This window comes from Streptomyces cadmiisoli, from assembly GCF_003261055.1.
GTDB classification, from domain to species: domain Bacteria; phylum Actinomycetota; class Actinomycetes; order Streptomycetales; family Streptomycetaceae; genus Streptomyces; species Streptomyces cadmiisoli.
Map to the genome: position 1 here is coordinate 6,531,928 of NZ_CP030073.1, position 57,671 is coordinate 6,589,598.

Here is a 57,671-nt window from a genome sequence, read left to right on the forward strand (position 1 = left end):
TCCATCGCCTGATGAATTCCCGCCAGCTCCCGGCCGGTCACCGGCAGTTCACGCCACGCGGTCGCCCCGGTCGCGATCACCACGGCGTCGTAGCGCGACCGCAGCTCCAGGGCGCCGATGTCCCTGCCCACCACGGTCGACGTCCGGAACTTGGTCCCCTCCGCCTCCATCTGCTCCAGCCGCCGCTCGAGATGATGCTTCTCCATCTTGAACTCCGGGATGCCGTACCGCATCAGCCCGCCCAGCCGGTCGTCCCGCTCGTACACCGCCACGGTGTGACCCGCCCGCGTCAGCTGCTGGGCCGCCGCCAGCCCCGTGGGACCCGAACCGATCACCGCGACCGTGCTCCCGCTCAGCCGCTCCGGCGGCCGCGGCGGAGCGAAGCCCTCCGCCCAGGCCCGATCGGCTATCGCGCACTCGACGTTCTTGATCGTGACCGCCGGCTGGTTGATGGCGAGCACACACCCCGCCTCGCACGGGGCGGGACACAGCCGTCCGGTGAACTCCGGGAAGTTGTTGGTGGCGTGCAGCCGGTCGCTCGCCGCCCGCCAGTCGTCGCGGGAGACCAGGTCGTTCCACTCCGGGATCAGGTTGCCCAGCGGGCAGGCCTCGTGGCAGAACGGCACGCCGCAGTCCATGCAGCGGTCGGCCTGCTTGTTGATGATGGGCAGCAGCGCGCCCGGCACGTAGACCTCGTTCCAGTCCCGCACCCGTTCCTCGACGGGCCGGCGGGGCCAGTCCTGGCGAGGGGTGGTCATGAAACCCTTGGGATCGGCCATGGCCGTCTCCCTTGCGTACGCGTACGACAGCCCGTGAGACCCCGGGCGGCACCCTTCCAGCCACGATACGTCCCGTCCGCCACAGGCGCAGAGCGCGCGACAGCGCTTTCGGCGGCGGCTGCTCAGGACCGCCCCGGCAGGCCCGTCTCCTCGGCATCTCGTGGTGGCGGCGCTGTCATGCGACGGCCAGCACGTACGCCACGGCCGCCGCGGCCGAGGCCACCATGCGGACGTGGTTCCACGCCGTCCACTCCCTGACGTACCGACGCCAGTACGCGGCCGCCTCCGACGTCCCCGCGTCCAGTTCGACCAGCGCGTTGTTGCGCGGCACGTTCGCCCCCATGGTCACTGCGAACGAGCCGAACAGATACAACGCGCTGCCCACCAGCAACTCCACCGCCCCCTCGTCCGGCCACACCACCAGCGTCACGACGGCGATCGCCGCGCACAGCAGCGCCGAACCGAGGAAGACGACCATGAAGGCCGGCCGCACCGCGGTCACATTGATCGCCTTCATGGCGGCCACGCCCTGCGCGGGCGTCAGCGCCGCCAGACCTCGCATCACGAACGTCGAGAAGGCGCAGAACACCCCGGCCACCAGGCCGGTCCCGAGCACTCCCAGCACCGTCAGCACGAAGTACGGCCCATCGATCATGTCGCCCCTCATCCCTCGTCTCCCGCATCGGTCCGGGCCGGGGTCCGGAACCGGCGCCTCGGCCCGCCCGCACCGCCCACCCACAGTGAATCCCCCCGCGCGAACGCGGACCATGCGCCGTCGCCGCACGCCCATGAGCGAGCGTCCACCCGCCCGCGGCGGGGTGGCTTGGAGTGGGCAGTGCCGTTACGGGCCCGGGGCCCGCGGTGCCCCGGCGTCACCTGCCCGGGGCGGCGGGTTCTGGCACCCTCGGGCGGCTCGCCCACTCACCCGACGGAGTCGACCCCTGCCTCCCGCCACCCCCGCAGCACCGTCTCCACGGCCGGGGCGATACGCCGCCGGGCCTCGTATCTCGACACCCCGCCCATCAGCAACCGGTCGTACGGCGTGTCCAGATGCCGTACGGCCGCCACGACCGCCGACGTGACCGCACCCTCGGTGAGTGCCCGCCCTGCCGCACTCCGGCCCACACGCCCACTGCCCCGCACGGAGGCATGCGCCGCGATGGCCCTCGCCCGCTCGCCCGGGCAGCCGGGAAACAGCCGCAGGATCTCCGCCGTGAACACCTCGGTGAACCGCGTGTCCTCGGCCGCCCTGCGCCGGGCGTCCCGCGCCCGTCGCCGTCGCCGTGCCTCCGCGTCCGCCAGACACCGCTCCTCGGCCCTGGCCAGTCCCGCCTCCTCGACGAGGACCCCCTGATGCTCGTACCGACCCCCGCGTCGGTTGAACCGCACCACGACCACCGACAGCGTGCTCTCCTCCCGCGCCCGTAGCGTCAGCGCTGTGTCCCCGCGCGACAGGAACACCAGATGCCCGAGGTCGGCACAGTCGAGACAGCGCGGCGCACCCCCTTCGAGGACGAGCAGCGACAGCGGCCCGCGGCGGCAGGCCGAGCAGCGCGTCTTCTTCAGCGGCTGAACGGCGACAAATCCGGTACGGGGTGGGGGAGCCACGGGCGTTGCGGAGGGAGCCATGGGCACTGCCATGTTCGCTTCATGCCCGCGGGGCCCCAGGGTCTACTCCGGGCCGCCACCGAGGCTCTGGGCCCGGGGCCCCCACCTGGGGGGCATCATGGCTCTGTGCGACTTGAAGCGATCACCTGGGACCTGCTCGGCGAACGCCTTGCCGAGCGCCTGCTCCACCTGGAGCCGGCCGACGGCAGTCCCTGGCCGCGCATCGCCTTCGACGGCGCCCCGGCGGCCCGGCCCGGAGAACTCGCCCAGCGCGTCCACGAAGCGCTGCGCCTTCACGGGCGTCCGTCGCTGGTCGTCGGCACCGAGGGGTTTTTGCGCCCCGCATCTCTGCGTCTGGAGCACGGCCATCAGGACGTGGACTCCTACTACGACGACTGGTTCGACACCGGCGCGCTGTGGCGCGAGGTCTTCGGTCCCCTCGAACCTGGTGGGAACGGCCGGGTCCTGCCCGATCTGCGCGACCCGGCCACCGACCGCGCCACCCGCAGTCCGTACGCCCAACTCGCACCCGGTGGCTATTTGTTGCTGCACGGCCCCCTCCTGCTGCGTCACTGGTTCCCCTTCGACCTGACCATCCACCTTCTCCTCTCGCCCGGCGCGCTGCGCCGCCGCACCCCGGAGTCCGACCACTGGACCCTGCCCGCGTTCGAGCGCTACGAGCACGAGACCGACCCCGCGGGCACGGCCGACGTCCTGGTGCGCGCCGACGATCCACGCCGACCGGCATGGAACGGCTGAGCGGCTGCCCGAGCCTGGCCGGACTCCGGTGTCCGAATCACCTGACATCACCTGCACATCACCTGACAGTTGAATGCGCGTGCATGTAATCTCCGGCGTATGACGACTTCGGCATCCGCTGCTCCGGCATCCCCCGTCCCCTTCGACGACTCGGTGCGTGCCCTTCTCGACGGCAAGAACTTCGTCAGCGTCGCCACCATCGGCCCCGACGGCGCCCCGCAGAACTCGGTGGTCTGGGTGAAGCGCGAGGGTGACACCGTGCTCTTCTCCTCCACGGACGGTCGTCAGAAGGTGCGCAACCTCCGGCGCGACCCCCGCATCAGCCTGTCGGTCTTCGATCTCACCGACCCCTACACCTCCGTCGAGATCCGCGGCACCGCCGAGATCCTCCCGGACGACGACAAGAGGCTCCCTCGAGAGCTCTCCCACAAGTACCTCGGCATCGACCCTCCCGCCGAGAAGGACGACGAGGTCCGCGTGATCATCCGGATCGTGCCGCGGAAGGTCATCGGCTTCTCCGTCTGAGTGCCTTCCGGGGGCGGCCGACCGGCGGGGAGCTCCGGGTGCGGGCGCCCGGCGCCCCGGCGAGAATGTAGGGCGCCGGGACTAGCGGTGTGTCCTGCGCCGCGCCGGCCGTCCGGCATCGGGAGGTACTCCATGACCACTGCCGGAGACATCATGCACCGTGGTGCCCAGTGGATCCCCGTCCACGAGACCCTGGACCGCGCCGCCCAGCTGATGCGTGAGCTCAACGTCGGAGCCCTGCCCATCAGTGACGAGAACGAACGGCTCTGCGGCATCCTCACCGACCGGGACATCGTGGTCGGCTGCGTGGCCATGGGTCACGACCCGTCCAAGATCACGGCGGGTGAGATGGCCCAGGGCACGCCGCGCTGGATCGACGCGGGCGCCGATGTCAGCGAGGTGCTCCAGGAGATGGAGGACCACCAGATCCGCCGGCTTCCCGTCATCGAGAACAAGCGTCTGGTAGGCATGATCAGCGAGGCCGATCTCGCCCAGCACCTGACGGAGGACCAGATCGCCTCCTGGGTCGAGCGGGTCTACTCCGTGAGCACGGCGCGCTGACCTCGGGCCCTGTCTCGCCGGTGCCGCGGCCGTCCTGCCCGCGGCACCTCACCGTCTGTGCTCAGAGCCAGCCGTTGCGGCGGAACCCGCGGTACAGCACCAGGCAGGCGAGGGATATGACACCGATGACCATGCCGTAGCCGTACCGCCATTGGAGCTCCGGCATGTGCTCGAAGTTCATCCCGTACACCCCGCAGACCATCGTCGGCACCGCGATGATCGCCGCCCACGCGGTGATCTTCCGCATGTCCTCGTTCTGCGCGACCGTGACCTGGGCGAGGTGGGCCTGGAGGATCGAGTTGAGCAGCTCGTCGAAGGCCGCTATCTGTTCCGTGGCGCGCAGCAGGTGGTCGGACACGTCCCGGAAGTACGCCTGTATCTCCGGTTCGACCACTCGGATCGGCCTGGTGGCGAGGTCCTGCAGCGGACGCCCGAGCGGAACCACGGCACGCTTCAGCTCCAGCAGTTCACGCTTGAGCTGGTAGATGCGACCGGGGTCCGCCCGGGCCCCGTTCTCCGCGAACACGTCCGTCTCGACCTGCTCGATATCGGTCTGCACCGCGTCGATGACGTTGAGGTAGTCGTCGACCACGTGGTCCGCGACGGCGTGCAGCACCGCGGCCGGGCCCTTGGCCAGCTGGTGCGGATCGGCCTCCAGCTCCTCGCGCAGCGGACCCAGTGAGCCATGCCGTCCGTGCCGCACGGTGATCGCGAAGTCCTGGCCGACGAACACCATGATCTCGCCGGTGTTCACCACCTCGCTCGTGGCCGTCAGTTCCTCGTGGTCGACGTAGCAGACCGTCTTGAACACGGCGAACAGCGTCTCCCCGTACCGCTCCAGCTTCGGGCGCTGATGGGCCTCGATCGCGTCCTCGACGGCCAGCGGGTGCAGGTCGAACAGGTCGGCGATGCCGGCGAACTCCCGGACCGTCGGCTCGTGGAGGCCGAGCCAGACGAAGCCGCCGCCGCTCTTGCGTACTTGCTCCACCGTGGCGACCAGGTCGCCCAGGTCGCCTCCGACGGGAACTCGGGCGCCGTTCTCGTACGCCACACAGTTGACCACCGAGGAGCCCAGCGGGGATCGCGCGGGGTGGCTCAGGTCGACCCGCTTGCCCCGCCGGGCCAGCCGCGCCATCTTGCGCAGGCCGTTGACCGAGCCGAGGCTCGTGACCTTCCGCAGATTCCCTGCCATGGACATCCGGATCTCCTTGCTCGATCCCCTCGCGCCGCATTTCTGCGCCTGTCGCGCCAGTGTGCCAGGACCGAGGGAGCGACGGGTAACCCTGTGGGAACAGCTGGTTCCGCTTGGTTCCGGCCTGTGGACAAGGGGAGTTGTCCGGGTGGACCACGGAAGCTGTCCGGGTGGACGAGGGGAGCTGTCCGTAGGGGCAAGGGGAGCTGTCCGGAGGGACGCCGCCGGTCTTCGGTCGCCCTGTTCGTTTCTTGTTCGTTCCCTGTCGGGACTTCCCGGTGACGCCGTTTCGATGCATACGGCGTACGGGATCCCGTGGGACCACGCCCATCGAGCGTCGGCTACCACCGGCAAGTCGGATAAATGGGATGATCTGCCCATGACGCTGACTGAAGGGCATCTCCTGGAAATTGGACAGTCCAGTGCGAGCGCGCGCTTCGACGCCCTCGCCACCCTCTTCGACCCCATGACACTCCGGCACATCGAAGACTTCGGCATCGGACTCGGCTGGCGATGCTGGGAGGTCGGCGCGGGCGGCCGTTCCCTGGTGCCCTGGCTGGCCAAGAAGGTCGGGCCGACCGGCAAGGTGGTCGCGACGGACGTCGACACCTCGTGGGTCACCACACTCGCCCGCCCGCCCATCGAGGTGCGGGTGCACGACGTGGCGGCGCAGGAGCCGCCGGGGGAGCGGTTCGACCTGGTGCACGCCCGGCTCGTCCTCAGCCATGTGCCGGACCCCGAGCGGGCGTTGCGATCCATGATCAAGGCGCTGCGCCCGGGCGGACGGCTCTTGGTCGAGGAGACCGACCTCGGCCTCCAGCCCCTGGTCTGCCCCGACGAGTGCGGCCCCGAGGAACAACTGGCCAACCGGCTGAGGAAGGGCATGGGCCGGCTCCTCGCCGGCCGCGGTATCGACGTCGCCCACGGCCGCAGGCTCCCACGGCTCCTGCGCGAGTTCGGCCTGCGCCGGGTCGAGGCCGGTACGCACTTTCCGATGGCGACGCCGGCCTGCGCCGCGCTGGAGTCCGTCACGATCGAGCGGCTCCGCGATCAGCTCATCGCGGCCGGCTATGCCTCGGAGCGGGCCATCGACCGCCATCTGGCCAACATCGCGGTCGGCACCATGGACCTGGCCGCCGTGCCGATGGTCTCGGCGTGGGGGCGTAAGCCATAAACGAACGCAGCCGCCGAGCGTCCCACAGTGCCGTAGCCCGTAGCCCGTAGCCCGTAGCCCCGCCGATACTTTGTGCGGGTCGGCCGCCATTTACCGTCGGCGCCCCGGTAGCTGACGGTTGAACAGCTGACGGATGCGCAGCTGACAGGTGAACACGCAGAGCGCCAGTCGACAGGGAGACGGCCGTCAGCCGTCCGAGGCCGGTCGTCGGTCGTCCGAGGCCGGTCCTCGGTCGTCCCAGATCGGTCGTCGGTCGTCAGAGTCCGGCGGCCGGCCGAGGTCTGCCGCCTACCTGCTCGACCGCTCGCGCACCCGCCAGGCACCCCTGGGCCGCCGCGTCCTCGGGCTCGGCGCCGGCGAGCAGGGCGGTGAGGAACGCGCCGGTGAACGCGTCGCCCGCCCCGGTGGTGTCCCGAGGCGTCGCCGGTGCGGCGGGCAGCCGGGCATGCACGGCCCCGGACCGGGCGACCAGCGCCCCGTCCGCTCCCAGCTTGGCGACGACCAGCGGGACGTGGCGGCTCAGCTTCGCCGCCGCGTCCCCCGCGTCGGGCAGCCCGGTGAGCAGGCACGCCTCGTCCCTGCTCGGCAGCAGCACCTCCACCCCGTCGAGGGAGGCCAGAAAACGGTCGACGCCCAGGCCCACCAGGAAACCGGTCGACGCCGGATCCAGACTCACCGGCACTCCACGCGCGCGTGCCGACGCCAGGGCCGTCGTCACCAGTGCCCGGCCCGACTCGGAGAACAGCAGGTAGCCGGACAGGTGCAGCCACGCGACCCCGTCGAGCAAGGCGTCCGACCAGTCGCCGGGCTCCAGACGCAGCGAGGCGCCGCTGTCGGTGAGGAACGTGCGCTCGGCCGAAGCGCCCGTGTCGACGAGGGAGATCACCGTGCCCGTCGGCGCGTCAGGATCGACGACCAGACGCCCGTGCACCCCTGCCGCGGCCAGCTCCCGCTCGTGCCACGCCGCCGAGTCCGCGCCCACCCGCCCGAGCAGGCGTACCTCCGCACACCCCCAATGGGCCGCCCAGCACGCCACGTTCGCGCCCGCGCCGCCCGGCAGCGTACGGATCGCCGCCTTCGTGTCGGTACCCGCGGCCAACGGCCCCGAATGCAGGGCGACCACGTCCGTCACCACGTCCCCGACCACCAGCAGGGCCCCGTCCCGGGAGCCGCCGCGGGTCGTGCCGGCTGCCGCCCGCGCGGACGACCCCGGCCCGATCACGCCCCGGCCCAGGCCGCCGCGATCCGTCCCGCCAGCCGTACGTTGCCGCGTACCGCGGCGAGATTGGCGCTCAGCGAGGCACCGTCGGTGTGCCGTACCAGGTGGTCCAGAAGGAAGGGGGTGACGGCCTGACCCCTGACTCCCTCCTCCTCGCAGGCGCGCAGCGCGTCGGCGAGTACACGTGCGTGGAGCTCGGGATCCAGTTGCTCCGACTCGGGGACCGGGTTGGCCACGATCAGCGCCGAGTCCGGGACGCCGAGCGTGTCCTGAGCCCGCATCACCTCCGCCACCTGCTGCGGGGTGTCCAAGGTCCAGTCCACCGGGTGTCCCGAGTCGGAGAGGTAGAAGCCGGGGAAGCGCTCCGTGCCGTACCCGGCCACCGCGATGCCCAGCGTCTCCAGACGCTGCAAGGTCGCCGGTACGTCCAGGATCGACTTCACGCCCGCGCACACCACCGTGATCCTCGTGCGGGCCAGCAGGCCCAGGTCGGCCGACTCGTCCTGTGTCTCCGTCCAGTTCCGGTGCACCCCTCCGAGCCCTCCGGTGGCGAACACCCGTACGCCGGCCAGCGCGGCCAGCAGCGCCGTGGCGGACACCGTGGTCGCGCCGCTCGCGCCGCGGGCCGCGGCGAGGGCGAGGTCGCGATGGCCCAGCTTGCGGATGCCCTCCTCGTTGGCGACGCGTTCCAGCTGCTCCTTGTCCAGTCCCACGCGGGGCCGCCCGTCCAGCACGGCGATCGTCGCGGGGACGGCCCCCTCCTGCCGTACGGCCTCCTCCAGCTCCAGCGCCACCTGCAGGTTGCGCGGGCGCGGCAGTCCGTGGGCGATGATCGTGGACTCCAGCGCCACCACGGGCCGACGCTCGCGGACCGCCTCCCGTACCTCTTCCGACACCACCAGCGTCACGCGCCTGCCTCCTGTCCCTCGGTCTTCCCTCATCCCTGGCGGGCGGCAGGGTCCGTCAAACCCTTGCGGCCGACCAGGGCCGACATCAGCCTGGTGACATAACCGACAACACGACACGACTCGATCACGTCGTCCTCTGGGTGCGCGACCCGGTCGCGGCCGCCGACTTCTACGAGAAGGCGGTCGGCCTCGAGCCCCTGAGGGTCGCCGAGTTCACCGCGGGTGAGGTGTCCTTCCCCTCCGTACGTCTCAACGAGGAGTCCATCTTCGACCTGGCACCCTTCGCCCTCGCCGAGGGCATGGACGTGCTCCCTGGCGCCGCCGCGAGCGCCGGCCACCCCGTGAACCACGTCTGCCTGGCGCTGTCGGAGCACGACTTCGACGCACTGCGGGCACGCCTGGAGGAAGGCGGCGTCCCTGTCTCCGGCATCTCCCGCGACGCCTTCGGCGCGCGTGGCGCGGCCCGGCGCAGCTTCTACTTCCGCGACCCGGACGGCAACATCCTGGAGGCACGGCACTACGCCTGACACGGCGCGCGCCAGGCGCTCAGAACAGCGGCTCGGGGAGCACGCCCTCCAGCGCCAGCAGCTGCCGCTTGGTCTCCAGTCCGCCGCCGAACCCGCCGATGCCGCCGTCGCTCTCCACGACCCGGTGGCAGGGCACGACCACCGGCAGCGGATTGGACCCCATGGCCGCACCCACGGCCTGGGCCGCGCCCGGCTGACCGACCCGGTCGGCGAGGTCGCCGTAGCCCACCACAGTGCCGAACGGCACGCCGGAGGCCAGCTCACGCAGCACCTGCCGGTTGAAGCCCGAGATCAACGACCAGTCCAGCGGCAGCCGGAAGTCGCGCCGGTCACCCGCGAAGTAGGACCTCAGCTGACGTATCGCCTCGGTCAGCAGAGGGGAGTCGGGTGCCTCGGCCGGCTGCGCGCCCAGCCGCGACGCCAGCCGGTCGAGCGCCTTGTCGCGCACCGCGTCCGTGGCGTGGAACACGACGTTGACCAGGCCCGCGGACGTCGCGGCCAGCAGCAGCGGACCGATGTCGCTGTCGACGACGGTCCACACGACCTGCTGCTCGTACTGCCCATGGCTGTCCATGCGCCCACCGTACGACCAGCCACTGACAACGAGATCGTGATCGCGCTCGGCCCGAGTCGGAGCGACGACCTGCCGCGGCTCAGGACCCGAACCCGGCCCGCACCCCCGCACCCCCGCACCCCCGCACCCCGCGGTCCCCTTACCCCCGCCCCCCGCGCTCCCATCGCGCGTGCGCCGCCCGCCCACCGGAAGATCACGTACCGCTCCTCCGTGGCGGCGGAGAGTCAACACAAGACGAGCGCAGGACGGGCACACACCGAACGGAGTGGTCCGGGGCTGCTCACCAGTGCGACACAACTGGGGCAAGGACGTGTTTCTTTGCCGGAAAGTCGTTCGACCGTTCCTGCGGGAGTCATACTCTCTGCCTCGACCCTGACCGCTTCGAGCGGTCCTGGGAGGGCGCATTTCAGCAAATTCCGGGACGGAAGTGGGCGGAGGGCAGCCGCGCATGCAAGGCACGGTCGACGGATTCAGCTACGGCCTCGTCACACCCGTGGTGGGCTACCTCATGGCCTGCCTCGGCGGTGCCCTGGGCCTGCGCTGCACCACGAGATCCATGCTCGTGGGCGGCTCCTGGCGCCCCGGATGGCTCGCTCTCGGGTCCGCGGCGATCGGCTCCGGTATCTGGACCATGCACTTCATCGCGATGATGGGCTTCCAGGTCGACCAGGCCCCGATCCACTACGACAAGCCGTTGACGTACGCCAGCCTGGCCATCGCGATCGTGATGGTCGGCGTCGGGATATTCATCGTCGGCTACCGGGGCGCGAGGGGCACCGCCCTGTTCACCGGCGGCACCGTCACCGGCCTCGGCATAGCGTCGATGCACTACCTGGGCATGGCCGGGATCCAGCTGGACGGAAAGCTGGAGTACAACACGCTCACCGTCGCCGCCTCGGTCCTCATAGCCATGGCCGCCGCCACCGCCGCCCTGTGGGCGGCCGGGCAGGTCAGGGGATTCTGGTGGAGCGTGGGCGCCAGCCTCGTGATGGGTCTCGCGGTCAGTGGCATGCACTACACGGGCATGGCGGCCCTAAGCGTCCACCTGCACGGCACCGCCGTCCCCGCCTCGGGCGACGCGCCCGCCGCCCTGCTCGCCCCGATGCTGATCGGCCCCCTGGCCTTCCTCTGCCTCGCGGCCGTTGTCGTGATCTTCGATCCGCTGATGGTGATGGGCAAGCCCGACTGGCCCCGGCCCGAGAACAAGCCCGGCGTCCCGGCCCACGCCCCCGCACCGCACCACCAGCCCCGCCGCGTCACCCTCCGCTCCCGCCGGAGCCCGGTCCGCCCCCGCTCCCGGACCCCGCAGAACCGCTGATCCGGACCGGTTGTCAGTGCGGGGTCGTACCTTTGATTCCATGCGGCCCGTTTCCAAGATCGAACGCACGGTGGCGCCTTTCGAGGTCGTCAGCCCCTACCAGCCGAGCGGCGACCAGCCCGCGGCCATCGCCGAGCTGGCCCGGCGCATCGAAGGCGGCGAGAAGGACGTCGTCCTGCTCGGCGCGACCGGCACCGGCAAGTCCGCCACCACCGCGTGGATGATCGAGAAGCTCCAGCGCCCCACCCTCGTGATGGCGCCGAACAAGACCCTGGCCGCCCAGCTGGCGAACGAGTTCCGAGAGCTCCTGCCGAACAACGCCGTCGAGTACTTCGTCTCGTACTACGACTACTACCAGCCCGAGGCCTACGTCCCGCAGTCGGACACCTACATCGAGAAGGACTCCTCGATCAACGAGGAGGTCGAGCGCCTGCGCCACTCGGCGACCAACTCGCTGCTCACCCGCCGCGATGTCGTCGTGGTCGCCTCGGTGTCCTGCATCTACGGTCTCGGCACGCCGCAGGAGTACGTCGACCGGATGGTCCCGCTCCGGGTCGGCGACGAGATCGACCGCGACCAGCTGCTGCGCCGCTTCGTGGACATCCAGTACACGCGCAACGACGTGGCCTTCAGCCGCGGCACCTTCCGCGTCCGCGGCGACACCATCGAGATCTTCCCGGTCTACGAGGAGCTGGCCGTCCGCATCGAGATGTTCGGCGACGAGATCGAGGCGCTGTCCACGCTCCACCCGCTGACGGGCGAGATCGTCAGCGACGACGAGCAGCTGTACATCTTCCCGGCCTCGCACTACATCGCCGGTCCCGAGCGCATGGAACGCGCCGTCAACGACATCGAGAAGGAACTGGGCGAGCGGCTGGCCGAGCTGGAGAAGCAGGGCAAGCTCCTGGAGGCCCAGCGCCTTCGCATGCGCACCACGTACGACATCGAGATGCTCCGCCAGATCGGCACCTGCTCCGGCGTGGAGAACTACTCGATGCACTTCGACGGCCGACTGCCCGGCTCCCCGCCCAACACCCTCATGGACTACTTCCCCGAGGACTTCCTCCTCGTCATCGACGAGTCGCACGTCACCGTGCCGCAGATCGGCGCCATGTACGAGGGCGACGCTTCCCGCAAGCGCACCCTCGTCGACCACGGTTTCCGGCTGCCCTCCGCTCTGGACAACCGGCCGCTGAAGTGGGAGGAGTTCCAGAAGCGCATCGGGCAGACCGTGTACCTGTCGGCGACCCCGGGCACCTACGAGCTGTCCCGGGGCGACGGTTTCGTCGAGCAGATCATCCGGCCCACCGGCCTGGTCGACCCGCAGGTCGTGGTCAAGCCCACCGAGGGCCAGATCGACGACCTGGTGCACGAGATCCGCACGCGCGTGGAGAAGGACGAGCGCGTCCTGGTCACCACGCTCACCAAGAAGATGGCCGAGGACCTCACGGACTACTTCCTGGAGCTCGGCATCCAGGTCCGCTATCTGCACAGCGACGTCGACACGCTGCGCCGCGTCGAGCTGCTGCGCGAGCTGCGCGCCGGCGAGTTCGACGTGCTGGTCGGCATCAACCTGCTGCGTGAGGGCCTCGACCTGCCCGAGGTGTCCCTCGTCGCGATCCTCGACGCCGACAAGGAGGGCTTCCTGCGCTCCGGGACGTCCCTGATCCAGACCATCGGCCGCGCGGCGCGCAACGTCTCCGGCCAGGTCCACATGTACGCCGACAAGATCACCCCGGCGATGGAGAAGGCCATCGACGAGACCAACCGCCGCCGGGACAAGCAGATCGCGTACAACAAGGCGAACGGGGTCGACCCCCAGCCGCTGCGCAAGAAGATCAACGACATCGTCGCGCAGATCGCGCGCGAGGAGGTCGACACGGAGCAACTGCTCGGCACGGGCTACCGCAACGCGAAGAAGGACGGCCGCGGCACCAAGGCCCCGGTTCCCTCCCTCGGTGACAAGGCGGCCAAGGGCGGCAAGGGCGCCAAGAGCAGGGCCAAGGCCAAGGAGACGGTGCCGACGGACCGCCCGGCGGCCGAACTCGCCGAGCAGATCGAGGAGCTGACCGAGCGGATGCGCGCCGCGGCCGCGGACCTCCAGTTCGAGATCGCCGCCCGCCTGCGCGACGAGGTCTCCGAGATGAAGAAGGAACTGCGCCAGATGAAGGAGGCCGGCCTGGCCTGATGGGCGGGAGGGGTCCGTGTGGTGCCCCGCGAACGCACTGTGTTGCAAGACCGACACAAAGTGCGGAGCGGGGTACGGCACTGTCAGTGCCGCTGCGTAGGGTGCTGGTCATCCGCGACTTCGCGGCAACAGGGGAATGCTCGAGAGGGGAATCAGCGCGTGACCGTCAACATGACCAAGGGTCAGGCCATCAGTCTTCAGAAGAACGACGGAGGCAGTCTGACCGCGGTGCGCATGGGTCTCGGGTGGCAGGCGGCCCCGCGGCGCGGCCTGTTCGGCTCGCGCACGCGGGAGATCGACCTCGACGCCTCGGCCGTCCTGTTCGCGGACAAGCAGCCGGTCGACGTCGTGTTCTTCCGTCACCTGGTGAGCGACGACGGCTCCGTGCGCCACACCGGCGACAACCTCGTCGGCGGTGTCGGCCAGGGCGGGGACGACGAGGCGATCCTGGTGGACCTCCAGCGTCTTCCGGTCCACATCGACCAGATCGTCTTCACCGTGAACTCCTTCACCGGTCAGACGTTCCAGGAGGTGCAGAACGCGTTCTGCCGCCTCGTCGACGAGACCAACGGCCAGGAGCTCGCCCGTTACACGCTCGCCGGCGGCGGCGCGTACACGGCGCAGATCATGGCGAAGGTGCACCGCGTCGGCTCCGGCTGGTCCATGACCGCCCTCGGCAACCCGGCCAACGGCCGCACCTTCCAGGACCTGATGCCGGCCATCCTGCCGGTCCTCTAGAACGGCCCGGCGAGCGGCACACGACACAGACACATCACCCAGGGGGGACGAAGGCGATGACGGCCGAGCTGGTGCGAGGGCAGAACCATCCGCTCTCCCAGGCCCGACTGGAGATCCGGGTCTCGGCCGGCGCGCCGATCGTGGCGGCGGCCACGCTCAGCGACGAGCTGGGCAAGGTCCACTCGGTGGAGCGGGTCGCCCACCCGGGCGCACCCAACCTGCCCGGGCTGGAGGTCCCCCGGCAGGCTGCCGCCGACCATCGCCTCGCGGTGGACCTCAGTGCCATGCCCGACACCGTGCACCGTGTCAACGTGCTGCTCGCCCTGCCCACGGGCGCGGGGGGAGGTCCCGGCCGCTTCGGCGTCGTGGCCGCCCCCTTCGTCGCCGTCACCGGACTCGACGGCAGCGAGATCGCCAGCTACACCATCACCGGTCTGGAGGCCGAGACCGCCGTCGTCGCCCTGGAGCTCTACCGCCGCCAGGGCGCGTGGAAGGTGCGCGCGGTCGGCCAGGGCTACGCGGGCGGACTCGCCGGACTCCTCGCCGACCAGGGCCTGCCCCAGGCCCACCAACTGGCCGCCGCCATCGACGAAGCCGTGGCGCAGGGGATGGCCCGCTCGGTGGCCGCGCCCCCGCCGCGCGCCGCGGACGGCGACCGCACCCGGCAGGCGGCGCCGCCCGCGCTCGGCCCCGACCAGAGCGGCTCACCCTACGGCGGACAGGGTCCGCAGACCGGCACGGGAGCCCGTGCGGGCAACCTCGGGGCGGGAGCGGCGCCCGCCGACCCGTCCGCCCTCACACAGCCGTCGGCACCCACCAGCGGTGGTCCGATCGACTACAGCCACCCGCGCCGCCAGAACACCGCCCCGCCCCCGCCCCCGCCGACCGCGCCCCCCGCGGCGCCCGGTCAGCCCGCCCGTCCCGTCGCGGGCGACGCGACCGGCTGGTCCATGGACGAGCGGCTGTACAACCAGGTGTGGGGCATGTTCGAGGACCTGGCCCGCACCACGGCGGCCTACCGCAGTGCCGTCGACTTCGCCGAATCGCGCATGGACAAGGAGCTGGAGCAGGTCCTGTCCGACCCGCGCAGCCGGATCGGGGGACAGGCCGACGCGGCACGGGAGTCCGCGCGGGCCCGGCACGCCGAGCTCGTCGACCAGGCCAAGCAGGTCCTCGACCGGGACGTCGCGCAGCTCACGACGGAGGCCGGTGTCGTCGAACCGGCGCTGCCACCCGCCTACGCCGGCTGGGACAACCCCGTCTGGCACGCCTACCGGGTGCCGATGGAGCTGCCGATGGCCGTGCGCCTGGGCGATCTGCGTCTGCCCGAGTGCGCCCAGCTGCGAATTCCGATGCTGCTCCGGATGCCGCTCGAACGCGGACTGTGGATAGACAGCGGACGGGCCGGATCGCTCGACGGCTCGTTCCACGACTCGCACGAGCTGCGCCGTCTGGCGATGGATTCGGCGGTCGCGCATGCGGCCCGGCTGCTCGCCGTCCACCCGGCCGGCGAGTTCAACGTCCACGTCATCGACCCGGCCGGTTCCGGAGCGTCCGCGCTGGCGCCGCTCGTGCAGTCCGGTGTGCTCGCCGCCCCGCCCGCGGTCGGCGCGGCGGGCGTGACGGAGGTCCTGGCCAGGCTCACCCAGCGTGTCGACCTGGTGCAGATGGCGGTGCGCGGCGGTGCGGCCGACGCCCTCCCGCCGGACCTGGACACCTCCCAGCACCTTCTGGTGGTCAACGACTTCCCGCACGGCTTCGACGACCGCGCCGTGACCCAGCTGCGCTACCTGGCGGACGAGGGCCCCGGCGTCGGCGTCCACCTGATGATGGTCGCGGACCGCGAGGACTCCGCCGGCTACGGCCCGCTGCTCGACCCGCTGTGGCGTTCGCTTCTGCGACTGACCCCGGTCGCGGACGATCACCTCGCGGACCCGTGGGTGGGGCACGCCTGGACATATGAGCCGCCCGTCGTGCCGCCCGGCAGCCAGGTGCTCCAGCAGGTGCTCGCCCAGGTGTCCTCCGCCCGCCGTGCCTGGCGCCGCTGACCCCGCACCTGACCCTCACCAAGCGTATGCAAAGGGCCCCTGAACAGGCAGTTTGGCCCTTTCTTTACCAATCCCTTTACCTTTCCTTGGTGATTTGGTAGGCTCCTTGGCACGGAGGGGAGTACTCCCTTTGCCTACTGCGGCGTACCCGTCAATACGGATCAGGCCAGATCCCGGGGCGTCGGCCCGTGGGTTCCGTGCGCGAGGAGCGCACCGGACGCCCGGGGTGGAAGAGACCTCCGGCAGCGACGACGCTGACTGACTGTTTGCCGTTTGCCGTTACGTACTGCCGGAGGCGCAGTGGATGTTTCCGTGACCCTATGGGTCCTGACCATCGTGGGACTTGCCGCGCTCATCGCGGTCGACTTTTTCATCGGTCGCAAGCCCCACGACGTATCGATCAAGGAAGCCGGGATCTGGACCGTCGTCTGGATCGCGCTGGCCGCACTCTTCGGCCTCGGGCTGCTCGTCTTCGGCGGTGGCCAGCCCGCCGGTGAGTTCTTCGCCGGCTTCATCACCGAGAAGTCGCTGAGTGTCGACAACCTCTTCGTCTTCGTCCTGATCATGGCGAAGTTCGCCGTGCCCTCGCAGTACCAGCAGCGAGTGCTCCTCGTCGGTGTGCTCATCGCGCTCGTGCTGCGTGCGATCTTCATCGCCGCCGGTGCCGCGATCCTCGCCAGCTTCTCCTGGGTGTTCTACCTGTTCGGCGCCTTCCTGATCTGGACCGCCTGGAAGCTCATCCAGGAGGCCCGCGCCGACGAGGAGGACGAGGAGTACGAGGAGAACAAGCTCCTCAAGGCCGCCGAGCGCCGCTTCGGCGTGGCCGACCGGTACCACGGCACGAAGCTGTGGATCGAGCAGAACGGCAAGCGCGTCATGACGCCGATGCTGGTCGTCATGCTCGCCATCGGCACCACGGACGTGCTGTTCGCGCTGGACTCGATCCCTGCGATCTTCGGTCTGACGCAGGACCCGTACATCGTGTTCACGGCCAACGCGTTCGCGCTGATGGGCCTCAGGCAGCTGTACTTCCTCATCGGCGGACTGCTGAGGAAGCTGGTCCACCTGTCGTACGGCCTGTCGATCATCCTGGGCTTCATCGGGGTGAAGCTGGTGCTGCACGCCCTGCACGAGTCCGGGGTCCACGTACCGGAGATCAGCATCCCGGTCTCCCTCGGCGTGATCTGCTCGGTCCTGATCGTCACCACGATCACCAGCCTCAGGGCCTCCAAGAAGCAGGCCGAGGCGGAAGCGGCGCAGGCGCGGAGCGCGGGCGACGAGAAGGACAGCGTCGACGTCTGACCGCGACGGACGTAGTACGAACCACCACCGGGAGCGGTGATCGGCCTTGGGTCGATCACCGCTCCCGGTGCTTGTGCCGGAGGAGTCCGGCGCGGGCGCCCGGGCTTGGACAGGACGACCTCGCGATGGAATCGACCGGAATGCGAGGGTTCTACCCGTCTGGCACGATCTCTGCATGATCACTCGGCTCAGGTCGCTCACCCGGTGGACGTCCCTGGTGCCGGTGCTCGCGGTGATCCTGCTCGTCCTCACCTGGGGGCGGGATCTGCCGGCCGCGGTCGTGGCGGTGGTGACCGTCGTGCTGGCGGGGGCGGTCCTAGCCGCCGTGCACCACGCCGAAGTGGTCGCCCACCGGGTCGGTGAACCCTTCGGTTCGCTCGTCCTCGCGGTCGCCGTCACGATCATCGAGGTCGCCCTGATCGTCACCCTGATGATCGACGGCGGGGACAAGAGCTCGACGCTGGCCAGGGACACCGTCTTCGCCGCGGTGATGATCACCTGCAACGGTATCGTCGGCGCCAGTCTGCTGGTGGCCTCGCTGCGCCACGGCACGGCGGTGTTCAACCCCGAGGGCACGGGCGCGGCCCTCGCGACCGTGGCGACGCTCGCCACGCTGAGCCTGGTACTGCCCACGTTCACGACGAGCAAGCCGGGCCCCGAGTTCTCCGGGGTGCAGCTCACCTTCGCGGCGCTGTCCTCACTGATCCTGTACGGCCTGTTCGTGGCGACCCAGACCGTGCGGCACCGTGACTATTTCCTGCCGATCACCCGGCAGGGCGAGGTGATCACGGCGGACGCCCACGCCGACGCGCCGTCCGCCCGCGCCGCCTGGACCAGCCTGACACTGCTGGGACTCGCACTGGTCGGCGTGGTCGGCCTGGCCAAGGGCGTGTCGCCCACCATCGAGTCCACCGTGGAGGCCGCCGGGCTGCACCACGCCGTCGTCGGTGTGATCATCGCGCTGCTGGTGCTGCTTCCCGAGACCATCGCCGCGCTGCGCTCGGCCCGCCGCGACCGGGTGCAGACAAGTCTCAACCTCGCGCTCGGCTCGGCCATGGCCAGCATCGGTCTGACGATCCCGGCCGTCGCCCTGGCGTCCATCTGGCTGTCCGGGCCACTCGTCCTCGGCCTGGGTGCCACCCACATGGTGCTGCTCGCGCTGACCGTCGTCGTCGCCTCGCTGACCGTGGTGCCCGGCCGGGCCACACCCCTGCAGGGCGGAGTCCACCTGGTGCTGTTCGCGGCCTACCTGGAACTAGCGATCAACCCGTAGGAGGTGCCCGCGCCGCAGGGGTCAGGTCAGGCGGCTGTCGCCTCCACCGCCGCCACCCGTACCGGACGGGTCTCGGGGAGCAGCGCGAAGCACGCCAGGCTCAGCAGCGCGACGGCCGTCAGATACGCCGCCACCCCCCACGGAACCCGGCCGCCCTGCTCGGCCAGCGCCGTGGCGACGATCGGAGTGAGCGCGCCGCCGAGCACGCCGCCGAGGTTGTAGCCGACGGCGGCGCCCGTACAGCGCACCCGCGGCTCGTACAGCTCCGGCAGATACGCCGCGATCACCGCGAACATCGTGACGAACGCCAGCAGCGCGACCATGAACCCCAGGAACATCAGCAACGGCTCGCCGGTCGCGAGCAACGCGACCATCGGGAACATCCACAGAGCCGACGCGGTGCAGCCGGCCAGGCACATCGGCCGTCGCCCGTACCGGTCGCCGAGCAGGGCCACCAGCGGCGTCAACGCGCCCTTGACCACGACCGCGGCCATGATGCAGGCCAGCATGACGGTGCGGTCGACCCCCAGCCGCTCCGTCGCGTAGGCCAGCGACCAGGTCGACACGGTGTAGAAGATCGCGTAACCGACGGCCAGCGCTCCCGCGGTGAGCAGGACGAGACGCCAGTGGTCCCGCACGACCTCCGCGAGCGGCACGCGCGCGGGCCGCTCGATCTCGAGGAACCGCGGGCTCTCGGTGAGGGACGAGCGCAGCCACAGTCCGATCAGGGCGAGCAGTCCAGCCGCCCAGAACGGTACCCGCCATCCCCACTGGGCGAACTGGGTGTCGGACAGCGTCGCCGTCAGGACGAGCATCGCGCCGTTGGCGAGGACGAAGCCGACCGCGGGTCCCACCTGGGGGAAGCTCGACCACAGTCCGCGCCGGTCGGCCGGCGCATGCTCGGCGGTCAGCAGGACGGCCCCGCCCCACTCACCGCCGAGCCCGAGCCCTTGCAGGAAGCGCAGCACGAGCAGGAGCACGGGGGCGGCCAGACCGATCGAGTCGTACGTGGGTACGCAGCCGACCGCGACCGTCGAGGCACCGGTCAGCAGCAGCGACAGTACGAGCACCGGCCGGCGCCCGCGCCGGTCGCCGATGTGCCCGAACAGGACCGATCCCAGGGGGCGGGCCAGGAATCCCACGGCGAACGTCCCGAAGGCCGCCAGCGTCCCCGCGAGCGGCGAGAACGTCGGGAAGAACAGCGGCCCGAGGACGAGCGCCGCGGCGGTGCCGTAGATGAAGAAGTCGTAGAACTCGATGGCCGTCCCGGCGAGAGAGGCGGCCGCGAGCCGCAGCATGGAGGGGGACCTTACGGTGCGTACATCGTGCATGCCGCGTCAACTACCCACGGTGACGGGCGGTTACGGGGGCGTACGGGGGCGTGCCGTGCGTCAGTAGGTGACGGTGATGCGCCGGGCAGTGCCGTCGACAAGGATGGTGCCGCCGTAGGGGACGACGAACTGAGGGTCGGTGTGGCCGAGGTCCACATCGAAGACGACGAGGGTGTCCGGGGCGTAGTCCCGCAGCGCGCGCAGCACGGCCTCGCGCTGCTCAGCCGCGTAGCGGGCGCCCTCCTCGGGGCTGTTGGGACGCTCGAAGCTCCAGGTCCTCGGCCGGCCCATGAGCAGCGCGGGGAAGCGCCGCAGCAGGCCGCGCTCGCCCATGTTCCGCAGCGTGCGGAAGACCTCCGTGGCGCTAGGCATGTCCTCGGACGTCTCCAGGAAGAGCACTCCGCCGTCGTACTCGCTCAGGTCGCGGGCCGTCTCGCGGTCGGCCATCAGCAGCCAGCCGACGATCTCCAGGCAGCCGCCCCAGCTGCGGCCCTCCACCACCCGGTCGGCGTTCACCCAGGTCCACCCGGTGCCGGGCCGGGTCTCGGGCTCGGCGTCGAAGGTGGCCGGGTCCGCCCAGTCGCGGCTGACGTCGCGCCATCGCTCGGCGGGGCTCAGTTCGTACGGGCCCGAGGTGAACAGCGCCGCCCTGAGCGAGTCGGCGGTCTGCGGGTGCATCGCGCCCGGCCGGCCCAGCTCGGACATCACGGTCGCGCCGTGAAAGCCGACGATTCCGGTGTTGCGCAGAAAGGCGAGCAGGTTCGTGTTGTCGCTCGTCCCGAAGAACGGTTTCGGGTTCGCCCGGATCAACTCCCGGTCCAGGAAGGGCAGCACGGTGATCTGGTCGTCACCGCCGATCGACGCGACGACCGCCTTGATGTCCGGGTCGGCGAAAGCGGCGTGGAGGTCGTCCGCCCGCTCCCGCGGGGTGGAGCCCATCCTGCGGGTCGTCGGATACTCGACCGGTTCGAGGCCGTACTCCTTCCGCAGCCGCTCCAGGCCCAGCTCGAAGGGCAGGGGGAGGATCCCCGGCAGGCCGGACGAGGGCGAGACGACGGCTATCCGGTCACCGGGCCGGGGCTTGGGCGGGTACACAGGTGTCACCATGCGCGGAGGCTACGCGGGAGCCCGGTTTCGGCGCACCGTGATAAACCGGGTCCGAGCAGCGGTCCTCCCGGGGCCGCCGTACCTCGATCCGGACCGGAGGAACCGTGCCCCGCACCCTGGCGAACGCCCCGATCATGATTCTCAACGGGCCCAACCTGAACCTCCTCGGGCAGCGCCAGCCGGAGATCTACGGCTCCGACACGCTCGCCGGCGTCGAGGCCCTGTGCGTCAAGGCGGCGGCCGCGCACGGCGGCACCGTGGACTTCCGCCAGTCCAACCACGAGGGCGAACTCGTCGACTGGATCCACGAGGCGCGGCTGAACCACTGCGGCATCGTGATCAACCCGGCCGCCTACTCGCACACTTCAGTGGCGATCCTCGACGCGCTCAACACCTGCGACGGCATGCCGGTACTGGAGGTCCACATCTCCAACGTCCACAAGCGGGAGTCGTTCCGCCACCACTCGTACGTCTCGCTGCGCGCGGACGGGGTCATCGCCGGCTGCGGAGTCCAGGGGTACGTGTTCGGGGTGGAGCGGGTCGCCGCGCTGGTGGGCGCGGCACAGGCCGAGGCGTAGTCCCGACGCGCCCTCGGAGGCCGGCGGGGCTGGTCGCCTGGGCCGCCGGCCGAGGGCGGGGATCGGTGGACCGGCGGCCCGTACCGCGCGGGTGCCGTCATCCCGCGCGGGGCTGCCTCCAGTTGACCGCGCGACCGTGCGCGTGGGGAGCGCGCACAGTACACGGGTAGGTGTACGGCATTCACACGGGGCGCGCGCCGTACGACTCGCGCCCCCGCGATGCCGGCTTCACCACCCTCGGGCGCGCCACTCCGCCAGGTGCGGCCGCTCCGCTCCGAGCGTGGTGTCGTTGCCGTGGCCGGGGTAGACCCAGGTCTCGTCCGGAAGCGTGCCGAAGATCTTCGTCTCGACGTCGTGGATCAGACTGGCGAACGCCTTCGGATCCTTGTGGGTGTTGCCCACACCGCCGGGGAAGAGGCAGTCCCCGGTGAACACGTGCGGGTGCCCGTGCGGGTCGTCGTAGACCAGGGCGATCGAGCCCGGTGTGTGCCCGACCAGATGGCGCGCGGTCAGCTCCACCTGCCCCACCCTGATGGTGTCCCCGTCGTCCACCGGGACGTCCGTCGGCACCGGAATGCCCTCGGTGTCCTCCCGGCCCGCGTGCGTGCGGGCGCCGGTGGCCGCCACCACCTCGGCCAGAGCCTGCCAGTGGTCGCCGTGCCGGTGCGTGGTGACGACGGACGCGATGCCGTCGTCACCGATCATGCCGAGCAGCGTCTCCGCCTCGTTCGCCGCGTCGATCAGCAACTGTTCGTCCGTGGCCCGGCAGCGCAGCAGATAGGCGTTGTTGTCCATCGGGCCGACCGCGATCTTGGTGATCATCAGGTCCTTCAGCTCGTGCACGTCCGCCGGGCCGCCGACCGTCACCTGTCCGCTGTACGTCATGCCGGTCAGTCTAGGGCGGCGACGGGGAGGGCAGCAGGCCGCGGACGCCGCTTCAGGGGGCACCGAGGGCGGGGCGCGGCCGCTACAGCGGGGGCAGCGAGGGCAGCGGGCCGCCCTCGCTGACCAGTCCGGAGCCGTCCCGGCGCCCGGCGAGCAGACCGAGCAGGTCGGCCGCGGAACCCGTGACGGTGATCTCCGGCTCGCCGGTGGTCCGGCCCGTGCTCCACGCGCGTGTGCCGTCGGTCAGCCGGGTCGGGGGCACGTCCGGGTGGCCGGCGAACCGGTCCGCCAGGAAGTGGATCTCCCGCTCCACGAACTCCACGGGCAGGTCCTCCAGCTCGTAGCCGATGCCGAGGTCCACGTGGTGCAGCTCGACCTCGATCCACCGGCGGAAGGGCACCCGGGACGCGGAGTCGGTCACGCCGTTGCGCAGCTCCACGGTGCGCGACCAGTCCGCCGGAGCGGCCGCCGAGCGCTGGAAGCGGGCCGCGCTCTCCCGGACGTCCGCGAGCTGGACGTCGAGGGGGCGCGGGGCGTCCCGCTCGATGTCCACGTCCCGGGCCTCGCCCGAGACGTACATGGGGCGGCCCTCCAGAACGTTCACCAGGGCGTCGGCGTTGCGGGCGAGATGGGCGAGAACATGACCGCGGTTCCAGCCCGGCAGCCGTGACGGTTCCGTCACGGCGGCGTTGTCCAGTTTGCCGACTGCGATGAGCAGCCGGTCGGTCGCTTCGTGTACAGACGCCAGGTCACGCACGTGATCAGTCATGACGCCGACCCTAGCTCCGCCACTCCTTCGGGTGAAGGTGACCGACCCCGGCCGTAAATCGAATGCGCGTGCTATAAGGTCGGGCTTGGCGTCGGGCATGCTGGATGGTCGGGGATTGTTATGCAACCTGAGAATCCGACCGGCGTTGTCAGTGGCTCCCCCTAGTCTGAGAAAGCACGGGGGCCCCGCCCCTGTCACTTCTCCCAAGAAAGGTGCGGACCGGCGTGGCCGACCGTCTCATCGTCCGTGGCGCGCGCGAGCACAACCTGAAGAACGTCTCGCTCGACCTGCCTCGTGACTCGCTCATCGTCTTCACGGGCCTGTCCGGGTCGGGCAAGTCCTCCCTGGCCTTCGACACCATCTTCGCGGAGGGCCAGCGGCGCTACGTGGAGTCGCTCTCCTCGTACGCCCGCCAGTTCCTCGGCCAGATGGACAAGCCGGACGTCGACTTCATCGAGGGCCTGTCCCCGGCGGTCTCCATCGACCAGAAGTCGACCTCGCGCAATCCGCGCTCGACGGTCGGCACGATCACCGAGGTCTACGACTACCTGCGCCTGCTGTTCGCGCGCATCGGCAAGCCGCACTGCCCCCAGTGCGGGCGGCCGATCTCGCGCCAGTCGCCGCAGGCCATCGTGGACAAGGTCCTGGAGCTGCCCGAGGGCAGCCGCTTCCAGGTGCTGTCGCCGCTGGTGCGGGAGCGCAAGGGCGAGTTCGTCGACCTGTTCGCGGATCTCCAGACCAAGGGCTACAGCCGCGCACGGGTGGACGGCGAGACGATCCAGCTCTCCACCCCGCCCACCCTGAAGAAGCAGGAGAAGCACACCATCGAGGTGGTCGTCGACCGCCTCACGGTGAAGGACTCCGCCAAGCGCCGCCTGACCGACTCCGTGGAGACCGCCCTCGGGCTCTCCGGCGGCATGGTCGTGCTCGACTTCGTCGATCTCCCCGAGGACGACCCCGAGCGCGAGCGCATGTACTCGGAGCACCTGTACTGCCCGTACGACGACCTGTCCTTCGAGGAGCTGGAGCCGCGCTCCTTCTCCTTCAACTCGCCCTTCGGCGCCTGCCCCGAGTGCACCGGCATCGGCACGCGCATGGAGGTCGACCCCGAGCTGCTCGTCCCGGACGAGGAGAAGTCCCTCGACGAGGGCGCCATCCACCCCTGGTCGCACGGGCACACCAAGGACTACTTCGGCCGACTGATCGGGGCGCTGGCCGACGCGCTGGGCTTCCGCACGGACATCCCCTTCGCGGGTCTGCCGCAGCGCGCGAAGAAGGCCCTGCTGTACGGGCACAAGACCCAGATCGAGGTCCGCTACCGCAACCGGTACGGGCGCGAGCGGGTCTACACCACGCCCTTCGAGGGCGCCGTCCCGTTCGTCAAGCGCCGGCACAGCGAGGCCGAGAGCGACGCCAGCCGCGAGCGCTTCGAGGGCTACATGCGCGAGGTGCCCTGCCCCACCTGTGAGGGCACGCGCCTGAAGCCGATCGTCCTCGCCGTCACGATCATGGAAAAGTCGATCGCCGAGGTCGCCGCGATGTCGATCAGCGACTGCGCGGACTTCCTGGGTGAGCTGAAGCTCAGCGCCCGCGACAAGAAGATCGCCGAGCGGGTGCTGAAGGAGGTCAACGAGCGGCTGCGCTTCCTGGTCGACGTCGGCCTGGACTACCTCTCGCTGAACCGCGCGGCCGGCACCCTCTCCGGCGGCGAGGCTCAGCGCATCCGGCTGGCCACCCAGATCGGCTCCGGCCTCGTCGGCGTGCTGTACGTGCTGGACGAGCCGTCCATCGGCCTGCACCAGCGCGACAACCACCGGCTGATCGAGACGCTCGTCAGACTCCGGGACATGGGCAACACGCTCATCGTCGTCGAGCACGACGAGGACACGATCAAGGTCGCCGACTGGGTCGTCGACATCGGCCCCGGCGCCGGAGAGCACGGCGGCAAGGTGGTGCACAGCGGCTCCCTGAAGGGACTGCTCGCCAACGAGGAGTCGCAGACCGGCCAGTACCTGTCCGGGAAGAAGTCCATCCCGCTGCCCGACATCCGCCGCCCCCGCGACCCGTCCCGGCACCTCACCGTGCACGGCGCCCGGGAGAACAACCTCCAGGACATCGACGTGTCCTTCCCGCTGGGTGTGTTCACCGCGGTCACGGGCGTGTCGGGCTCCGGCAAGTCGACGCTGGTCAACGACATCCTCTACACCCACCTGGCCCGCGAACTGAACGGCGCGCGGAACGTCCCCGGCCGGCACACGCGCGTGGACGGCGACGACCTCGTCGACAAGGTCGTGCACGTCGACCAGTCGCCCATCGGCCGAACCCCGCGGTCCAACCCGGCCACGTACACCGGCGTCTTCGACCACATCCGCAAGCTGTTCGCCGAGACCGCCGAGGCGAAGGTCCGCGGTTACCTGCCGGGCCGCTTCTCCTTCAACGTCAAGGGCGGCCGCTGCGAGAACTGCGCGGGCGACGGCACGATCAAGATCGAGATGAACTTCCTCCCGGACGTGTACGTCCCGTGCGAGGTCTGCCACGGCGCCAGGTACAACCGGGAGACCCTGGACGTCCACTACAAGGGCAAGTCCATCGCCGAGGTCCTGAACATGCCGATCGAGGAGGCGCTCGACTTCTTCGAGGCGGTCCCCGCGATCGCCCGTCACCTCAGGACCCTGCACGAAGTCGGCCTCGGCTACGTCCGGCTCGGGCAGTCGGCGACCACGCTCTCCGGCGGTGAGGCCCAGCGTGTGAAGCTCGCCAGCGAGCTCCAGAAGCGCTCCACCGGACGCACGGTCTACGTCCTGGACGAGCCCACCACCGGTCTGCACTTCGAGGACATCAGCAAGCTGCTGACGGTCCTGTCCGGCTTGGTCGACAAGGGCAACACCGTCATCGTCATCGAGCACAACCTCGACGTGGTCAAGACCGCCGACTGGATCGTCGACATGGGTCCCGAGGGCGGCGCCGGCGGCGGACTCGTCGTCGCCGAGGGCACGCCCGAGGAGGTCGCGGGCGTCTCGACCAGCCACACCGGCAAGTTCCTGCGGGAGATCCTGGGCGCCGACCGGATCAGCGACGCCGCGCCGGTCAAGGCACCGCGCAAGGCCGCCGCGAAGAAGACGGTGGCCGCCAAGGCACCGGCCAGACGGACGGCGACGGCCAGGACGGTCAACAACACGTCCACCGAGAAGGCGGCCGGGGCCGCGAAGAAGGCGACGCCCGCGAAGAAGACGACGCGGACCCGCAAGGCCTGAGCACCACCCAGGGCGGCATCACGAACGGCCGGCGCCCCGCGGGAACTCCCCGCGGGGCGCCGGCCGTTGCACAGTCAGCCGCCCTGTCCCTGCGGCTCGATGAACTGCATGTCCAACTGGATCTTGACAACATCACCGAGGAACCCGGCACCGAAGTCCATGCCGAAGTCGCTGCGCCGGATCTCACCCGTCGCCTCGAACCCGGCGTGCCTCCTGCCGTCCACGGGGGAGTCCACGACCCCGCCGAACTCGACGGCGAACCTCACCGGACGGGTCACGTCCCCGATCGTCAGATCGCCCTCCATCGTCCAGTCGTCGCCCGTCCCGGCCACGCGCGACGAGCGGAACGTCATCGTCGGGCGCTTCTCCACGTCGAGCAGATCGGCCGACCGGGTGTGGGCGTCACGGTCGGAGTTCCCGGTGTCCAAAGAGGCGAGCGCGACCCGTGCGGTGACCCGCACGTCGTCAAGGGTCCCGCCGACGTGCAGCCCGGCCTCCACGTCGGTGAACCGACCGCGCACCTTCGCGATCCCCAGGTGGCGGATCGTGAAGTTCACGGCGGAGTGCAGCGGGTCCAGCTCCCAGTCCCCGGAGACCAGCGGGAGGGGAGCGGCAGCCAGGGTGTTCGAGGATGTGTCCTGAGTCATGCCTCCCACCCTCGGGCCTCGCGGGGTCCGGAGGGAGACCGCCACGAGGGTGGTAGTGACAGGGCCACCCTCAGCGGTGAACCGCGTTGTACGTTCAACGGGTGAGCGACAACGAGCTGGGAGCCTTTCTGCGTACGCGACGTGAAGCCGTCACGCCGACGGACGTGGGCCTGCCCCTGGGCCCCCGCCGCCGTACGCCGGGGCTGCGCCGGGCGGAGCTGGCCACGCTGGCCGGCATCAGCATCGAGTACCTCACCCGGCTGGAACAGGGCCGGGACCGTAACCCCTCACCGCAGGTGCTCGGCGCCCTCGGTGACGCACTCCGGCTGCCCGTTCCGGACCGGATCCTGCTGCGCCGACTGGCGAAGGAGCACGGTGTCGACAAAGCCCTGTGCGCGGCGGCCGGCCCGCCCCAGCGGACGGTGCGCCCGACCATGACGGCGCTCCTGGACCGCCTCGAACCCTCACCGGCCGCACTGATCAACTGGATCGGCGACATCGTCGCCCACACCGACGGCTACGAGCGGTACGCCCGCCCCCTCGGCCTGCTCGACGACGAGTTGCCCAATGTCCTGCGGTACCTGTTCACCGACGGGCGGGCCCGGAGCGTGTACCCGGCCTGGGACCGGATCGCCGACGAGCAGATCGCCCAACTGCGCGCCGAGGGCCCGCTGCACGACACGCATCTCGTGGATCTGATCGACGAGTTGACGGTCACCGTGGGATCCGCGTTCACCGACCGGCTTTCCGCGGTTCCCTCGATGCCCGTTCGGTCGGGCGTCGACATCGTCGAACACCCCGAGGTGGGCAGGCTGCGTCTGGCGTTCGAGACCCTCGCCCTCCCCGACGAGGGGCTGCGTCTCGTCGTCCATCTCCCGGCCGACGAGGTGACGGCGGCGGCGCTGGACCGGCTGAACGGACGCCGACCGGGAGCGCTCCGCGCGGTGAGCGGCTGACGGATCGCCGACAGGCCCTTCCACCCGGCCGGGCAGGGCGGCCGGCGATTCCGTGCCACCCGCCGGGCCCGGGCCCGGCGGCCGCGCCCGGAACGTCGAGCGTGCAGCTGGCCGCCGGGTGGCCGTTCCCGAGCGAGCACCCGGCCGCCGGGGTCGCGGCCCGTGGCGCCCGCCGCCTACCACTCGCCGAGTTCGGGCGCGTACGGCGGCTCGGCGCCCGCGCGGGAACAGGTGATCGCCGCCGCCCGCGCCGCGAAGCGGAGCAGCCGCGTCCAGCGCTCCGGGCCCAGAGCCGTGAGCGCCTCGGGGGACAGGGCGTCCCAGGCGGCCAGGCCGTGCAGCAAGGCCGCGTTCACCGTGTCGCCGGCACCGATGGTGTCCACCACGTCGACCGGTTCGCCGGGCACGGAGTGCTCCGCGCCGTCCCGGGTGTGGACGGTCAGACCGTCCCCGCCCCGGGTGATCACGACGGCGGAGGGGCCCGCAGCGAGCCACTCCCGCGGGGTGCCGCCCAGCCACCGGGCGTCCTCCTCGGAGAGCTTGAGCAGGGTCACGGACGGCAGCCAGCCGGCGAACCGTGCCCGGTAGGCGTCCGCGTCGGGGATCAGACCGGTACGGATGTTGGGGTCGAGCGCGGTGAAGACACCCTGCTCGGCCGTGCGCCGCATCAGCCTCTCGTAGGCGCCGGCGCCCGGCTCCAGTACGAGGGAGCAGGTGCCGAAGGACACCGCGCGGGTCGTCGGCGGAAGCCGGTCGGGCTCGGTGAACAGCCGGTCGGCGGTGCCTTCCACGTAGAAGGAGTAGGCGGCCGAGCCGTGTCCGTCGACGGTGGCGACCGCGAGCGTGGTCGGCTCCGGGCCGCGCTGCACGTGCGAGACGTCCACCCCGGCCTTGCGCAGCCCGTCGAGCAGGGCCTCGCCGAAGGCGTCGTACGAGGTGCGGGAGCAGAAGGCGGTGGGGGAGCCGAGGCGGCCGAGCGCCAGGGCCGTGTTGTACGGGCCGCCGCCGAGGGCGGGGCGCAGCGCTGCGAGGGCGCCCGCGCCCTGCGGCACCAGATCGATCAGGGCCTCACCGGCGACGACGATCACGCGACGGTTCCTTTCCGGGCGGTTCGGTACTCGGACGGCTCGGCTCGCTCGGGCCGCTCGCCGGGGCCGGGCCGCTGCCGCGGCTCCTCCGGGCAGCCGCAGGAGCTGCGGTGGACGAAGGCGCTGGGCAGCCGCACGGTCCGGGCGGGCCGGTCGGGCTCGGCGAGGCGGTCCAGGAGGACCTGGACCGCCTCGGCGCCGAGTTCCCTGCTGGGCTGGGCGATCGCCGTGAGCCGCGGGGAGAAGAGGTCCGCCCAGGCGAAGTCGTCGAAGCAGCACAGGGCGATGTCCTCGGGTACGGACAGCCCCCGCTCGCGCAGGGCGCGCAGCGCGCCGATGGTCATCGCGTTGTTGGCGGTGACGAGGGCAGTCGGCGGCGCGGCGAGGGACAGCAGGGCGGTGGTGGCCCGCTCGCCGCCGGTCGACTCGGAGTCGCCGTGCACGACGAGTCGTTCGTCGTGGGGGAGCCCGGCGGACGCGAGGCCCTGGCGGTAGCCGGCGATCCGCTCACCGGTGGTGCTGAGCCCGCCGAGCCCGGCGACCAGGCCGATCCGGCGGTGGCCGAGACCGGCGAGATGGGTGACGAGCCGGGCCGTGGGTCCGGTGCTCTCGGCGCAGACCTGGTCCAGCGGCGGTGCCCCGGTCGCCGACTCCTCGACCAGGCGGTCGAGGAGCACCGTGGGCACCTTGTGGCGACGTACGTAGGCGAGGAGTTCGCGCGGATCCGCGGAGGGGGCCACGATCAGGCCGTCCACGCGTCGTTCGTGCAGCAGCTGGACGACCGTGCGCTCGTGGCGGGGGTCGTCGTGCGGATCGGCGAGCAGCAGGCTGTAGCCGTGCTCCAGGGCGGTCGCCTCCACGCCCTGGAGGATCTCGGTGAAGTACGGGTTGCTGATGGCGGACACGGCGAGGCCGATGGAGCGGGTGCGGGAGGTCACCAGGGAGCGGGCGAGGGTGTTCGGGGTGTAGGCCAGCTCGTCGATGGCGTCCAGGACGGCCCGGCGGGTGGCGGGGAGCACCGGGCGGGTGCCGTTCAGCACGTGGGAGACGGTCGCGACGGACACCCCGGCGCTGCGCGCCACGTCGGCCATGGTCGGCATGGATGCCCTCCTGTCCCTGACCGGGCCCGCGTCCGAGCCGGCGTTCACACCTGAGCCCGAGCCGCACCGACCGAGCAGCGCCGCACCGCCCGAGCCGCACGGCACCGCACCGGCGCGAGGCGGCGGGCGTCCTCCGGCCGGGACGGTATCCCATCCGGCGGCGGACGTAAACGATTGCGCAAGCGATTACGTCGCCGTCATGGCTGCCCCGCCCCCGGGCCGACCGGTCACAGACGGCTATCGTCAGCAGGCACACCGCGGACGCGCCCCCGGGACGCACCCCGCGTCACCGCGGGTCACCCGTGGTGCCCCGCATTCCCGCCGTACCGCCCCGACCAGTGGAGATCCGCATGTCCGCCCGCCCTTCCGTGAGCCGCCGTACCGTCCTGCGAGGGGCCGCACTCGCCCCGGTCGCCGGGATCGGACTCACGGCCTGTTCACCGGGCGACGGAAAGCCGGCCGGGGCGCCCACCGCGCCGGTCGAGCTCGGTGCGGAGAGCGAGGTCGCGCAGGGAGGCGCCAAGCTCTACCGCGATCACAACGTGGTGGTCAGCCGGGCCGCGGACGGCTCGCTGAAGGCCTACAGCACGATCTGCACGCACGCCGCGTGCCCCATCAACAAGCTGGAGGGGACGAAGCTCATCTGTCCCTGCCACGGCAGCGAGTTCGACGCCACGACCGGCGAGGTCCTGCAGGCACCGGCCACCGTCGCGCTGAGCGAGGTCGCGGTGAAGGCGGAGAACGGCAGGATCGTGGCGGGCCCGGCGGCCTGACTCGCCCCTGGTGGCCCACGGTGCGGGCGGCCCCTGACACGCCCGCCGTCTCCGGGCGCCCACCGAGAGTGCGGCCCGGCGCCCCGCGACCGGCTGCCCGGCAACTCCGTGCCCCGGGGGGGCCGACTTCCTGCTCCCAGTCCCGGCCGATCCCTACTCCCAGTCCCAGCCGATCCCCACGATCCCGGACCGCACGCGCGGCTCCACGACGTGCACCGAGTGGTGGCGGTCGGTGAGCGGCAGTTCCTGGCGGCCGCTGCGCGGCGCCGCCGCCGACTGCTGGGTGAACCGGTGGCAGCGCACCGGCAGGGCGTTCTCGTCGAACCGCACCTGAAGGGCGTACTGCCCGCCCGCGGGCCCGAAGCCGCGGACGTACTCGCGTGAGGCGCCGGCCGTGCCGTCCTCGACGCCGTAGCGGAACAGGAAGGTGTCGCCGGCCCGCAGCCGGGTGTCGAAGAGGAGTTCCGCCACGAGGACTCCGGTCTCGTGGTGCCGCCGGACGCGTCCGGCGCGGCAGTTCTCCAGGGCGTGCACCGACATGCGGTCCGGGACGCATCCCGGATCGCCGTGGTGGACGGCGACGAAGCGGTCGACGCCGTCGCGGTGGGAGCGCACGATGTGGTGCGACTCGCGCCCGAGCAGCTCGCGGCGCGCCCCGATCCGGACCCGCTCGTGGTGACCGAGCGTGTGCAGCCCGCCGTCGAGGGGGGCCTCCAGCTCGGCGAGAAGCCGCTCCAGGACACCCGAGGCCTCGACCACGGCGCGGTAGGAGCGGGCCCCGCGCCGCGGTTCGCCCACACCCTCGTCGGCGTCCGACAACAGCCGGATCAGTGACTCCTCGGGCAGTTGGAGGATCTCCTCCAGGGCCCGTACGGCGCGCAGCGACTCGGGGCGCTGGGGGCGGCGGGCGCCCTGTTGCCAGTAACTCAGGCTCGTGACGCCCACCTTCACGCCGTACCGCGACAGATGGTGCTGCACGCGTTGCAGGGGCAGTCCGCGGGCGGCGATCGCGGCGCGCAGGGCGACGTGAAAGGGGCCGACCCGCAGGGCCGCGTCCAGTTCCGCGGTGGCGGCGTCCGCGTGCTGTGTGGCGTACGGCATGCAGGGGCCTTTCTGTGCTGGATCACTACGGCTGGTCAGACCGTTCGCGCGGGCTGTCGGGCCCCCTCGTCGGAGCCGGGGGCGTCCTGACATGGGTACGCCACCGTCCACGGTCCCGAGTTCCCACGCATTGAAGCGTGTTGACCATGCCTCGACAACACCTGATGCCCAACGGCGGTGTCCTCGTGGCCGAGCTTCGACCACCGCGCCGCGGCCGGCGGGCCGGCGGACCGTTCCGGTGGGCCGGCCGACCACCCCGGTGAGCCACCCCGGTGGACCTGCCGTCGTCGTCCACAGGCCCGCCGGTCTGTCACTCCTCGCCAGTAGGGTGTGAGACATGGCCGATCCCTCCAGCTACCGCCCCAAGCCGGGACAGATCCCGGACTCCCCGGGGGTGTACAAATTCCGTGACGAGCACCGCCGGGTGATCTACGTCGGAAAGGCCAAGAGCCTGCGCCAGCGCCTGGCCAACTACTTCCAGGACCTGTCCGGCCTGCATCCGCGCACCCGGAGCATGGTCACCACGGCGGCCTCCGTGGAGTGGACGGTGGTGTCCACGGAGGTCGAGGCGCTGCAGCTGGAGTACTCCTGGATCAAGGAGTTCGACCCCCGGTTCAACGTCAAGTACCGCGACGACAAGAGCTACCCGTACCTCGCGGTGACGATGAACGAGGAGTTCCCGCGGGTGCAGGTCATGCGCGGCCACAAGAAGAAGGGCGTGCGCTACTTCGGGCCGTACGGGCACGCGTGGGCCATCCGCGACACCGTCGACCTGCTGCTGCGCGTCTTTCCCGTGCGCACCTGCTCCGCCGGCGTCTTCAAGAACGCGAGCCGCACCGGCCGCCCCTGCCTGCTCGGGTACATCGGCAAGTGCTCGGCCCCCTGTGTATCCCGGATCTCGGCGGAGGAGCACCGGGAGCTGGCGGACGAGTTCTGCGACTTCATGGCGGGCCGCACGGGCACCTATCTGCGCCGTCTCGAACAGCAGATGGCAGAGGCGGCCGAGGAGCTGGAGTACGAGCGGGCGGCCCGCCTGCGCGACGACATCGAGGCCCTGAAGAAGGCCATGGAGAAGAACGCGGTCGTGCTGGCGGACGCGACCGACGCCGACCTGATCGCGGTCGCCGAGGACGAGCTGGAAGCCGCCGTGCAGATCTTCCACGTCCGGGGCGGACGGGTCAGGGGCCAGCGCGGCTGGGTGACCGACAAGGTCGAGGACGTCACCACCGGAGCCCTGGTCGAGCACGCCCTCCAGCAGCTGTACGGGGAGGAGAGCGGCGACGCCGTCCCCAAGGAGGTCCTGGTCCCCGCGCTGCCCGACCCCGTGGAGCCCGTCCAGGAGTGGCTGACCGGGCGCCGGGGATCGTTCGTCTCGCTGCGCGTTCCGCAGCGCGGCGACAAGAAGGCGCTGATGGAGACCGTGCAGCGCAACGCCCAGCAGTCCCTCGTCCTGCACAAGACCCGGCGCGCCTCCGACCTGACCACGCGCTCCCGGGCCCTGGAGGAGATCGCCGACGCCCTCGGCCTGGACAGCGCCCCGCTCCGGATCGAGTGCTACGACATCTCCCATCTCCAGGGCGACGACGTGGTGGCGTCGATGGTCGTCTTCGAGGACGGGCTCCAGCGCAAGAGCGAATACCGCCGCTTCCAGATCAAGGGCTTCCGGGGGCAGGACGACGTCCGCTCCATGCACGAGGTGATCACCCGCCGCTTCAGGCGCTACCTCGCCGAGAAGGAGCGGACGGGCGAGTGGACCGTCGCCGGGTCCGACCTCACCGACGGCGGCACGAACGGCCACGCCGTCGACACCGGCACGCCCGGCTTCCCGGCCGACACCGGTACGCCCGGCTTCCCGGCCGACACCGGCACGCCCGGTCACACCACCGGCCTCGGTGCGCCCGGTCACTCCACCGACGGCGCACCGGCCGGACCCGGCGCCGCCCTCAGCAACGACGGCAGGGTCGGACCCGGCGCCGCCCTCACCGAGGACGACGGCCGCCCCAAGCGCTTCGCCTACCCACCGCAGCTGGTCGTGGTCGACGGAGGAAAACCGCAGGTCATGGCGGCCAAGCGAGCTCTGGAGGAGCTCGGAGTCGATGACATCGCCGTGTGCGGTCTCGCCAAGCGTCTGGAGGAGGTCTGGCTGCCGGACGACGACGACCCGATCGTCCTGCCCCGCACCAGCGAAGGCCTCTACCTGCTGCAACGCGTCCGGGACGAGGCCCACCGCTTCGCGATCACCTACCAGCGCACCAAGCGCGCCAAGCGCTTCCGGTCGAGCCCGCTGGACGATGTGCCCGGGCTCGGCGAGACCCGTAAGCAGGCACTGATCAAGCACTTCGGATCGGTGAAGAAACTGCGATCCGCGACAATCGATCAGATCTGCGAGGTTCCGGGCATAGGTCGTAAAACGGCCGAGACCATTGCCGCGGCCCTCGCCCAGGCGGCGCCGGCCGCGCCCGCCGTGAACACGGCGACTGGAGAGATCATGGATGACGTGGAGGACGGGGCGCCCGAGACGACCGCGGGCACCCCGGGGGAGCCCGTACCCACGGGCGCCCCTCACGAGCGACGGGGGCAGGAGACATGACCGAGCACGAGAAGCAGTTCACAGCGGAGCGAGATCGCAGTCCCGGGCGAACGCCCGGGGAGACCGGCGAGGACCGCACCCGGCAGGATGCGCCTCGGGAAAGCGGAGCACAGGTGAGTACGGGCATCGAAGGCAACGGGGTCCCCGAAGCCGCCATCCCCGAGTTGGTGATCATCTCGGGGATGTCCGGAGCGGGACGCTCGACGGCCGCCAAGTGTCTGGAGGACCTCGGCTGGTTCGTCGTCGACAACCTCCCGCCGGCGCTGATCCCCACCATGGTGGAGCTCGGTGCCCGCTCGCAGGGCAACGTGGCGCGCATCGCGGTCGTCGTCGACGTGCGGGGCCGACGCTTCTTCGACAATCTGCGCGAGTCCCTCGCCGACCTCGACAGCAGGGGCGTCACCCGTCGGATCGTCTTCCTGGAGTCCTCCGACGAGGCGCTGGTGCGCCGCTTCGAGTCGGTGCGCCGCCCGCACCCCCTCCAGGGCGACGGCCGCATCGTGGACGGCATCGCCGCCGAGCGCGAGCTGCTGCGCGAGCTGCGCGGCGACGCCGACCTGGTGATCGACACCTCCAGCCTGAACGTGCACGAGCTGCGCGCCAAGATGGACGCCCAGTTCGCCGGCGAGGAGGAGCCCGAGCTGCGGGCCACGGTGATGTCCTTCGGCTACAAGTACGGCCTCCCCGTGGACGCCGACCTCGTCGTCGACTGCCGCTTCCTGCCCAACCCGCACTGGGTCCCGGAGCTGCGCCCCTACACGGGCCTGAACGACGAGGTCTCCTCCTACGTCTTCAACCAGCCCGGCGCGAAGGAGTTCCTGGACCGCTACGCCGAGCTGCTCCAGCTCATCGCGACGGGCTACCGCCGCGAGGGCAAGCGGTACGTGACCATCGCGGTGGGCTGCACGGGCGGAAAGCACCGTTCGGTCGCCATGTCGGAGAAGCTCGCCGCGCGCCTCGCGGCCGAGGGCGTGGAGACGGTGGTCGTGCACCGGGACATGGGACGCGAATGACGGGACGTGCGTTGCGGCTCAGCAGGCTGCGCGGCGTCGCCTCCGAGGGGCGTGGCGGCCGGCTCGCCGAGCCCCGGGGCGGCCGCGCGCGCCGCAGGGGCACCCAGCCCAAGGTCGTCGCCCTCGGCGGCGGCATGGGCCTGTCCGCCTCACTTGCCGCGCTGCGCCGGATCACCGGCGACCTCACCGCCGTCGTGACCGTGGCCGACGACGGCGGCTCCAGCGGACGGCTCCGTCACGAGCTGGGCGTGCTGCCGCCCGGCGACCTGCGCAAGGCGCTGGCCGCCCTGTGCGGGGACGACGACTGGGGCCAGACCTGGTCCCGGGTCATCCAGCACCGCTTCCAGTCCCAGGGCGACCTCCACGACCACGCCGTGGGCAACCTGCTGATCGTCGCCCTGTGGGAGCAGCTGGGCGATCACGTCCAGGCCCTCGACCTGGTCGGCAAGCTGCTGGGCGCGCACGGGCGCGTGCTGCCCATGTCGGCCGTGCCCCTGGAGCTCCAGGCCCTGGTCAGGGGGCACGACCCGGACCGGCCGGAGGACATCGACACCGTCCGCGGACAGGCGACCGTGGCGCTCACCCCGGGTGAGGTGCAGTCCGTGCACCTCGTGCCGAACGACCCGCCCGCCGTGCCCGAGGCCGTCGAGGCGGTCCTCGACGCCGACTGGGTGGTGGTGGGCCCCGGCTCCTGGTTCTCCTCGGTCATCCCGCATCTGCTCGTGCCCGAACTGCTGGACGCCCTGCTGGAGACGAAGGCCCGCCGGGTACTCTCGCTGAACCTCGCTCCGCAGCCGGGAGAAACCGAAGGCTTCTCCCCGCAGCGTCATTTGGAGGTTTTGGGACGACACGCCCCTAAACTCGCCCTGGACGTGGTGCTGGCCGACGAGGCCGCCGTGCCCGACCGCGATTCGCTGAGCGACGCCGCCAGGCGTTTCGGCGCCGCGGTCGAGCTGGCACCGGTGGCCCGGAGGGACGGAACTCCGCGGCACGACCCCGAGCTGCTGGCCGCCGCGTACGACCGTATTTTTCGGATGCATGGAAGGATCGGCCCATGGCGATGACGGCAGCGGTGAAGGATGAGATCTCCCGGCTCCCCGTCACCCGGACCTGCTGCAGAAAGGCGGAGGTCTCCGCCATTCTGCGGTTCGCCGGCGGCCTCCACCTGGTGAGCGGGCGCATCGTGATCGAGGCGGAGCTGGACACCGCCATGGCGGCCCGCCGCCTCAAGCGGGACATCCTGGAGATCTTCGGGCACAGCTCGGAGCTGATCGTGATGGCGCCCGGCGGACTGCGCCGCGGCTCGCGGTACGTGGTGCGTGTCGTCGCGGGCGGCGACCAGCTCGCCCGGCAGACGGGCCTGGTGGACGGCCGCGGCCGCCCGATCCGCGGTCTGCCCCCGCAGGTGGTCTCGGGGGCCACCTGCGACGCCGAGGCCGCCTGGCGGGGTGCCTTCCTGGCGCACGGCTCCCTCACCGAGCCCGGTCGCTCCTCCTCCCTGGAGGTGACCTGCCCCGGTCCCGAGGCGGCGCTCGCCCTGGTCGGTGCCGCCCGCCGGCTGTCCATCGCCGCGAAGGCCCGCGAGGTGCGCGGTGTGGACCGGGTCGTCGTCCGGGACGGCGACGCCATCGGCGCCCTGCTGACCCGGCTGGGCGCCCATGAGTCCGTGCTGGCCTGGGAGGAGCGGCGGATGCGCCGCGAGGTCCGTGCCACGGCGAACCGGCTCGCCAACTTCGACGACGCCAATCTGCGCCGCTCCGCCCGTGCGGCCGTCGCCGCCGGCGCCCGGGTCCAGCGGGCCCTGGAGATCCTCGCCGACGACGTTCCCGAGCATCTCGCCGCGGCCGGCCGGCTCCGGATGGAGCACAAGCAGGCCTCGCTGGAGGAACTGGGCGCGCTCGCGGACCCGCCGCTGACCAAGGACGCCGTCGCGGGCCGGATCCGGCGGCTGCTGGCGATGGCCGACAAGCGCGCCTCCGACCTCGGCATCCCGGGCACGGAGGCCAACCTCAGCGAGGAACTGGCCGACAACCTGGCCGGCTGACCCCCCTCCGGGTGACCCGCTCGGGTGACCCAACGGCGAGCAACGCGCCGGTGCCGACGCCTGTTTGGGTTGTCGGCGCCGGCGCGTCGGCGTGGCGCAGGCACCCTTGACTCGATCATGAACTGTCATGAGCCTGGCAGCTATTCGCCAACGGGGCGAACCAGTACCAGGGGGGTTCATGAGACACAGAGCGAGATCGATCCTCGCTGTCGGCGCGCTCCTGATCGGTGGAGCGAGCATCGCACCCATCGCCCAGGCACAGAACTCGGACGCTCGAGGACCCGACGCGGAAGAGGTCAAGGTCTACCGCGCCGAGGTCACCAAGCAGCAGATCCCGCTGCTGCTCGCGACCGGACAGGACGGTCACGAACTCGGCGAGCAGGCGCCCGACAAGGGCACCGCCACCGTCGAGGTCTACCTCACCGACAAGCAGGCCGAGAAGCTGGAGAAGCAGGGCGTCGACCTCGAGGAGCACACGCTCTCGGCAAAGGCACGTGCGCGCGTGGCCGCCGCGGGGGACGGCGTCTACCGGCCGTACAGCGGAGCGGGCGGCCTCAAGGAGGAGATCCTCCGGACCGGCCAGCGGCACCCGTCGCTCACCAAGGTCGTCTCCATCGGCAAGACGCTCCAGGGCCAGGACATCCTCGCCCTGAAGCTCACCAAGAACGCCAAGAAGACCAAGGACGGCGCGAAGCCGTCCACGCTCTACGTGTCCAACCAGCACGCGCGGGAGTGGATCACGCCGGAGATGACCCGGCGGCTGATGCACCATTACCTGGACAACTACTCCACCGACAAGCGGATCAAGAAGATCGTCGACACCACCGAGGTGTGGTTCGTCCTGTCGGCCAACCCCGACGGCTACGACTGGACGCACCGGCCCGAGGGCGACCGCCAGTGGCGCAAGAACATGCGCGACAACAACGGCGACGGCGCCTACACCATCGGTGACGGCGTCGACCTCAACCGCAACTTCGCCTACAAGTGGGGCTACGACGACGAGGGCTCGTCCCCGTACCCCACCAGCCAGACCTACCGCGGCCCCGGCCCGAACTCCGAACCCGAGACCAAGGCGCTGGACGCCTTCGAGCGGCGCATCGGCTTCGAGTACGGCATCAACTACCACTCGGCCGCCGAACTCCTGCTCTACGGAGTCGGCTGGCAGGTGGCCTCGCCCACCCCGGACGACGTCCTCTACAAGTCCCTGGCCGGTACGCCGGAGAACTCCGCCATCCCGGGCTACCACCCGCAGCTCTCCTCCGAGCTGTACACCACCAACGGCGAGGCGGACGGCCACGCGGCCAACGTCAACGGCACCGCGATGTTCACCCCGGAGATGTCGACCTGTCAGACGGCGTCCAGCGTCGACCCGGACGACTCCTGGCGGCCCGAGGACTGCGAGTCGATCTTCACCTTCCCGGACGACGAGAAGCTGATCCAGGAGGAGTTCGAGAAGAACGTCCCGTTCGCGCTCTCCGTCGCCGAGTCCGCGGCCACGCCGGACACACCGAAGTCCTCGGTCGGCGTGGACGCCCCCGACTTCACCCCGGCCGCCTTCACCACCTCGTACTCGCGCGGCGCCGACCAGGAGGTCTCGGTCGTCGTCCGCAAGTCCGTGCGGGACAAGGAGCTCAAGTACCGCGTCAACCGCGGACGCACCGAGGACATGACGCTCCGTCCGTGGCGCGGCGGCGAGACCTTCGGCGGTGAGGACAACCTCTACTTCGACGAGTACCGGGCCAAGGTCGCCGACGGCGACCCCGGGGACAAGGTCGAGGTCTGGTTCACCGGCGAGACCAAGAGCGGCAAGCGCACCGAGAGCGCGCACTTCACGTACACCGTGGCCGAACGGCCGCGTGCCGATGTGCTCGTCGTCGCCGAGGAAGGCGCGCCCGCGACCCAGGCGCAGACCTACGTCGACGCGCTGCGGGCCAACGGCGAGCGCGCCGTCGTCTGGGACGTCTCGGCCCAGGGCGCCCCGGACGCGCTCGGCGTCCTCGGCCACTTCGAGACGGTCGTCCACTACACGGGCGCCGTCCGGCCGGGTGTCGCCACCCAGCTCCAACTGCGCGCCTACCTCAACGAGGGCGGCAAGCTCGTCGAGGCGGGCGAGAGCGCCGGCGGCTCCGTCGACCTCGGCGGGGGCACTCTGTCGAACGACTTCAGCCAGTACTACCTCGGCGCCTACAGCCGTACGTCCCTGCCCGGGGTCACCGGCTTCGACGGCGCCGGCGCGCTGGCCGGCGTCGACGCCGTACTCGGCGACGCGCCCGGCAACCCGCTGAACACGGCGGGCTCGTTCGGGGTCACCTCCGACACGCTGCCGGTGGCGGACTTCCCGCAGTTCGAGAGCGCGGGAGCGGGCCAGTACCCCGGAACGGTGAACCCGTTCGGGCCGTTCGAGGGCTCCTCCATGGCGGCCGTCACGCACTCCGACTACGCCTGGAACCGCCTGACCCGGACCGTCGACCTCACCTCGGTGAGCGCGGCCGACGCCCCGACGCTGCGCACCATGTTGCTGTGGGACACCGAGGAGGGCTACGACCACGCCGTCCTGGAGGCGCGCACCGCGGGTGGCGACGACTGGACGACACTCCCGGACAAGGGCGGCGCCACCGGCACCGCCGTGCCCACCGAGTGCGAGGCCGGCTTCTTCATCCAGGCGCACCCGGCCCTGAAGCGGTATCTGACGCTGGGTGCCGGCGGCTGCACGCCGTCCGGGACCAGCGGGGCCTGGAACAGCTTCACCAGCTCGTCGGACGGCTGGCAGCAGGTCGAGTTCGACCTGTCCGCGTACGCCGGGAAGACCGTCGAGCTCTCCCTCGGCTACATCACCGACCCCGGTTCCGGCGGCCACGGTGTCCTGGCCGACAACGCCACCGTGGTGATCGGCGGCACGGCGGGCCCGACCGACGGTTTCGAGACGTCCTTGGGTGCGTGGACGACCCCGGGCCCGCCCGCGGGCAGCCCCGCGGTGGTCACGGAGTGGGGCCTGTCGGGCGAGCTGTTCAAGACGTACGGAGCGGTCTCCACCGACGACACGGTGCTGCTGGGCTACGGCCTGGAGCACGTGACCTCGGCGGCCGACCGCCGGGACCTGATCGGGGAGGCGCTGGACGCACTGGACGACTGACCCCGAGATCGGTCGCTGACTCTCCGTAGCCACTCGGAGTGATCGGCGTTCAGGGCCGGGCGGTCCGTACCCCTACTGGCGGGTACGGGCCGCCGTGCCCTTGTATGGGCCGACTCGATGTCACCCCGGACCTCGCGGGGAGGTAGGGTCGGATGCGGTCGGGGACATCCCAAACTCAGCTCGCCGGCGTCACACCCGGCGTACCAACGAGGAGATCGGTTCGTGACGATCCGCGTAGGCATCAACGGCTTTGGCCGCATCGGTCGTAACTACTTCCGCGCGCTGCTGAAGCAGGGTGCAGACATCGAGATCGTGGCTGTCAACGACCTGGGTGACACCGCGACCACCGCGCACCTGCTGAAGTACGACACCATCCTGGGCCGCCTCGAGCAGGAGGTCTCCCACACCGCCGACACGATCAGTGTCGGCAACCGGACGATCAAGGTCCTGTCCGAGCGCAACCCCGCCGACATCCCGTGGGGCGACCTGGGCGTCGACATCGTCATCGAGTCGACCGGCATCTTCACCAAGAAGGAAGACGCCGAGAAGCACATCGCCGGTGGCGCCAAGAAGGTGATCATCTCCGCTCCTGCGAAGGACGAGGACGTCACCATCGTGATGGGCGTCAACCACGAGAAGTACGACCCGGCGAACCACCACGTCATCTCCAACGCCTCCTGCACCACCAACTGCGTGGCGCCGATGGCGAAGGTCCTCGACGAGAACTTCGGCATCGTCCGGGGCCTGATGACGACGGTGCACGCCTACACCAACGACCAGCGCATCCTGGACTTCCCGCACAAGGACCTGCGCCGCGCCCGTGCCGCCGCGGAGAACATCATCCCGACCACGACGGGTGCCGCCAAGGCCACCGCCCTGGTCCTGCCGCAGCTCAAGGGCAAGCTGGACGGCATCGCCATGCGCGTCCCGGTCCCGACCGGCTCCGTCACCGACATGGTCGTCGAGCTCAGCCGCGAGGTCACCAAGGAAGAGGTCAACGCCGCCTTCCAGAAGGCCGCCGAGGGCGAGCTCAAGGGCTACATCGAGTACACGGAGGACCCGATCGTCTCCTCCGACATCGTCAACGCCCCGGCGTCCTGCACGTTCGACTCCTCCCTGACCATGGTCCAGGAGGGCAACAGCGTGAAGATCATCGGCTGGTACGACAACGAGTGGGGCTACTCGAACCGCCTCGTGGACCTGACGCTCTTCGTCGGCGAGAAGCTCTGACGACCAGCGCAGGCACTTCGATGTGAGACCAGGGCTCGGTCAGCGCAGGCTGTCCGAGCCCTGACTCACGTACTGATCGACCAGCCCTCCTCAGGAGCCTCTTCATGAAGACGATCGACGAACTTCTCTCGGAAGGCGTGGACGGCAAGCGGGTCTTCGTCCGTGCCGACCTGAACGTGCCGCTGGACGGCACCGCCATCACCGACGACGGCCGTATCCGCGCCGTGCTGCCCACCGTCAAGGCGCTCGCCGAGGCGGGCGCCCGGGTGGTCGTCGCCTCGCACCTGGGCCGTCCCAAGGGCGCGCCGGACCCCGCCTTCTCGCTCGCTCCCGCCGCCGCGCGCCTCGGTGAACTCCTCGGCTCCGAGGTGCGGTTCGCCACCGACACGGTCGGCGAGTCCGCGCAGTCCACCGTCGCCGGGCTCGCCCCCGGACAGGTCGCGGTCGTCGAGAACCTCCGCTTCAACGCCGGCGAGACCTCCAAGGACGACGCCGAGCGCGGTGCGTTCGCCGACCGGCTCGCCGCCCTGGCCGACGTCTACGTCGGCGACGGCTTCGGCGCCGTGCACCGCAAGCACGCCTCCGTCTACGACCTCCCGGCCCGGCTGCCGCACTACGCCGGCCACCTGATCGCCTCCGAGGTCGCCGTCCTGAAGAAGCTCACCGAGGACGTCCGGCGGCCCTACGTCGTCGCCCTCGGCGGCGCCAAGGTCTCGGACAAGCTCGCCGTGATCGACCAGCTGCTCGACAAGGCCGACCGCCTGCTCATCGGCGGCGGCATGGCGTACACCTTCCTCAAGGCCAAGGGCCACGAGGTCGGCATCTCCCTCCTCCAGGAGGACCAGATCCCGGTCGTCAAGGAGTACATGGAGCGGGCCGAGAAGAAGGGCGTCGAACTGGTCCTGCCGGTCGACGTCCTGGTCGCGCCGGAGTTCCCGGACCTGAGGACCAAGGCTCCGGCCAACCCCACCACCGTGGCCGCGGACGCCATCCCGGCCGACCAGGAGGGCCTGGACATCGGTCCGGAGACCCGCAAGCTGTACGCCTCGAAGCTCGCCGACGCCGCCACCGTCTTCTGGAACGGCCCGATGGGCGTCTTCGAGCACCCCGACTACGCCGAGGGCACCAAAGCGGTCGCCCAGGCCCTCATCGACTCCCCGGGCTTCACCGTGGTCGGCGGCGGCGACTCCGCCGCGGCCGTGCGCACCCTGGGATTCGACGAGACGGCATTCGGCCACATCTCGACCGGCGGCGGCGCCTCCCTCGAATACCTCGAGGGCAAGACGCTCCCCGGCCTCGCCGCACTGGAGGACTGACCCTCGATGAAGACCCGTACGCCGCTGATGGCGGGCAACTGGAAGATGAACCTCAACCACCTCGAGGCCATCGCGCACGTCCAGAAGCTCGCCTTCGCCCTGGCCGACAAGGACTACGAGGCCGTCGAGGTCGCCGTCCTGCCGCCCTTCACCGACCTGCGCTCCGTGCAGACGCTGGTCGACGGCGACAAGCTCAAGATCAAGTACGGCGCCCAGGACCTCTCGGCGCAGGACTCCGGCGCCTACACCGGCGAGATCTCCGGCTCGATGCTGGCCAAGCTGAAGTGCACCTACGTGGCGGTCGGCCACTCCGAGCGCCGGCAGTACCACCACGAGACCGACGACGTGGTGAACGCCAAGGTCAAGGCCGCCTTCAAGCACGGTCTGACCCCGATCATGTGCGTCGGCGAGGAACTGGAGGTCCGCGAGGCGGGCAACCACGTCGCGCACACCCTCGCCCAGGTCGAGGGCGGTCTCAAGGGGCTGCCGGCCGAGCAGGCCGAGTCGATCGTGATCGCCTACGAGCCGGTGTGGGCCATCGGCACCGGCAAGGTCTGCGGCGCGGGCGACGCCCAGGAGGTCTGCGCGGCGATCCGCGGCAAGCTCGCCGAGCTGTACGGCCAGGAGCTCGCGGACCAGGTGCGGATCCAGTACGGCGGCTCCGTGAAGGCCGGCAACGTGGCCGAGATCATGGCCCAGGCGGACATCGACGGCGCGCTGGTCGGCGGCGCCTCGCTGGACGCCGACGAGTTCGTCAAGATCGTCCGCTTCCGCGACCAGTGAGTATGCGGTAGCGGCGATCCGTCGTACCCTTGCGGGGCGTAGTGGTCACCACTGCGCCCCGTCGTCGATCCAGATCCGAGGAAGTTGGTCCAGCCGTGGTTATGGGGTTCTCGATCGCCCTGATCGTCTTCAGCCTGCTGCTGATGCTGCTGGTGCTGATGCACAAGGGGAAGGGCGGCGGCCTCTCCGACATGTTCGGTGGCGGCATGCAGTCGTCCGTGGGCGGCTCGTCGGTCGCCGAGCGCAACCTCGACCGGATCACCCTGGTGGTCGGTCTGCTCTGGTTCGCCTGCATCGTTGTGCTCGGCATCATGATGAAGCTCGACTGACCGGCGCACACATTCCGTATGGAACGCCCCATGTCCGGTACGCGCACGTGAGCGCGGCCTATCATGGGGCTTGCGTCTAGGTGTGGGGCCTGTAACTCGAATCACTGGACGCGCGTTGGGCCTTACGTAGACTGAGGCGCCCGCAGCGAAGCGAAACGCCGACTCGCTTCGCGGCACCATCACGCAGGGAGTTACGACCGTGGCAAGTGGCAACGCGATCCGAGGAAGCCGGGTCGGGGCGGGGCCGATGGGCGAGGCCGAGCGCGGCGAGTCCGCGCCGCGTCTGCGCATCTCCTTCTGGTGCTCCAACGGGCATGAGACACAGCCGAGCTTCGCCAGCGACGCGCAGGTCCCCGACACCTGGGACTGTCCGCGTTGCGGATTCCCGGCCGGCCAGGACCGGGACAACCCGCCGGACCCGCCGCGCACGGAACCGTACAAGACGCATCTGGCGTACGTGCGGGAGCGGCGCAGTGACGCGGACGGCGAGGCGATCCTCGCCGAGGCGCTCGCCAAACTGCGCGGCGAGATCTAGCGATTGAGGTCCGGTCGGGCACCAGGGGTGCCGGGCCGGACCTTTCTGGTACGCAGCGTTCTTCCGTGCCGTGCCTCACGGCGCTGACACCTGCGCTCCCGCCGGACGTACCTCTGGGCGGGGCGGTGCGACGCCCCCACGACAGGGCACGTCACCCCCTGATCAACTAGGTTGGGGAACGGCAGCGGGGCAGGTGCGCGGCAGGTGCACCGGCACGAAAGAAGGCTGAAGTACGAGATGAACGCAGACGGCCGTACCAGGCTCAACGAGACGCCCGAGTGGACCGCGCTGGCCGAGCACCGTGAGGAGCTCGGCGGGGTCGGACTGCGCGAGCTCTTCGACACGGATCCCGGGCGGGGTACGGGATACACCCTCCAGGTCGGGGACCTCCACGTCGACTACGCCAAACACCTGGTCACCGACGAGACGCTGCGGCTGCTGCGCGAGCTGGCCGCCGCGACCGACGTCTTCGGCCTCAGGGACGCCATGTTCCGCGGCGAGAAGATCAATACGACCGAGGACCGGGCGGTGCTGCACACCGCCCTGCGGGCGCCCCGGGACGCGGTGATCGAGGTCGACGGCAGGAACGTCGTCCCGGATGTGCACGCCGTGCTCGACAAGATGGCCGGCTTCGCCGAGCGGGTCCGGTCGGGGGAGTGGACCGGGTACACCGGCAGGCGGATCCGCAACGTCGTCAACGTCGGTATCGGCGGCTCCGACCTCGGCCCGGCGATGGCCTACGAGGTGCTGCGCGCCTTCACCGACCGGGACCTCACCGTCCGCTTCGTCTCGAACGTCGACGGCGCCGACCTGCACGAGGCGACCCGTGACCTGGACCCGGCCGAGACGCTGTTCATCATCGCGTCCAAGACCTTCACCACCATCGAGACCATCACCAACGCCACCTCGGCGCGCTCCTGGCTCCTTCAGGCGCTCGGCGACGAGAAGGCGGTGGCCCGGCACTTCGTCGCGCTGTCCACGAACGCCGAGAAGGTCACCGGGTTCGGCATCGACCCGGACAACATGTTCGAGTTCTGGGACTGGGTCGGCGGCCGCTACTCCTACGACTCGGCGATCGGCCTGTCCCTGATGATCGCCATCGGCCCGGAGCGCTTCCGCGAGATGCTCGACGGCTTCCACCTGGTCGACGAGCACTTCCGCACCGCTCCCGCCGAGTCCAACGTGCCGCTCTTGCTGGGCCTGTTGGGCGTCTGGTACGGCAACTTCCATGACGCCCAGTCGCACGCGGTGCTGCCGTACAGCCACTACCTGTCCAGGTTCACGGCCTATCTCCAGCAGCTCGACATGGAGTCCAACGGCAAGTACGTCGGCCGGGACGGGCGTGAGGTGGAGTGGCAGACCGGGCCCGTGGTCTGGGGCACCCCCGGCACCAACGGGCAGCACGCCTACTACCAGCTCCTGCACCAGGGCACCAAGCTGATCCCGGCCGACTTCATCGGCTTCGCCGAGCCGGTCGCCGAGCTCTCCGGCGAGCTGACGGCGCAGCACGACCTGCTGATGGCCAACTTCTTCGCCCAGACGCAGGCGCTGGCCTTCGGCAAGACGGCGGACGAGGTGCGGGCCGAGGGCGTGCCCGAGGAACTGGTCCCGCACAAGACCTTCCGGGGCGACCGCCCGACGACGACGATCCTCGCGCGCGAGCTGAGCCCTTCGGTGCTCGGCCAGTTGGTCGCGCTGTACGAGCACAAGGTCTTCGTCCAGGGCGCGATCTGGAACATCGACTCCTTCGACCAATGGGGCGTCGAGCTCGGCAAGGTCCTCGCGAAGCGGGTCGAACCCGCGCTGACCGAGGGCGCCGAGGTGCCCGGACTCGACACGTCCACCAAGGCGCTGGTCGCCAAGTACCGGGAGCTGCGCGGCCGGACGAAGTGAAACACCCGGCCCGCCGCCGTCAGGCCACCGCGCTCAGCGTGTCGACGAGCCGGCGGCGGGCCGCCCGGGCCGCGGGCAGCACCGCGAGCGCGGCGGCGCCCAGCACGGCGGCGGCGCCGAACAGCAGCAGGAAGACCGGCGACGGACCCTGCGCTATCCCGGCGCCCATGCCGCTGGACCTGCCCTGGGCGTCGATCAGCCAGTGCGCGAGCGGCAGTCCCAGCGCGGTGCCGAGCAGGACGGCGCACAGGGCGGTGCAGGCGGTCGCCGTGACGGTGACGGCGGTGATCTGCCGCGGGGTGAGGCCGACGGCCTTGAGCGCCAGCAGATCCCGCTCGCCCTCGCGGACGGTGCCGCCGATCACCGTGAGCAGTTCGACCACGCCGATCAGGGCGAGGACCGCGATCAGCCCGAGCACGACCCCGCGCAGCGACGCCAGACCGTCCACCGGGTTCGGGGTGGCGTGCACATCCAGATGCCCGCCCATGGTCGTCGCCAGGTCGCCCGCGACGTCCTGCGGTTCGGCGCCGGCCCGCAGCCGCAGCTCGTACAGGGTGGGACGCAGCTCGGGGTCGTTCTCCCGGAGGGTGTCGAGCGAGGTGGAGATGACCCGGCCGGCGTTCTCCGGCTCGATGCTGCGGCCCACGATGTGCAGGATCTGCGGCTGATCGCCGACCGTCATCCGCACCCAGTCGCCGACGCGCACGTCCAGCAGGTCGAGCAGGCCCTGCCCGGCCACCGCCTCGTCCCGGCCGAGCGGCGCGCGCCCCTCGGCCAGCGCGAACGGATAGGGGTCGCGGCCGGTGCCCAGGCCGCGCAGGGCGATCGTGGCCGTCTGCCCGGGCACCAGCGCCGCCATCTCGACGCCCGGGTGGGCGGCGGCGATCCGCGGATCGCGGTCGAGCAGCGCGCGGACGTCGCGGTCGGCCACCTCGCGGTCCGGGCGGACGGTGAGCGCGGCGGCCAGGCCGACCTGCTCGGGCCTGTTCTGGAAGCGCTCGACGGTGCTCCAGGCGCTCATCGCCACCACGATCAGCAGCAGGGGCAGCGCCAGCCGGGCGACGGTGGCCGGGGTCCGGGGCCGGCGGGGGAACGCCTTGTGCCAGCCGAGCACCAGCGCGGGCGGCAGCCGCAGCCCGAGCGCCCCGCGGGCCAGGCCCGAGAGCCGGCCGGCCACCGGTGCGGCGGTCCGCGGCACCGGCACCGGGGGCACCCGCCCGGCCCGCCAGGCGGCGAGTCCGGTGGTGGCGGCGATGAACAGCACCACGCCCACCGGTATCGCCAGCAGGGCCGCCGTGTGCCCCGGCAGCCCCTGCCAGACGTCGACCGCGTCCCCGAGGCGCCCCGGGATCCGGCCGCCGAGGCCCTGGGTGAGCGCCGCCGCGGCGAGCGCGCCGAGCAGGGCGTAGGCGACGTGCTGGAGCAGGAACACACGGACCACCTGGGCGGGTGTGAACCCGATCGCCTTCAGCACCGAGATGTCCCGCAGATGGCCCCGGATGCGGGTGCTGATCACCCCGTGCACGGCGAGCCCGGCGGCGAGCAGGGCGCCGAGCCCGAACAGGCCGAGCACCTGGCCGAGCAGGCGGGTGTCGCCCTGCGCCTCGGACCGGGCCTGCTGCCAGGTGGTGACCTCGTTCACGGCGCCGGCCCCGAGGGCGGTCACGGCGCGCTGGACGGCGTAGTCGGTCTCGTCCGGGTCCGCCAGACGCAGCCCGGTCACCTCGCCGTCCGGTGCGCGCACCGCGGACGGCAGGGCCCAGACGAGTCCGCGGCGCTCACCGGGGCGGTAGCGCGGCTCGGCGCTGTCGGCGATGCCCGCGACCGTCAGGGCGCGCGCGGTGCCGGGCAGCCTGAGGACGTCCCCGGGCTCGGCGAGCAGGGCGCGCGCCAGATGGCTCTCCAGCACCACACCGTCGGGGTCCGCGCCGTCCAGCCAGCGGCCCGAGACGAGCAGCGGGCGCCCGACGGCGGGCCGCGCGGTCGTGCCGCGCAGTTCGACCGAGGCGCGGATGCCCCGGGAGGCGACGGTGGCGGACTCGGTCGGGTAGGGGCCCGCGACGGACTCCACGCCGTCCAGCGCGGCGAGCTCGTGCGTACGGGCCGACAGGCCGGTGTGGATCCACACGTGCGCGTCCCGCGACTGCTTGAACACGCGCTGCCAGGGGTTGGTGGCGTAGCCGAACAGCGCGGTCGCCAGCAGCAGCGAGACGACGACCCCGGCGGTGGCGAGCACGATGAACAGGGCCTCGCCCCGGTGTGCGCGCAGATCGGAGTGCACCCAGCGCAGGGTCGCTCGCATGGGCCTCAGCCTTTCGGCCCGCGTACGCCGGGGCGGCCGGCCGGCAGTTCGTCGTACACCGTGGATCAGTCCCTCAGTTCCAGCACCCCGGACGTGCCGGCCCGGCGGGACGGGGTGCCGGTCAGTTCCGCGTCGTCCGCGATCCGCCCGTCGAAGAAGCTGATCACCCGGTCGGCGGCGCTCGCCAGCCGGGCGTCATGGGTGACCAGCAGGATCGTCTGGCCGCGTGCGTGGAAGCGGGACAGCAGCCGCATCACCTCGCGGGTGCCCCGGCTGTCCAGGCTGCCGGCCGGCTCGTCGGCCAGCAGCAGGGGCGGATGGTTCACCAGGGCGCGGGCCAGCGCGACCCGCTGCTGCTCACCGCCGGACAGCTCGCCCGGCATGCTGCGCTCCTTGCCGTCCAGGCCCAGCTCGGTCAGCAGGGCCGACCGCTCGGCCCGCGCGCGCTTGGGCGGGACTCCGGCGAGCAGGGCGGGCAGCTCGACGTTGTCCGCGACCGAGAGGTTGGAGACCAGGTTGAAGAACTGGAAGACGATCCCGATGCGCCGGCGGCGCTCGATCGCCCAGCGGGCCTCGCTGTAGGAGTCCGTGCACTCGCCGTCCAGCCGGATGCTGCCCTCGTCGGGCCGCTGGAGTCCGCCGAGCAGATGCAGCAGCGTCGACTTCCCGGCGCCGGACGGGCCGGTGACGGCCACGAACTCGCCGTGCGCCACGCTCAGATCGACACCGCGTACGGCGTGGGCGGGGGCGCCCTCCCCGTAGTGCGTCTTGACCAGCCCCTCGGCACGCAGCAGCGGAGTGGGGTTCTCGCTCACTCCGACCCCTCCAGTTCCTCCTGGCAGCGCTCCAACCAGTCCAGGTCGGCCTGGAGATGCAGCATCGCACCCTCGATGAGCAGATGGGCGACGCGGTTGTCGCGGTTCTCGGCGGCGGCCAGCTTCGACAGGTTGCGCATGGTGTTCAGGTACTGGCGCCGCTGTTTGTTGATCAGCGCGATCTGGTCGGCGAGCCCGGTCCGCGGCGCCAGGGCGAGCTTCATGAAGAACTCGTCCCGCACCCGCGGCTCGTCCGCCGTCTCCTCGTACCAGGCGTTCAGCGCCTCCCGCCCGGCGTCGGTGAGGTGGTAGATCTTCTTGTTGGGCCGGTTCGACTGCTCCACCTCTTCGCCCTCGATCAGTCCGGACTTCTCGAGGCGGCCGAGGGTCACGTAGATCTGGCCGATGTTGGGCTGAGGGTACGCGGCGCCCAGCAGTTGCTCAAGGTCCTGCTTCAGCTCGTAGCCGTGGGCCGGGCCGCGCGCGAGGAGTGCCAGGAGTGGCAGGCGCACTCGTGCTCTCCTCCTAGCGTCCTCGTATTGTGCTCCAGGCCCTAGTATCGCCCATACCTAACAGGTATACATGGCGTCTGACTCCGGGCGATGGGGCCCGGTGCCGGGTGTACAGGGAGGAACCTATGCGGTGGACGCACGCCGCCGGTAGGGGCCTCCTCGCCCTCGTCGTCCTCCTGACCGGTTACGTCACCGCCGGCGCGCACGCCGACGACGCGCCCGCGGGGGGCCGCGGCCCGCTCACCCTGGCCACCGCGGGGGACCTGACGGCCTACCTCGGTCCCCTGCTCGACGACTGGAACCGCACGAACCCCGGCGAGAGGATCACCCTCGTCGAGCTGCCGGACTCCGCCGACGAGACCCGCTCGCAGATGATCACCGACCTGCGCGGCGGATCCCGCGGCCGCTTCGACATCCTCAACATCGACGTCGCCTGGACCTCCGAGTTCGCGGCGGCCGGCTGGATCCGCCCGCTGCCCCGCGACCGTTTCCCGCTGGACGCGTTCCTGCCCCCGGTCGTCGACACCGCGACCTGGGACGGGCAGCTGTACGCCGTCCCGTACGTCACCAACGCCGGACTGCTGCTGTACCGCAAGGACGTCCTCGCCGAGGAGGGCCTGCCGCCGCCGCGGACCTGGGCCGAACTGGAGCACGCCGCGCGGACCGTCGCCCCGAAGCACGGCCTCGATGGCTACGCGGGCCAGTTCCTGCCGTACGAGGGCCTCACCGTCAACGCCGCCGAGGCCGTGTACTCGGCGGGCGGCACGATCCTCGGCGACGAGGGCGAACGCGTCACCGTGAACTCCGACGCGGCGCGCGAGGGGATCGGCTTCCTCGCCCGCGGGGTGCGCGAGGGCTGGATCCCGCGCGAGGCGCTGACCTACAAGGAGGAGGAGTCCAAGCAGGCCTTCCTCGACGGCGGCCTGCTGTTCCTGCGCAACTGGCCGTACGCGTACGCCGCCGCCTCGGCCGAGGGGTCGCCGCTGGCCGGCAAGGTCGGCGCCGTGCCGCTGCCCGGGCCGGACGGCCCCGGGGCGAGTGTGCTCGGCGGCTCCAATCTGGCCGTCAGCACCCACGCGCGGCACCCCGACACGGCCGCGCGCCTGATCGCGTACCTCACCAGCGAGCCCGTGCAGCGCCAGGTGCTCACGCGCGGCGCGCTGCCGCCGGTGCGCGCCGCGCTCTACGAGGACCCGAAGCTGGTCCGCGACCACCCCTATCTGCCCACCCTGCGGGCCGCCGTGCTGGCGGCCGCGCCGCGTCCCAAGAGCCCGCGCTACGACCAGGTCAGCCTGGTGGTGCAGGCGGTGGTGCACGACGCGACGACCGGGCGCCAGACGCCCGAGCGCGCGGTGCGACGGCTGGCGCGCGAGCTCGCCGTCATCTCCCGAGGCTAGTTACCTGTTAGGTAACGCGGACGTATCGACCTACCCTTCGGCGCCCCGATAAGTCCGTATATCAACGGCCAACTGCGCGATACCTGCTGTCTATTCATTGACACCTCCGTGAAACGCCTACCTAACATGCATGCATAACCACCGGCCCGGAGCAGCATCGGGCTCCCGCACGCACAGACAGGTCGACGGGGTGAGTCTCCAGCGCATCCACACCCACCACTGGTGGCGCGACGCAGTGATCTACCAGGTGTACGTCCGCAGCTTCCTGGACAGCACCGGTGACGGCATCGGCGATCTCGCCGGCGTCCGGGCCGGGCTGCCCTACCTGAAGAAACTCGGCGTCGACGGCATCTGGCTGAGTCCCTTCTTCCCCTCGCCGCAGCACGACCACGGCTACGACGTGTCCGACTACTGCGACGTCGACCCGCTGTTCGGCGACCTCGCCGAGTTCGACCTGCTGATGACGGCGGCCCGGCGCCTGGGCGTCAGGGTGCTGCTCGACATCGTGCCCAACCACTGCTCCAGCGACCACCCGTGGTTCCGCGAGGCGCTCGCCGCCGGGCCCGGCAGCGCGGCCCGCGCCCGCTTCCACTTCGCCGACGGCCGCGGCCCGGACGGTGCCGAGCCGCCCAACAACTGGCACGCCATGTTCGGCGGCCCCGCCTGGACCCGGGTCACCGAGCCCGACGGCCGCCCCGGTCAGTGGTACCTGCACATGTTCACCCCCGAGCAGCCCGACTGGAACTGGCGCGAGCCCGCGGTGGGCGCCGAGTTCGACCGGATCCTGCGCTTCTGGCTCGACCGCGGAGTCGACGGCTTCCGCATCGACGTCGCCGCCGGCCTCTTCAAGCACCCCGACCTGCCGGACTCCCCGGACCCGGAGGCCGACGCCCGCACCCGCGACTCGGTCAACCCGCTCGCCTGGAACCAGCCCGAGGTGCACGACGTGTGGCGGCACTGGCGCGCCGTGTGCGAGGAGTACACGGGACGCGACGGCCGGGAGCGGCTGCTGGTCGGCGAGGTGTCCGTGCCGACGGCCCGCGAGCACGCCGACTACGTCCGCCCCGACGAACTCCACCAGGCCTTCTTCTTCGACCTGCTGGGCGCCCCCTGGGACGCCGACGCCTTCCGCAAGGTCATCTCCGAGGCCATGCAGGACATCGCCGGCACGGGCTCGACGGTCACCTGGGTCCTCAACAACCACGACCAGGTCCGCACCGTCACCCGCTACGGCGAACCCGCCCCCGAGGGCAGCGGCCTCGGCGCCGCCCGCGCCCGCGCCGCCGCGCTGCTGATGCTGGCGCTGCCCGGAGCCGCGTACATCTACCAGGGCGAGGAGCTGGGCCTGCCCGAGGTCGTCGACCTGCCCGACGACGTGCTCACCGACCCGATCTTCCGGCGCACCGGCAGCCGGGCCCGGATCCGTGACGGCTGCCGCGTGCCGATGCCGTGGTCGGGACAGGCGTCCCCGTTCGGCTTCACCTCCGGTGTCGAGGGCGCCAAGCCCTGGCTGCCGCAGCCGGAGTGGTTCGCCGACCACGCCACCGACCGGGCCCTCGCGGACACCCGCTCCTTCTGGCACCTGTACCGCGACGGGCTCCAACTGCGCTCCTCACTGCCCCAGTTGGGCGAGGGCTCGCTGCGCTGGCTGGACTCCCCGCCCGGTGTCCTCGCCTTCGCCCGCGGCGACGACCTGGTCTGCGCCGTCAACTTCACCCCGGCGCCCGTCCCCGCACCCGTCTCCGGGACCCCGCTGCTGTCCAGCGGGCCCTGCCCGGCGGCCGGCGTCCTGCCCGGCTCCACCGCCGCCTGGTGGGTCAACGACCTCTGAACCTCCGTCCACCGCACGTCAACCGAAAAGGACATCAACGATGATGAGACGACGTACCACCCTGCTCACCGGCTGCACCGCGCTCGTACTGGCGATCGGCGCGACCGCCTGCGGCAGCAGCGACCCGGTCTCGGCCGGCGGCGGCGACAAGGCGCTCAGCGGCCAGACGGTCTCCGTGGCCGGTGTCTGGTCCGGCAGCGAGCAGGAGAACTTCCAGAAGGTGCTCGACGCCTTCACCGAGAAGACGGGGGCGAAGACCCAGTTCGTGTCCACCGGCGACAACGTCTCCACCGTCGTCGGCAGCAAGATCGAGGGCGGCAACGCCCCCGACCTCGTCATGGTCCCGCAGGTCGGCGTGCTCCAGCAGTTCGCGAAGGAGGGCTGGCTCCAGCCGCTGTCCAAGACCGCCCAGGAGTCGGTCGGCGCCAACTACGCACAGGCGTGGAAGACGTACGGCAGCGTCGACGGCACCCTCTACGGCCTGTACTTCAAGGCCGCCCACAAGTCGACCGTCTGGTACAGCCCCGACGCCCTCGCCCAGGCCGGCGTCGAGCCGCCGAAGACGTACGAGGAGATGCTGGAGGCCGGGCGCACCGTCTCCGACTCCGGGCTGGCCGCGTTCTCGGTCGCCGGGCAGGACGGCTGGACGCTCACCGACTGGTTCGAGAACATCTACCTCTCCCAGGCCGGACCCGAGAAGTACGACGCCCTCGCCGCGCACGAGCTGAAGTGGACCGACGCCACCGTGGTCGATGCGCTCACCACGCTCGGTGAGCTGTTCAAGGACAAGCAGCTCGTCGCCGGCGGTCAGAAGCAGGCCCTGAACACCGACTTCCCGGGCTCGGTGGAGAAGGTGTTCGGGCCGAAGCCCGAGGCGGGCATGGTCTACGAGGGCGACTTCGTCGCCGGGGTCGCCAAGGACCAGTTCGGCCGGACCATCGGCGAGGACGCGAACTTCTTCCCGTTCCCGGCGGTCGACGGCGGCACCGCGCCCGTGGTCAGCGGCGGCGACGCGGCCGTGGTCCTCAAGGACGGCAAGAACGCCGAGGCCGGCATGAAGCTCCTGGAGTACCTCGCCACCCCGGAGGCCGCCGCGGTGTGGGCCGAGGCGGGCGGCTTCCTCTCCCCGAACAAGAAGCTCGACCTCGCCTCCTACGGCGACGACGTCACCCGGGCCACCGCCGAGTCGCTGGTCGGTGCCGGGGACTCGGTCCGCTTCGACATGTCCGACCAGGCGCCCGCCGCCTTCGGCGGCACCAAGGGCGCGGGCGAGTGGAAGATCCTCCAGGACTTCCTGCGCGACCCCTCCGACCCGAAGGGCACCGCCGCCGAGCTGGAGAAGGCGGCGGCCAAGGCTTACGGGAACTGACCACCATGACCGCCACACTCGTGAAAGAGGCGAGCCCGCCGGCCGCCCCCGGCGCCGCGGGCCGCCGGCCCTCGCGGCGCCGGGGGCGGATCGTCGCGCTGCTGTTCGTCCTTCCCGCCCTGCTCCTGCTCGGCGCCCTCGTCGTCTACCCGGTGCTGTTCTCCGTCGGGCGCAGCTTCTTCGACGCGGCAGGCACCCGGTTCGTCGGCGCCGACAACTACACCGAGATGTTCAGCGACCCGGCGACACTCAAGGCCGTCCGCAACACCGCGATCTGGGTGGTCGTGGCGCCGACGCTGCTCACCGGGCTGGGGCTGGTGCTGGCCGTCCTGGTGGAGAAGATCCGCTGGGCGACGGCGTTCAAGCTGCTGCTGTTCATGCCGATGGCGGTCTCCTTCCTGGCCGCCGGCATCATCTTCCGGCTCGCCTACGACGAGGACCCGGACAAGGGTGTGCTGAACGCCGCCGTGGTCGGCATCCACGACACCTTCCAGGGCACCGCCGGCTATCCGACGGCCCGGGCGCGCGACGGCCAGGGCATGGCCGAGGAGAAGGACGGGGGGTACCGGACGACGGCCGCTACGTCGCCGGGGGAGCCGGCCCTCGCGCTCGGCCTCGTCGGTGTGCTGCCCGGGGACCTGCCAGGCGGCGCCGAACCGGCCCACGCGGCGGCCGGGCGCGAGCCCGCCGCCGACGAGCTGCGCGGCGTCGTGTACCTGGACTTCACCCCCGGCGGGGGAGGGGAGCAGGGCAGCGTCGACCGGCGCGAGAGCGGGCTGCCGGAGATGACCGTGCAGGCGGTGCGCGACGGCGGCACGGTCGCCTCCACGACCACCGCCTCCGACGGCTCCTTCAGCTTCACGGGACTGGACCCCGGCTCGTACACGGTGCGGCTGCCCGCCTCGAACTTCGCGCCGCCCTACGAGGGCGTCTCCTGGCTCGGACCGGCGCTGGTGACACCCGCGATCATCGGGGCGTACCTGTGGATCTGGACCGGCTTCGCGATGGTGCTGATCGGCGCCGGGCTGGCCACGCTGCCCCGGGACGCGCTGGAGGCGGCGCGGATGGACGGCGCCAACGAGTGGCAGATCTTCCGGCGGATCACCGTCCCGCTGCTCGCGCCGGTGCTCACCGTGGTGTTCGTGACCCTGGTGATCAACGTGATGAAGGTCTTCGACCTGGTCTACATCATCGCGCCCGGTCCGGTGCAGGAGGACGCGACCGTGCTGGCGACCCAGATGTGGCTGGTGTCCTTCGGCGGGGGCAACGACCAGGGCCTCGGCAGCGCGCTCGGTGTGCTCCTGCTGCTCCTGGTGATCCCGGCGATGGTCTTCAACGTCCGCCGTTTCCGAAGGAGTCAGCGATGAACGCCGTCCGACGGGGTCTGGGCAACAGCCTGGTCCAGGCCCTCCTCGTGGTGGTGGGCCTGGTCTGGCTCACCCCGTTGGCCGGGCTGTTCCTGTCGTCGCTGCGCTCCGCCGAGGAGACCGCGCAGGGCGGCTGGTGGACGGTGTTCACCAGCCCCGGGCAGCTGTCCTTCGACAACTACTCCGCGCTGCTGGAGAACGCCGGCATCACACAGGCGTTCTGGAACACCGTGCTGATCTCGGTGCCGGCCACGGCGCTGGTGGTCGTCGTCGCGGCACTCGCCGGATACGCCTTCGCCTGGCTGGACTTCCCCGGCCGCGAACCGCTCTTCCTGCTGGTGGTGGCGCTGCTGGTGGTGCCGGTGCAGATCGGTCTGCTGCCGGTGGCCAAACTCTTCGGGCAGCTGGGGCTGTTCGGCACGATCCCGGGCGTGGTCCTCTTCCACGTGGCCTACGGTCTGCCGTTCGCCGTGTTCCTGCTGCGCAACTACTTCGCCGAGATACCGAAGGAGATGCTGGAGGCCGCCCGTATGGACGGCGGCAGCGAGTGGCGCATCTTCACCCGGCTGGTCCTGCCGGTGGGCCGGCCCGCCATCGCCAGCCTCGCGATCTTCCAGTTCCTGTGGGTCTGGAACGACATGCTGGTGGCCCTGCTGTTCGCGGACAGCTCCGCACAGCCGCTGACCGTGGAACTCCAGTCCCAGATCCGCCAGTTCGGCAGCAACATCGACGTCCTGGCGCCCGGCGCGTTCGTGTCGCTGGTCGTGCCGGTGGTGGTGTTCTTCGCCTTCCAGCGGCACTTCGTCCAGGGGGTCATGGCGGGCTCGGTCAAGTAGGGGCCCGGCCCGGACACGAGGAAGCGGGGCCCGCCGTCCGGCGGGCCCCGCTTCCTCGTACTGTCTCCGTCAGGGCGACGCCGGCGGGTACAGC

Annotated in this window: 50 protein-coding genes (2 of these 50 only partly in view); 31 read left to right on the forward strand and 19 right to left on the reverse strand. The window is 71.1% G+C overall.

The window, feature by feature from the left end; genetic code table 11:
* The 3 genes from DN051_RS28610 to DN051_RS28620 all read right to left on the reverse strand — a co-directional run.
* A protein-coding gene (locus DN051_RS28610; RefSeq protein WP_053763206.1) for a glutamate synthase subunit beta crosses the window boundary here: on the reverse strand, window positions 1-779 show its 5' portion. Its footprint begins 709 nt before the window's first position; the window shows 779 of its 1,488 coding nt (coding positions 1-779); the start codon lies at window positions 777-779; its stop codon lies beyond the left edge, outside the window.
* A 175-nt stretch (window positions 780-954) separates the two neighbouring features.
* Window positions 955-1,434, reverse strand: coding sequence for an anthrone oxygenase family protein (locus DN051_RS28615; protein ID WP_112439778.1), 480 nt, complete (start codon window positions 1,432-1,434; stop codon window positions 955-957).
* A 266-nt stretch (window positions 1,435-1,700) separates the two neighbouring features.
* The gene (locus DN051_RS28620; RefSeq protein ID WP_112442492.1) at window positions 1,701-2,408 is read right to left on the reverse strand and encodes a DUF2293 domain-containing protein; all 708 of its coding nucleotides are present in this window, start codon (window positions 2,406-2,408) and stop codon (window positions 1,701-1,703) included.
* Between the two features lie 105 nt (window positions 2,409-2,513).
* Here DN051_RS28620 and DN051_RS28625 point away from each other — a divergent pair, with 105 nt between their 5' ends.
* The 3 genes from DN051_RS28625 to DN051_RS28635 all read left to right on the forward strand — a co-directional run bounded on the left by DN051_RS28625 (window position 2,514) and on the right by DN051_RS28635 (window position 4,232).
* Complete coding sequence (locus tag DN051_RS28625; protein WP_112439779.1) at window positions 2,514-3,146, forward strand: nucleoside/nucleotide kinase family protein; 633 nt, start codon at window positions 2,514-2,516, stop codon at window positions 3,144-3,146.
* A gap of 99 nt (window positions 3,147-3,245) precedes the next feature.
* Complete coding sequence (locus tag DN051_RS28630; protein ID WP_053763204.1) at window positions 3,246-3,671, forward strand: PPOX class F420-dependent oxidoreductase; 426 nt, start codon at window positions 3,246-3,248, stop codon at window positions 3,669-3,671.
* 132 nt (window positions 3,672-3,803) lie between these two features.
* Window positions 3,804-4,232, forward strand: coding sequence for a CBS domain-containing protein (locus DN051_RS28635; protein ID WP_053763203.1), 429 nt, complete (start codon window positions 3,804-3,806; stop codon window positions 4,230-4,232).
* A 61-nt stretch (window positions 4,233-4,293) separates the two neighbouring features.
* Here the strand turns inward: DN051_RS28635 and DN051_RS28640 are convergent, their stop codons facing one another.
* Window positions 4,294-5,430 (reverse strand): magnesium and cobalt transport protein CorA, encoded by a 1,137-nt coding sequence (locus DN051_RS28640; protein WP_053763202.1) that lies wholly within the window; start codon window positions 5,428-5,430, stop codon window positions 4,294-4,296.
* Window positions 5,431-5,803: 373 nt separating this feature from the next.
* Here DN051_RS28640 and DN051_RS28645 point away from each other — a divergent pair, with 373 nt between their 5' ends.
* Window positions 5,804-6,598: a methyltransferase domain-containing protein gene (locus DN051_RS28645; protein ID WP_053763201.1), complete on the forward strand. Its 795-nt coding sequence runs from the start codon at window positions 5,804-5,806 to the stop codon at window positions 6,596-6,598.
* Window positions 6,599-6,854: 256 nt separating this feature from the next.
* On the opposite strand, the gene DN051_RS28650 is transcribed toward DN051_RS28645, so the two are convergent.
* On the reverse strand, window positions 6,855-7,817 hold the full coding sequence (locus tag DN051_RS28650; RefSeq protein WP_053763227.1) for a carbohydrate kinase family protein: 963 nt from the start codon (window positions 7,815-7,817) through the stop codon (window positions 6,855-6,857).
* The gene (locus DN051_RS28655) at window positions 7,817-8,725 is read right to left on the reverse strand and encodes a pseudouridine-5'-phosphate glycosidase (protein ID WP_112439780.1); all 909 of its coding nucleotides are present in this window, start codon (window positions 8,723-8,725) and stop codon (window positions 7,817-7,819) included. Before DN051_RS28655 ends, DN051_RS28650 begins: the two co-directional genes overlap by 1 nt.
* Before the next feature lie 98 nt (window positions 8,726-8,823).
* Here DN051_RS28655 and DN051_RS28660 point away from each other — a divergent pair, with 98 nt between their 5' ends.
* On the forward strand, window positions 8,824-9,252 hold the full coding sequence (locus DN051_RS28660; protein ID WP_053763199.1) for a VOC family protein: 429 nt from the start codon (window positions 8,824-8,826) through the stop codon (window positions 9,250-9,252).
* A gap of 19 nt (window positions 9,253-9,271) precedes the next feature.
* On the opposite strand, the gene DN051_RS28665 is transcribed toward DN051_RS28660, so the two are convergent.
* Complete coding sequence (locus DN051_RS28665) at window positions 9,272-9,826, reverse strand: methylated-DNA--[protein]-cysteine S-methyltransferase (protein WP_053763198.1); 555 nt, start codon at window positions 9,824-9,826, stop codon at window positions 9,272-9,274.
* Between the two features lie 448 nt (window positions 9,827-10,274).
* On the opposite strand from DN051_RS28665, the gene DN051_RS28670 reads away from it, so the two are divergent.
* From DN051_RS28670 to DN051_RS28695, 6 genes are all read left to right on the forward strand, one after another.
* Entirely contained in the window at window positions 10,275-11,144 is an 870-nt protein-coding gene (locus DN051_RS28670) for an MHYT domain-containing protein (RefSeq protein WP_053762289.1), read from the forward strand.
* A gap of 40 nt (window positions 11,145-11,184) precedes the next feature.
* On the forward strand, window positions 11,185-13,332 hold the full coding sequence (gene uvrB, locus DN051_RS28675; protein WP_053762290.1) for an excinuclease ABC subunit UvrB: 2,148 nt from the start codon (window positions 11,185-11,187) through the stop codon (window positions 13,330-13,332).
* Between the two features lie 159 nt (window positions 13,333-13,491).
* Window positions 13,492-14,070, forward strand: coding sequence for a TerD family protein (locus tag DN051_RS28680; protein ID WP_053762291.1), 579 nt, complete (start codon window positions 13,492-13,494; stop codon window positions 14,068-14,070).
* Between the two features lie 56 nt (window positions 14,071-14,126).
* Complete coding sequence (locus tag DN051_RS28685; RefSeq protein WP_112439781.1) at window positions 14,127-16,118, forward strand: TerD family protein; 1,992 nt, start codon at window positions 14,127-14,129, stop codon at window positions 16,116-16,118.
* A gap of 300 nt (window positions 16,119-16,418) precedes the next feature.
* Complete coding sequence (locus DN051_RS28690) at window positions 16,419-17,420, forward strand: TerC/Alx family metal homeostasis membrane protein (RefSeq protein ID WP_053762293.1); 1,002 nt, start codon at window positions 16,419-16,421, stop codon at window positions 17,418-17,420.
* A 175-nt stretch (window positions 17,421-17,595) separates the two neighbouring features.
* Complete coding sequence (locus DN051_RS28695) at window positions 17,596-18,693, forward strand: calcium:cation antiporter (protein WP_053762294.1); 1,098 nt, start codon at window positions 17,596-17,598, stop codon at window positions 18,691-18,693.
* A 26-nt stretch (window positions 18,694-18,719) separates the two neighbouring features.
* Here the strand turns inward: DN051_RS28695 and DN051_RS28700 are convergent, their stop codons facing one another.
* Together DN051_RS28700 and DN051_RS28705 are read right to left on the reverse strand one after the other, a co-directional pair.
* Complete coding sequence (locus DN051_RS28700) at window positions 18,720-20,024, reverse strand: MFS transporter (RefSeq protein WP_079001641.1); 1,305 nt, start codon at window positions 20,022-20,024, stop codon at window positions 18,720-18,722.
* Between the two features lie 60 nt (window positions 20,025-20,084).
* Complete coding sequence (locus DN051_RS28705; RefSeq protein WP_112439782.1) at window positions 20,085-21,131, reverse strand: S66 family peptidase; 1,047 nt, start codon at window positions 21,129-21,131, stop codon at window positions 20,085-20,087.
* Between the two features lie 104 nt (window positions 21,132-21,235).
* On the opposite strand from DN051_RS28705, the gene aroQ reads away from it, so the two are divergent.
* Window positions 21,236-21,709: a type II 3-dehydroquinate dehydratase gene (gene aroQ / locus DN051_RS28710; RefSeq protein ID WP_053762297.1), complete on the forward strand. Its 474-nt coding sequence runs from the start codon at window positions 21,236-21,238 to the stop codon at window positions 21,707-21,709.
* A 228-nt stretch (window positions 21,710-21,937) separates the two neighbouring features.
* On the opposite strand, the gene DN051_RS28715 is transcribed toward aroQ, so the two are convergent.
* Complete coding sequence (locus DN051_RS28715) at window positions 21,938-22,594, reverse strand: MBL fold metallo-hydrolase (RefSeq protein WP_112439783.1); 657 nt, start codon at window positions 22,592-22,594, stop codon at window positions 21,938-21,940.
* Window positions 22,595-22,676: 82 nt separating this feature from the next.
* Complete coding sequence (locus DN051_RS28720) at window positions 22,677-23,363, reverse strand: maleylpyruvate isomerase family mycothiol-dependent enzyme (protein WP_112439784.1); 687 nt, start codon at window positions 23,361-23,363, stop codon at window positions 22,677-22,679.
* Between the two features lie 224 nt (window positions 23,364-23,587).
* Between DN051_RS28720 and uvrA the strand changes: the two genes are divergently transcribed.
* Window positions 23,588-26,617, forward strand: a complete 3,030-nt coding sequence (uvrA, locus tag DN051_RS28725; protein WP_112439785.1) for an excinuclease ABC subunit UvrA — start codon at window positions 23,588-23,590, stop codon at window positions 26,615-26,617.
* A 74-nt stretch (window positions 26,618-26,691) separates the two neighbouring features.
* Here uvrA and DN051_RS28730 read toward each other — a convergent pair whose 3' ends face one another.
* Window positions 26,692-27,264: a YceI family protein gene (locus DN051_RS28730; protein ID WP_112439786.1), complete on the reverse strand. Its 573-nt coding sequence runs from the start codon at window positions 27,262-27,264 to the stop codon at window positions 26,692-26,694.
* Between the two features lie 101 nt (window positions 27,265-27,365).
* Here DN051_RS28730 and DN051_RS28735 point away from each other — a divergent pair, with 101 nt between their 5' ends.
* On the forward strand, window positions 27,366-28,220 hold the full coding sequence (locus DN051_RS28735) for a helix-turn-helix transcriptional regulator (protein WP_112439787.1): 855 nt from the start codon (window positions 27,366-27,368) through the stop codon (window positions 28,218-28,220).
* Between the two features lie 176 nt (window positions 28,221-28,396).
* On the opposite strand, the gene DN051_RS28740 is transcribed toward DN051_RS28735, so the two are convergent.
* Together DN051_RS28740 and DN051_RS28745 are read right to left on the reverse strand one after the other, a co-directional pair.
* The gene (locus DN051_RS28740; protein ID WP_053762303.1) at window positions 28,397-29,308 is read right to left on the reverse strand and encodes a carbohydrate kinase family protein; all 912 of its coding nucleotides are present in this window, start codon (window positions 29,306-29,308) and stop codon (window positions 28,397-28,399) included.
* Entirely contained in the window at window positions 29,305-30,408 is a 1,104-nt protein-coding gene (locus DN051_RS28745) for a LacI family DNA-binding transcriptional regulator (protein WP_112439788.1), read from the reverse strand. The genes DN051_RS28740 and DN051_RS28745 overlap by 4 nt, the downstream gene beginning before the upstream one ends.
* 350 nt (window positions 30,409-30,758) lie before the next feature.
* Between DN051_RS28745 and DN051_RS28750 the strand changes: the two genes are divergently transcribed.
* Entirely contained in the window at window positions 30,759-31,181 is a 423-nt protein-coding gene (locus tag DN051_RS28750) for a Rieske (2Fe-2S) protein (RefSeq protein WP_053762305.1), read from the forward strand.
* Window positions 31,182-31,334: 153 nt separating this feature from the next.
* Here DN051_RS28750 and DN051_RS28755 read toward each other — a convergent pair whose 3' ends face one another.
* The gene (locus tag DN051_RS28755) at window positions 31,335-32,282 is read right to left on the reverse strand and encodes a hypothetical protein (protein ID WP_053762306.1); all 948 of its coding nucleotides are present in this window, start codon (window positions 32,280-32,282) and stop codon (window positions 31,335-31,337) included.
* 337 nt (window positions 32,283-32,619) lie between these two features.
* On the opposite strand from DN051_RS28755, the gene uvrC reads away from it, so the two are divergent.
* From uvrC to pgi, 11 genes are all read left to right on the forward strand, one after another.
* The gene (gene uvrC, locus DN051_RS28760; RefSeq protein ID WP_112439789.1) at window positions 32,620-34,872 is read left to right on the forward strand and encodes an excinuclease ABC subunit UvrC; all 2,253 of its coding nucleotides are present in this window, start codon (window positions 32,620-32,622) and stop codon (window positions 34,870-34,872) included.
* Entirely contained in the window at window positions 34,869-35,885 is a 1,017-nt protein-coding gene (gene rapZ, locus DN051_RS28765; RefSeq protein ID WP_079001644.1) for an RNase adapter RapZ, read from the forward strand. Before uvrC ends, rapZ begins: the two co-directional genes overlap by 4 nt.
* Window positions 35,882-36,949: a gluconeogenesis factor YvcK family protein gene (locus DN051_RS28770; RefSeq protein WP_053762309.1), complete on the forward strand. Its 1,068-nt coding sequence runs from the start codon at window positions 35,882-35,884 to the stop codon at window positions 36,947-36,949. The genes rapZ and DN051_RS28770 overlap by 4 nt, the downstream gene beginning before the upstream one ends.
* Window positions 36,940-37,929, forward strand: a complete 990-nt coding sequence (gene whiA, locus DN051_RS28775; RefSeq protein ID WP_053762310.1) for a DNA-binding protein WhiA — start codon at window positions 36,940-36,942, stop codon at window positions 37,927-37,929. Before DN051_RS28770 ends, whiA begins: the two co-directional genes overlap by 10 nt.
* Window positions 37,930-38,107: 178 nt before the next feature.
* Window positions 38,108-41,062 (forward strand): M14 family metallopeptidase, encoded by a 2,955-nt coding sequence (locus DN051_RS28780; RefSeq protein WP_112439790.1) that lies wholly within the window; start codon window positions 38,108-38,110, stop codon window positions 41,060-41,062.
* A 222-nt stretch (window positions 41,063-41,284) separates the two neighbouring features.
* A complete protein-coding gene (gap, locus tag DN051_RS28785; RefSeq protein WP_053762312.1) occupies window positions 41,285-42,292 on the forward strand; it encodes a type I glyceraldehyde-3-phosphate dehydrogenase in 1,008 nt (335 codons plus the stop codon).
* A gap of 104 nt (window positions 42,293-42,396) precedes the next feature.
* The gene (locus DN051_RS28790) at window positions 42,397-43,608 is read left to right on the forward strand and encodes a phosphoglycerate kinase (protein WP_053762313.1); all 1,212 of its coding nucleotides are present in this window, start codon (window positions 42,397-42,399) and stop codon (window positions 43,606-43,608) included.
* 6 nt (window positions 43,609-43,614) lie between these two features.
* A complete protein-coding gene (tpiA, locus tag DN051_RS28795; protein ID WP_053762314.1) occupies window positions 43,615-44,391 on the forward strand; it encodes a triose-phosphate isomerase in 777 nt (258 codons plus the stop codon).
* A 101-nt stretch (window positions 44,392-44,492) separates the two neighbouring features.
* Window positions 44,493-44,720, forward strand: a complete 228-nt coding sequence (gene secG, locus DN051_RS28800) for a preprotein translocase subunit SecG (RefSeq protein ID WP_053762315.1) — start codon at window positions 44,493-44,495, stop codon at window positions 44,718-44,720.
* A gap of 247 nt (window positions 44,721-44,967) precedes the next feature.
* Complete coding sequence (locus tag DN051_RS28805) at window positions 44,968-45,255, forward strand: RNA polymerase-binding protein RbpA (protein ID WP_004002138.1); 288 nt, start codon at window positions 44,968-44,970, stop codon at window positions 45,253-45,255.
* Between the two features lie 237 nt (window positions 45,256-45,492).
* Window positions 45,493-47,148 carry a glucose-6-phosphate isomerase gene (pgi, locus tag DN051_RS28810; RefSeq protein WP_112442494.1) on the forward strand — a complete coding sequence of 552 codons (1,656 nt, stop codon included), beginning with the start codon at window positions 45,493-45,495 and terminating at the stop codon, window positions 47,146-47,148.
* Window positions 47,149-47,167: 19 nt separating this feature from the next.
* On the opposite strand, the gene DN051_RS28815 is transcribed toward pgi, so the two are convergent.
* The 3 genes from DN051_RS28815 to DN051_RS28825 all read right to left on the reverse strand — a co-directional run bounded on the left by DN051_RS28815 (window position 47,168) and on the right by DN051_RS28825 (window position 50,777).
* Window positions 47,168-49,450, reverse strand: coding sequence for an ABC transporter permease (locus DN051_RS28815; RefSeq protein ID WP_112439791.1), 2,283 nt, complete (start codon window positions 49,448-49,450; stop codon window positions 47,168-47,170).
* 65 nt (window positions 49,451-49,515) lie between these two features.
* Entirely contained in the window at window positions 49,516-50,265 is a 750-nt protein-coding gene (locus DN051_RS28820) for an ABC transporter ATP-binding protein (RefSeq protein ID WP_053762317.1), read from the reverse strand.
* The gene (locus DN051_RS28825; protein WP_053762318.1) at window positions 50,262-50,777 is read right to left on the reverse strand and encodes a PadR family transcriptional regulator; all 516 of its coding nucleotides are present in this window, start codon (window positions 50,775-50,777) and stop codon (window positions 50,262-50,264) included. Before DN051_RS28825 ends, DN051_RS28820 begins: the two co-directional genes overlap by 4 nt.
* A 125-nt stretch (window positions 50,778-50,902) precedes the next feature.
* Between DN051_RS28825 and DN051_RS28830 the strand changes: the two genes are divergently transcribed.
* From DN051_RS28830 to DN051_RS28850, 5 genes are all read left to right on the forward strand, one after another.
* Window positions 50,903-52,174 (forward strand): ABC transporter substrate-binding protein, encoded by a 1,272-nt coding sequence (locus DN051_RS28830; protein WP_112439792.1) that lies wholly within the window; start codon window positions 50,903-50,905, stop codon window positions 52,172-52,174.
* Between the two features lie 205 nt (window positions 52,175-52,379).
* Window positions 52,380-54,005 (forward strand): glycoside hydrolase family 13 protein, encoded by a 1,626-nt coding sequence (locus tag DN051_RS28835; protein ID WP_053762357.1) that lies wholly within the window; start codon window positions 52,380-52,382, stop codon window positions 54,003-54,005.
* A gap of 40 nt (window positions 54,006-54,045) precedes the next feature.
* Entirely contained in the window at window positions 54,046-55,374 is a 1,329-nt protein-coding gene (locus DN051_RS28840; protein ID WP_053762320.1) for an ABC transporter substrate-binding protein, read from the forward strand.
* 5 nt (window positions 55,375-55,379) lie between these two features.
* Window positions 55,380-56,741 (forward strand): ABC transporter permease, encoded by a 1,362-nt coding sequence (locus DN051_RS28845; protein WP_053762321.1) that lies wholly within the window; start codon window positions 55,380-55,382, stop codon window positions 56,739-56,741.
* Entirely contained in the window at window positions 56,738-57,577 is an 840-nt protein-coding gene (locus DN051_RS28850; RefSeq protein WP_053762322.1) for a carbohydrate ABC transporter permease, read from the forward strand. Before DN051_RS28845 ends, DN051_RS28850 begins: the two co-directional genes overlap by 4 nt.
* 69 nt (window positions 57,578-57,646) lie before the next feature.
* Here DN051_RS28850 and pgl read toward each other — a convergent pair whose 3' ends face one another.
* Window positions 57,647-57,671: the 3' portion of a 6-phosphogluconolactonase gene (gene pgl, locus DN051_RS28855; protein ID WP_053762323.1), read on the reverse strand. It continues 758 nt past the right edge of the window; 25 of the gene's 783 nt are visible here — the last part of the coding sequence; its start codon lies beyond the right edge, outside the window; it ends in the stop codon at window positions 57,647-57,649.

Excerpts from the sequence above, each read along its gene's own strand:
- DN051_RS28615 (WP_112439778.1), bottom strand. The coding sequence starts at position 1,434 with ATGATCGATGGGCCGTACTTCGTGCTGACGGTGCTGGGAGTGCTCGGG.
- DN051_RS28620 (WP_112442492.1), bottom strand. The coding sequence starts at position 2,408 with ATGGCTCCCTCCGCAACGCCCGTGGCTCCCCCACCCCGTACCGGATTT.
- DN051_RS28630 (WP_053763204.1), top strand. The coding sequence starts at position 3,246 with ATGACGACTTCGGCATCCGCTGCTCCGGCATCCCCCGTCCCCTTCGAC.
- DN051_RS28635 (WP_053763203.1), top strand. The coding sequence starts at position 3,804 with ATGACCACTGCCGGAGACATCATGCACCGTGGTGCCCAGTGGATCCCC.
- DN051_RS28640 (WP_053763202.1), bottom strand. The coding sequence starts at position 5,430 with ATGTCCATGGCAGGGAATCTGCGGAAGGTCACGAGCCTCGGCTCGGTC.
- DN051_RS28645 (WP_053763201.1), top strand. The coding sequence starts at position 5,804 with ATGACGCTGACTGAAGGGCATCTCCTGGAAATTGGACAGTCCAGTGCG.
- DN051_RS28665 (WP_053763198.1), bottom strand. The coding sequence starts at position 9,826 with ATGGACAGCCATGGGCAGTACGAGCAGCAGGTCGTGTGGACCGTCGTC.
- DN051_RS28670 (WP_053762289.1), top strand. The coding sequence starts at position 10,275 with ATGCAAGGCACGGTCGACGGATTCAGCTACGGCCTCGTCACACCCGTG.
- uvrB (WP_053762290.1), top strand. The coding sequence starts at position 11,185 with ATGCGGCCCGTTTCCAAGATCGAACGCACGGTGGCGCCTTTCGAGGTC.
- DN051_RS28685 (WP_112439781.1), top strand. The coding sequence starts at position 14,127 with ATGACGGCCGAGCTGGTGCGAGGGCAGAACCATCCGCTCTCCCAGGCC.
- DN051_RS28695 (WP_053762294.1), top strand. The coding sequence starts at position 17,596 with ATGATCACTCGGCTCAGGTCGCTCACCCGGTGGACGTCCCTGGTGCCG.
- DN051_RS28700 (WP_079001641.1), bottom strand. The coding sequence starts at position 20,024 with ATGCACGATGTACGCACCGTAAGGTCCCCCTCCATGCTGCGGCTCGCG.
- DN051_RS28705 (WP_112439782.1), bottom strand. The coding sequence starts at position 21,131 with ATGGTGACACCTGTGTACCCGCCCAAGCCCCGGCCCGGTGACCGGATA.
- DN051_RS28715 (WP_112439783.1), bottom strand. The coding sequence starts at position 22,594 with ATGACGTACAGCGGACAGGTGACGGTCGGCGGCCCGGCGGACGTGCAC.
- DN051_RS28720 (WP_112439784.1), bottom strand. The coding sequence starts at position 23,363 with ATGACTGATCACGTGCGTGACCTGGCGTCTGTACACGAAGCGACCGAC.
- DN051_RS28730 (WP_112439786.1), bottom strand. The coding sequence starts at position 27,264 with ATGACTCAGGACACATCCTCGAACACCCTGGCTGCCGCTCCCCTCCCG.
- DN051_RS28745 (WP_112439788.1), bottom strand. The coding sequence starts at position 30,408 with ATGCCGACCATGGCCGACGTGGCGCGCAGCGCCGGGGTGTCCGTCGCG.
- DN051_RS28750 (WP_053762305.1), top strand. The coding sequence starts at position 30,759 with ATGTCCGCCCGCCCTTCCGTGAGCCGCCGTACCGTCCTGCGAGGGGCC.
- DN051_RS28755 (WP_053762306.1), bottom strand. The coding sequence starts at position 32,282 with ATGCCGTACGCCACACAGCACGCGGACGCCGCCACCGCGGAACTGGAC.
- uvrC (WP_112439789.1), top strand. The coding sequence starts at position 32,620 with ATGGCCGATCCCTCCAGCTACCGCCCCAAGCCGGGACAGATCCCGGAC.
- rapZ (WP_079001644.1), top strand. The coding sequence starts at position 34,869 with ATGACCGAGCACGAGAAGCAGTTCACAGCGGAGCGAGATCGCAGTCCC.
- DN051_RS28770 (WP_053762309.1), top strand. The coding sequence starts at position 35,882 with ATGACGGGACGTGCGTTGCGGCTCAGCAGGCTGCGCGGCGTCGCCTCC.
- whiA (WP_053762310.1), top strand. The coding sequence starts at position 36,940 with ATGGCGATGACGGCAGCGGTGAAGGATGAGATCTCCCGGCTCCCCGTC.
- DN051_RS28780 (WP_112439790.1), top strand. The coding sequence starts at position 38,108 with ATGAGACACAGAGCGAGATCGATCCTCGCTGTCGGCGCGCTCCTGATC.
- DN051_RS28790 (WP_053762313.1), top strand. The coding sequence starts at position 42,397 with ATGAAGACGATCGACGAACTTCTCTCGGAAGGCGTGGACGGCAAGCGG.
- tpiA (WP_053762314.1), top strand. The coding sequence starts at position 43,615 with ATGAAGACCCGTACGCCGCTGATGGCGGGCAACTGGAAGATGAACCTC.
- secG (WP_053762315.1), top strand. The coding sequence starts at position 44,493 with ATGGGGTTCTCGATCGCCCTGATCGTCTTCAGCCTGCTGCTGATGCTG.
- DN051_RS28805 (WP_004002138.1), top strand. The coding sequence starts at position 44,968 with ATGGGCGAGGCCGAGCGCGGCGAGTCCGCGCCGCGTCTGCGCATCTCC.
- pgi (WP_112442494.1), top strand. The coding sequence starts at position 45,493 with ATGAACGCAGACGGCCGTACCAGGCTCAACGAGACGCCCGAGTGGACC.
- DN051_RS28815 (WP_112439791.1), bottom strand. The coding sequence starts at position 49,450 with ATGCGAGCGACCCTGCGCTGGGTGCACTCCGATCTGCGCGCACACCGG.
- DN051_RS28830 (WP_112439792.1), top strand. The coding sequence starts at position 50,903 with ATGCGGTGGACGCACGCCGCCGGTAGGGGCCTCCTCGCCCTCGTCGTC.
- DN051_RS28840 (WP_053762320.1), top strand. The coding sequence starts at position 54,046 with ATGATGAGACGACGTACCACCCTGCTCACCGGCTGCACCGCGCTCGTA.
- DN051_RS28845 (WP_053762321.1), top strand. The coding sequence starts at position 55,380 with ATGACCGCCACACTCGTGAAAGAGGCGAGCCCGCCGGCCGCCCCCGGC.
- DN051_RS28850 (WP_053762322.1), top strand. The coding sequence starts at position 56,738 with ATGAACGCCGTCCGACGGGGTCTGGGCAACAGCCTGGTCCAGGCCCTC.